Annotated in this window: 51 protein-coding genes and 1 tRNA gene (1 of these 52 only partly in view); 39 read left to right on the top strand and 13 right to left on the bottom strand. The window is 61.7% G+C overall.

Features of this window, described 5'->3' with window-relative positions; all coding sequences use genetic code 11:
* The 3 genes from trpB to BR24_RS04990 all read left to right on the top strand — a co-directional run.
* Positions 1-830, top strand: the 3' portion of a protein-coding gene (trpB, locus tag BR24_RS05000) for a tryptophan synthase subunit beta (RefSeq protein WP_496540409.1). 391 nt of this gene lie to the left of the window's left edge; 830 of the gene's 1,221 nt are visible here — the last part of the coding sequence; its start codon lies off the left edge, out of view; it ends in the stop codon at positions 828-830.
* Between the two features lie 279 nt (positions 831-1,109).
* A complete protein-coding gene (locus BR24_RS04995) occupies positions 1,110-1,907 on the top strand; it encodes a 2-amino-3,7-dideoxy-D-threo-hept-6-ulosonate synthase (RefSeq protein ID WP_496540408.1) in 798 nt (265 codons plus the stop codon).
* Positions 1,908-2,017: 110 nt separating this feature from the next.
* Positions 2,018-2,431 carry a DUF2721 domain-containing protein gene (locus BR24_RS04990; RefSeq protein ID WP_496540407.1) on the top strand — a complete coding sequence of 138 codons (414 nt, stop codon included), beginning with the start codon at positions 2,018-2,020 and terminating at the stop codon, positions 2,429-2,431.
* 6 nt (positions 2,432-2,437) lie between these two features.
* Here BR24_RS04990 and BR24_RS04985 read toward each other — a convergent pair whose 3' ends face one another.
* The 5 genes from BR24_RS04985 to BR24_RS04965 form a co-directional block, all read right to left on the bottom strand.
* Positions 2,438-2,935 carry a gamma-glutamylcyclotransferase family protein gene (locus tag BR24_RS04985; protein ID WP_496540406.1) on the bottom strand — a complete coding sequence of 166 codons (498 nt, stop codon included), beginning with the start codon at positions 2,933-2,935 and terminating at the stop codon, positions 2,438-2,440.
* 90 nt (positions 2,936-3,025) lie between these two features.
* Positions 3,026-3,499, bottom strand: a complete 474-nt coding sequence (locus tag BR24_RS04980; protein WP_496540405.1) for a hypothetical protein — start codon at positions 3,497-3,499, stop codon at positions 3,026-3,028.
* An 84-nt stretch (positions 3,500-3,583) separates the two neighbouring features.
* The gene (locus BR24_RS04975; protein ID WP_496540404.1) at positions 3,584-4,492 is read right to left on the bottom strand and encodes an AEC family transporter; all 909 of its coding nucleotides are present in this window, start codon (positions 4,490-4,492) and stop codon (positions 3,584-3,586) included.
* Entirely contained in the window at positions 4,492-5,244 is a 753-nt protein-coding gene (locus BR24_RS04970; RefSeq protein ID WP_496540403.1) for an N-acyl homoserine lactonase family protein, read from the bottom strand. The genes BR24_RS04975 and BR24_RS04970 overlap by 1 nt, the downstream gene beginning before the upstream one ends.
* Before the next feature lie 64 nt (positions 5,245-5,308).
* The gene (locus BR24_RS04965) at positions 5,309-6,481 is read right to left on the bottom strand and encodes an MFS transporter (RefSeq protein ID WP_496540402.1); all 1,173 of its coding nucleotides are present in this window, start codon (positions 6,479-6,481) and stop codon (positions 5,309-5,311) included.
* A gap of 238 nt (positions 6,482-6,719) precedes the next feature.
* Here BR24_RS04965 and BR24_RS04960 point away from each other — a divergent pair, with 238 nt between their 5' ends.
* The 26 genes from BR24_RS04960 to BR24_RS04835 all read left to right on the top strand — a co-directional run bounded on the left by BR24_RS04960 (position 6,720) and on the right by BR24_RS04835 (position 36,628).
* On the top strand, positions 6,720-7,178 hold the full coding sequence (locus BR24_RS04960; RefSeq protein WP_496540401.1) for a chemotaxis protein CheX: 459 nt from the start codon (positions 6,720-6,722) through the stop codon (positions 7,176-7,178).
* Between the two features lie 34 nt (positions 7,179-7,212).
* Positions 7,213-8,796, top strand: a complete 1,584-nt coding sequence (locus tag BR24_RS04955) for a HEAT repeat domain-containing protein (RefSeq protein ID WP_496540400.1) — start codon at positions 7,213-7,215, stop codon at positions 8,794-8,796.
* 150 nt (positions 8,797-8,946) lie between these two features.
* Complete coding sequence (locus BR24_RS04950; protein ID WP_496540399.1) at positions 8,947-10,335, top strand: FAD-binding oxidoreductase; 1,389 nt, start codon at positions 8,947-8,949, stop codon at positions 10,333-10,335.
* Positions 10,336-10,638: 303 nt separating this feature from the next.
* The gene (locus BR24_RS04945; RefSeq protein ID WP_496540398.1) at positions 10,639-11,400 is read left to right on the top strand and encodes a GNAT family N-acetyltransferase; all 762 of its coding nucleotides are present in this window, start codon (positions 10,639-10,641) and stop codon (positions 11,398-11,400) included.
* Positions 11,397-12,584: a pyridoxal phosphate-dependent aminotransferase gene (locus BR24_RS04940; RefSeq protein WP_496540397.1), complete on the top strand. Its 1,188-nt coding sequence runs from the start codon at positions 11,397-11,399 to the stop codon at positions 12,582-12,584. Before BR24_RS04945 ends, BR24_RS04940 begins: the two co-directional genes overlap by 4 nt.
* Positions 12,585-12,655: 71 nt before the next feature.
* Complete coding sequence (locus tag BR24_RS04935) at positions 12,656-13,762, top strand: (Fe-S)-binding protein (RefSeq protein ID WP_496540396.1); 1,107 nt, start codon at positions 12,656-12,658, stop codon at positions 13,760-13,762.
* 83 nt (positions 13,763-13,845) lie between these two features.
* Positions 13,846-14,583, top strand: coding sequence for a hypothetical protein (locus BR24_RS04930; protein WP_496540395.1), 738 nt, complete (start codon positions 13,846-13,848; stop codon positions 14,581-14,583).
* Between the two features lie 133 nt (positions 14,584-14,716).
* Positions 14,717-15,148: a hypothetical protein gene (locus tag BR24_RS04925; RefSeq protein ID WP_496540394.1), complete on the top strand. Its 432-nt coding sequence runs from the start codon at positions 14,717-14,719 to the stop codon at positions 15,146-15,148.
* Positions 15,149-15,284: 136 nt separating this feature from the next.
* The gene (secA, locus tag BR24_RS04920; RefSeq protein ID WP_496540393.1) at positions 15,285-17,816 is read left to right on the top strand and encodes a preprotein translocase subunit SecA; all 2,532 of its coding nucleotides are present in this window, start codon (positions 15,285-15,287) and stop codon (positions 17,814-17,816) included.
* A 73-nt stretch (positions 17,817-17,889) separates the two neighbouring features.
* Positions 17,890-18,117, top strand: a complete 228-nt coding sequence (locus BR24_RS04915; protein WP_496540392.1) for a hypothetical protein — start codon at positions 17,890-17,892, stop codon at positions 18,115-18,117.
* A 629-nt stretch (positions 18,118-18,746) separates the two neighbouring features.
* Entirely contained in the window at positions 18,747-19,889 is a 1,143-nt protein-coding gene (locus BR24_RS04910; protein ID WP_496540391.1) for an iron-containing alcohol dehydrogenase, read from the top strand.
* Positions 19,889-21,082 (top strand): two-component system sensor histidine kinase NtrB, encoded by a 1,194-nt coding sequence (locus tag BR24_RS04905; RefSeq protein WP_496540390.1) that lies wholly within the window; start codon positions 19,889-19,891, stop codon positions 21,080-21,082. Before BR24_RS04910 ends, BR24_RS04905 begins: the two co-directional genes overlap by 1 nt.
* A gap of 8 nt (positions 21,083-21,090) precedes the next feature.
* Positions 21,091-22,434, top strand: a complete 1,344-nt coding sequence (locus BR24_RS04900) for a sigma-54-dependent transcriptional regulator (protein ID WP_496540389.1) — start codon at positions 21,091-21,093, stop codon at positions 22,432-22,434.
* Positions 22,435-22,858: 424 nt separating this feature from the next.
* Positions 22,859-24,040 (top strand): iron-containing alcohol dehydrogenase, encoded by a 1,182-nt coding sequence (locus BR24_RS04895; RefSeq protein ID WP_496540388.1) that lies wholly within the window; start codon positions 22,859-22,861, stop codon positions 24,038-24,040.
* Positions 24,041-24,167: 127 nt separating this feature from the next.
* Positions 24,168-24,728, top strand: a complete 561-nt coding sequence (locus BR24_RS04890; protein WP_496540387.1) for a 4Fe-4S dicluster domain-containing protein — start codon at positions 24,168-24,170, stop codon at positions 24,726-24,728.
* Positions 24,725-25,615, top strand: coding sequence for a CoB--CoM heterodisulfide reductase iron-sulfur subunit B family protein (locus BR24_RS04885; protein ID WP_496540386.1), 891 nt, complete (start codon positions 24,725-24,727; stop codon positions 25,613-25,615). Before BR24_RS04890 ends, BR24_RS04885 begins: the two co-directional genes overlap by 4 nt.
* A 29-nt stretch (positions 25,616-25,644) precedes the next feature.
* Positions 25,645-27,624, top strand: coding sequence for a 4Fe-4S binding protein (locus tag BR24_RS04880; RefSeq protein WP_496540385.1), 1,980 nt, complete (start codon positions 25,645-25,647; stop codon positions 27,622-27,624).
* The gene (locus tag BR24_RS04875; protein ID WP_496540384.1) at positions 27,591-28,055 is read left to right on the top strand and encodes a hydrogenase iron-sulfur subunit; all 465 of its coding nucleotides are present in this window, start codon (positions 27,591-27,593) and stop codon (positions 28,053-28,055) included. Before BR24_RS04880 ends, BR24_RS04875 begins: the two co-directional genes overlap by 34 nt.
* Positions 28,056-28,078: 23 nt before the next feature.
* The gene (locus BR24_RS04870) at positions 28,079-29,032 is read left to right on the top strand and encodes a 4Fe-4S dicluster domain-containing protein (protein ID WP_496540383.1); all 954 of its coding nucleotides are present in this window, start codon (positions 28,079-28,081) and stop codon (positions 29,030-29,032) included.
* On the top strand, positions 29,032-30,087 hold the full coding sequence (locus BR24_RS04865) for a 4Fe-4S dicluster domain-containing protein (RefSeq protein ID WP_496540382.1): 1,056 nt from the start codon (positions 29,032-29,034) through the stop codon (positions 30,085-30,087). The genes BR24_RS04870 and BR24_RS04865 overlap by 1 nt, the downstream gene beginning before the upstream one ends.
* Positions 30,088-30,105: 18 nt before the next feature.
* On the top strand, positions 30,106-30,942 hold the full coding sequence (locus BR24_RS04860; protein WP_496540381.1) for an FAD/NAD(P)-binding protein: 837 nt from the start codon (positions 30,106-30,108) through the stop codon (positions 30,940-30,942).
* An 83-nt stretch (positions 30,943-31,025) separates the two neighbouring features.
* The gene (locus BR24_RS04855; RefSeq protein WP_496540380.1) at positions 31,026-31,508 is read left to right on the top strand and encodes a ferritin-like domain-containing protein; all 483 of its coding nucleotides are present in this window, start codon (positions 31,026-31,028) and stop codon (positions 31,506-31,508) included.
* A gap of 102 nt (positions 31,509-31,610) precedes the next feature.
* Complete coding sequence (locus tag BR24_RS04850) at positions 31,611-33,353, top strand: aldehyde ferredoxin oxidoreductase family protein (RefSeq protein WP_496540379.1); 1,743 nt, start codon at positions 31,611-31,613, stop codon at positions 33,351-33,353.
* Between the two features lie 85 nt (positions 33,354-33,438).
* Entirely contained in the window at positions 33,439-34,077 is a 639-nt protein-coding gene (locus tag BR24_RS04845) for a hypothetical protein (protein ID WP_496540378.1), read from the top strand.
* A 34-nt stretch (positions 34,078-34,111) separates the two neighbouring features.
* Complete coding sequence (locus BR24_RS04840; RefSeq protein WP_496540377.1) at positions 34,112-34,984, top strand: hypothetical protein; 873 nt, start codon at positions 34,112-34,114, stop codon at positions 34,982-34,984.
* Between the two features lie 333 nt (positions 34,985-35,317).
* Entirely contained in the window at positions 35,318-36,628 is a 1,311-nt protein-coding gene (locus tag BR24_RS04835; RefSeq protein WP_496540376.1) for a DVU_1553 family AMP-dependent CoA ligase, read from the top strand.
* A 272-nt stretch (positions 36,629-36,900) separates the two neighbouring features.
* Here BR24_RS04835 and BR24_RS04830 read toward each other — a convergent pair whose 3' ends face one another.
* Complete coding sequence (locus tag BR24_RS04830; RefSeq protein WP_496540375.1) at positions 36,901-37,161, bottom strand: glutaredoxin family protein; 261 nt, start codon at positions 37,159-37,161, stop codon at positions 36,901-36,903.
* 294 nt (positions 37,162-37,455) lie between these two features.
* Positions 37,456-37,542, bottom strand: a tRNA-Leu gene (locus BR24_RS04825).
* Positions 37,543-37,643: 101 nt separating this feature from the next.
* Between BR24_RS04825 and BR24_RS04820 the strand changes: the two genes are divergently transcribed.
* Positions 37,644-38,342, top strand: a complete 699-nt coding sequence (locus BR24_RS04820) for a DUF554 domain-containing protein (RefSeq protein WP_496540374.1) — start codon at positions 37,644-37,646, stop codon at positions 38,340-38,342.
* A gap of 2 nt (positions 38,343-38,344) precedes the next feature.
* On the opposite strand, the gene cls is transcribed toward BR24_RS04820, so the two are convergent.
* Positions 38,345-39,781 carry a cardiolipin synthase gene (gene cls, locus BR24_RS04815; protein ID WP_496540373.1) on the bottom strand — a complete coding sequence of 479 codons (1,437 nt, stop codon included), beginning with the start codon at positions 39,779-39,781 and terminating at the stop codon, positions 38,345-38,347.
* Positions 39,782-39,870: 89 nt separating this feature from the next.
* Here cls and BR24_RS04810 point away from each other — a divergent pair, with 89 nt between their 5' ends.
* The 5 genes from BR24_RS04810 (at position 39,871) to BR24_RS04790 (ending at position 43,379) form a co-directional block, all read left to right on the top strand.
* Positions 39,871-40,230: a nucleotide pyrophosphohydrolase gene (locus tag BR24_RS04810; RefSeq protein ID WP_496540372.1), complete on the top strand. Its 360-nt coding sequence runs from the start codon at positions 39,871-39,873 to the stop codon at positions 40,228-40,230.
* A 4-nt stretch (positions 40,231-40,234) separates the two neighbouring features.
* Entirely contained in the window at positions 40,235-40,618 is a 384-nt protein-coding gene (queD, locus tag BR24_RS04805; RefSeq protein ID WP_496540371.1) for a 6-carboxytetrahydropterin synthase QueD, read from the top strand.
* Entirely contained in the window at positions 40,619-41,083 is a 465-nt protein-coding gene (dtd, locus tag BR24_RS04800; RefSeq protein ID WP_496540370.1) for a D-aminoacyl-tRNA deacylase, read from the top strand.
* Positions 41,084-41,169: 86 nt separating this feature from the next.
* Positions 41,170-42,600 (top strand): hypothetical protein, encoded by a 1,431-nt coding sequence (locus BR24_RS04795; protein WP_496540369.1) that lies wholly within the window; start codon positions 41,170-41,172, stop codon positions 42,598-42,600.
* Entirely contained in the window at positions 42,600-43,379 is a 780-nt protein-coding gene (locus tag BR24_RS04790) for a hypothetical protein (RefSeq protein WP_496540368.1), read from the top strand. Before BR24_RS04795 ends, BR24_RS04790 begins: the two co-directional genes overlap by 1 nt.
* A gap of 293 nt (positions 43,380-43,672) precedes the next feature.
* Here the strand turns inward: BR24_RS04790 and BR24_RS04785 are convergent, their stop codons facing one another.
* A complete protein-coding gene (locus tag BR24_RS04785) occupies positions 43,673-43,882 on the bottom strand; it encodes a hypothetical protein (protein WP_496540367.1) in 210 nt (69 codons plus the stop codon).
* Between the two features lie 415 nt (positions 43,883-44,297).
* Here BR24_RS04785 and BR24_RS04780 point away from each other — a divergent pair, with 415 nt between their 5' ends.
* Both BR24_RS04780 and BR24_RS04775 read left to right on the top strand, forming a co-directional pair.
* Positions 44,298-46,718: a methyl-accepting chemotaxis protein gene (locus BR24_RS04780; protein ID WP_496540366.1), complete on the top strand. Its 2,421-nt coding sequence runs from the start codon at positions 44,298-44,300 to the stop codon at positions 46,716-46,718.
* Positions 46,719-46,916: 198 nt separating this feature from the next.
* The gene (locus BR24_RS04775; protein WP_496540365.1) at positions 46,917-48,167 is read left to right on the top strand and encodes a glycoside hydrolase family 28 protein; all 1,251 of its coding nucleotides are present in this window, start codon (positions 46,917-46,919) and stop codon (positions 48,165-48,167) included.
* A 76-nt stretch (positions 48,168-48,243) separates the two neighbouring features.
* Here BR24_RS04775 and pstA read toward each other — a convergent pair whose 3' ends face one another.
* The 4 genes from pstA to BR24_RS04755 all read right to left on the bottom strand — a co-directional run bounded on the left by pstA (position 48,244) and on the right by BR24_RS04755 (position 52,726).
* Positions 48,244-49,404 (bottom strand): phosphate ABC transporter permease PstA, encoded by a 1,161-nt coding sequence (gene pstA / locus BR24_RS04770; protein ID WP_496540364.1) that lies wholly within the window; start codon positions 49,402-49,404, stop codon positions 48,244-48,246.
* 12 nt (positions 49,405-49,416) lie between these two features.
* Positions 49,417-50,676, bottom strand: a complete 1,260-nt coding sequence (gene pstC / locus BR24_RS04765) for a phosphate ABC transporter permease subunit PstC (protein WP_496540363.1) — start codon at positions 50,674-50,676, stop codon at positions 49,417-49,419.
* Between the two features lie 56 nt (positions 50,677-50,732).
* Entirely contained in the window at positions 50,733-51,773 is a 1,041-nt protein-coding gene (locus BR24_RS04760) for a PstS family phosphate ABC transporter substrate-binding protein (protein ID WP_496540362.1), read from the bottom strand.
* Between the two features lie 317 nt (positions 51,774-52,090).
* Positions 52,091-52,726: a peroxiredoxin gene (locus tag BR24_RS04755; RefSeq protein WP_496540361.1), complete on the bottom strand. Its 636-nt coding sequence runs from the start codon at positions 52,724-52,726 to the stop codon at positions 52,091-52,093.
* 329 nt (positions 52,727-53,055) lie between these two features.
* On the opposite strand from BR24_RS04755, the gene BR24_RS04750 reads away from it, so the two are divergent.
* A complete protein-coding gene (locus tag BR24_RS04750) occupies positions 53,056-55,968 on the top strand; it encodes an insulinase family protein (RefSeq protein WP_496540360.1) in 2,913 nt (970 codons plus the stop codon).
* Between the two features lies 1 nt (position 55,969).
* On the top strand, positions 55,970-56,740 hold the full coding sequence (locus tag BR24_RS04745; protein WP_496540359.1) for an ABC transporter ATP-binding protein: 771 nt from the start codon (positions 55,970-55,972) through the stop codon (positions 56,738-56,740).
* Positions 56,741-57,432 lie beyond the last annotated feature (692 nt).

The following is a 57,432-nucleotide window of genomic DNA, read 5'->3' as shown; positions in this document are numbered from 1 at the left end:
GCATGGAGTGCACCATCCACATGGGCGCCGTGGACGTGGAGCGGCAGAAGCTCAACGTGTTCCGCATGCAGATGCTCGGCGCGAACGTGGTCCCGGCCGAGTCGGGACAGCGCACGCTGAAGGAAGCCGTGGACGAGGCGCTGGACGCGTGGGTCAAGGACGCCGAGAACACTTTCTACCTGCTCGGTTCCGCGGTCGGGCCGCATCCGTACCCGCTCATGGTTCGCGAGTTCCAGTCCGTGGTGGGCATGGAGGCCAGAAAGCAGGTGCTGGAAGCCGAAGGCAAGCTGCCCGAGTGCTGCATCGCCTGCGTTGGCGGCGGCTCCAACGCCATCGGCATCTTCTCCGGCTTCGTGGAAGACGAGGGCGTGAAGCTCGTGGGTGTCGAACCTTCGGGGCGCGGACTGGATTACGGCGAGCACGCCGCCAGCATCTGCCTCGGGGAGCCGGGCGTCATGCACGGCTTCAACTCCTACATGCTCAAGGACGAGACCGGCGAACCCGCGGAGGTCTACTCCATCTCCGCCGGGCTGGACTATCCCAGCGTGGGTCCCGAGCACGCGCACCTCAAGGACCTCGGACGCGCCGAATATGTGCACGCCTCGGACAAGGAGGCCGTGGACGCGTTCTTCGAGCTGTCCCAGATGGAGGGCATCATCCCCGCGCTTGAGTCTTCCCACGCGCTGGCGCACGCCATGCGCATCGCCCCGGAGATGGAGAAGGACCAGATCATCATCGTGAACCTCTCCGGGCGCGGTGACAAGGACGTTGCCCAGATCGAGCAGATGGTCAGCGAAGGCTGCTTCGAGCTGCCCCACCTGCGCAGATAGATACCTTGCGGGCGGTCTCCCGGCGCATGTCCGGGGGGCCGCCGTCACGGCATCGACACGCAAACAATTATTGACAACCTCCGAACGACGCGGATATTCAAAAGACATGAACATCACGGCCACCCGTTTCTTTTTCTTCTTTTTCTTTTTTGGGAACGCCTGTGGCCGGGGTGTGCACTGACTGCTGAACGAACGTCAATCACCAAGGCCGCAGGCTCCGAGCCCGCGGCCTCTTTTTTTGGCCCGGGCCTGTCTGGGCAGAAAACACAGGAGACCGACATGCATCTTGGAAAAGCCGTCCGGATGGAAAGGATCATGAACCGCAACAACGGCAGGACCATCGTCGTGCCCATCGACCACGGCGTGACCGTGGGGCCCATCTACGGGCTGGTGGACCTGCGCAAGACCGTCAACGAGGTGGCCGAGGGCGGGGCCAACGCCATGCTCATGCACAAGGGCATCCCCCGCTGCTCCCATCGTAACTACGGCCCGGACATCGGGCTGATCATCCACCTTTCCGCCAGCACCTCTCTGTCCCCGTACCCCAACGCCAAGACCCTCGTGGCCACGGTGGAAGACGCCCTGAGCCTCGGCGCAGACGCCGTCTCGCTGCACATCAACCTCGGTGACGAGACCGAACCCCGCATGCTCGCGGATCTGGGCGCGGTCTGCTCCGAGGCCAACAAGTGGGGCATGCCCGTCCTTGCCATGATGTACGCGCGCGGCCCCAAAGTGACGGACGAGTACGATCCCGCCGTGGTGGCCCACTGCGCCCGCGTCGGCGTGGAACTCGGCGCGGACATCGTGAAGGTCAACTACACCGGCGATCCCGACACGTTCCGCAACGTGGTCGACGGAGCCTGCGGCGTGCCCGTGGTCATCGCCGGCGGACCCAAGCTGGAGAGCGACCGCGATATCGTGAAGATGGTGCACGACTCCATTCAGGCGGGCGGCGCCGGCCTTTCGGTCGGACGTAACATCTTCCAGCACGCCGACCCCTCCCGCATCGTCAGGGCGCTGCACAAGGTGGTGCATGAGGACTGGAGCGTGGACGCGGCCATGGAGCTTTTCGACTAGCGGTCGCGCGAAGGGCGGGGCGGCGGTCTCTCGGAACCGTCCCGCCTTTTCGTGCGATTTCCGTTGACAGCCGGTGCGCTCCGCAGGAACCTTCCTGCGACCGCAACCTCTTGAAAAAAGGTGTTCCCGTGAAGATATCCATGACCACCCCTGCGCTGCTGTTCCCGGCCATCTCCCTGTTCATGCTGGCCTTCACCAACCGCTTCCTGTCGCTCGGCGCACGCATCCGCGCCCTGCACGATCAGTACAAGAACGGCGGTGAGGAGTCGGTTCGCAAGCAACTGGAAAACCTGCGCCGCAGGGTCTACATGATCCGCAACATGCAGGGCTTCGGGGTGCTCTCCATGCTGACCTGCATCCTGTCCATGGTCTGCCTGTTCGAGGACTGGATTCTCGCGGGCCAGATTTTCTTCGGGCTCAGCCTGTTCTTCCTGCTGACGTCGCTTTTCGTATCTTTTCTGGAAATTCGGATCTCGGTGCAGGCGCTGGACATCCTGCTGGAGGACATGGAGAAACGCCAGTAGCGCGGATCATCCCTTCAGTCCGTCCATACCCTCGGGCCAGCGTCCTCCGGGCACGCGCAGGCCCCGGCGCACGGACCTCATCGCATACATCCACACCGTTAACGGCCCGGCCTCGGCCTGGGCCGTCAGCAGGACGCGCAGATAGTCGCCGGTTCCGTCCGGCGTGAACCCCTCGTATTCGTCGATGGCGGGCAGGAGTCGTCCGGGGTCGGACAGCTCCACGACCTGTCCATGGATGCGGGGGTGTTCCCGACCAGTATTCGTTCGGGGCCGGTGCGTGTCCTGAAGGGACGCGTCGAGTTCCGGGGCGTGGCTGCCGTGGGCGAGGATGCTCTCCGGCGCAACAGTGGCGGCGGGATACCCCTGCGGGAGGTGGTAGAGCAGGCCCGGCACGGTGGCGGCGTAGGTGCGCGCGTCCGGTCCGCAGTAGTGCCTGTGCTGCGGAAAACCCGGCTTGAGGGTACCGTAGACGAAGAGTCGGAGCAGAGGGGTGTCGCTTTTCATTGCGGCCCCATGATACGCGCTGTCGCATCTGGAGCCAAGGGGACGGGGAAGGAAAACGCCCGCCCCCTGAGCGGGAGCGGGCGATACGGGCTATTTGGACTGGCAGCCGCCGCAGGAGAGCTTCCTGTTTTTGTCGATTTTCTTAATGGGTTCGTCCGGATCGACCATGTGGATATCTTCTTCCTTTTCGAGCTGGTCGTTTTCCAGCGCAAAGGCCACGAGGTCGTCGAACATGATCTGCACTTCGGCGGTGGGCATCTGAACCCGTTCAAGGAACCGGCCGAAGTCGGGCTGGTCGAAATCCTTGGCCCAGTCCCGTTCATAGAGGTGTTCCCACACGCCGACGCGGCTGACGTAGATGGGGCGGTCCGTCTGCCTCAGGGCCACTTCCCACGTTTCGTATCCTGTCAGGTCGTCGAGGGTCTCAGCGGGGGAGCAGTCGTGCACCGAGCTGGCCTGAATCGAGGCAACGATCTTGGAACCGATGCCTATTTCCTTGAAAAAGCGGCCGAAGTCCTTGCTGCGATCGCTCTCTTCGAGATATTGCCTGAAATCTTTCGCCATGATTCCTCACTCCTTGGGTTGAACTGCTTTTTAATCCCAGAATTCACGAACAAAAACAAGTGCGCCGCACCGAAAAAGCCACCCTCATGCCAATGAAAGAAGCACGGGGATGGTCAGGACGGACAGCGCGGTCTGAACGGTAATGATCGCGGCCATCGCCTCGTGGTCGCCGCCCATCTGTCGGGCGAGGATGAAGGAGGACGCCGCCACCGGGATAGCGGTGAATATCAGCGCCGCCCTGACCATGTCCGGCCGCGCTTCGAGCCCTGTTGCGATGAGCCATGCCGCGGCGGGCAGAACCAGCAGGTGCGCGGCGGAACTCAGCATGGCCGGGCGCAGGTGTCCTCCCGCGGCCGCCGGTCTGAGTCCCGCGCCCACCGCGAGCAGTCCCATGGGCAGCGCGGCGCGGCCAAGTATGTCCAGAAAGTCGGCCACGACGCCCGGCAGTGTCACGTCAGCGCCGTTGAGCAGCATCCCGGTCACGCAGGCGAGGATCAGCGGATTGCCGGCAAGTTGCCGCAAGACGGCGGCGGCACCCGTTGCGTTGCCTTCCCCGTGGCGGGAGAGGACGAGGACGCACAGCACGTTGACCAGCGGGATGGCCGTGAGCAGGGCCACGGCGGAGAGCTTCATCCAGTCCGGCCCGAGCAGCGCCGCCGCCAGCGACAGGGCTATGTAGGTGTTGGGCCGGATGCTCCCCTGAAAGATCGAGGTGAACACCGGGCCGGACCCCGGCAGGCGGGCGCGCAGGAGCCACAGCAGCGCGGCCACCGCGAGGATGGCACCGCCCACGGCCAGCGAGAGGGGCAGGGCGCCGGATTCGAATTCGCGCCCGGAGAGGCCGCCCACCAGCAGGGCCGGGAAGAGCACGTAGTAGGTGAGCCGCTCCGAGGCGGGCCAGAAAGCCCGCGCCGGAAAGCGCATGCGATGCAGGGCGTGCCCCGCGAGCACCAGCCCGAAGACCGGTGCGACGGCCGGAATCACCGGATTCATCAGGGCTCCGGTATCACCGGCACGGACGCGAAGCGCGGCTCGTGCAGCGGAATGTGGATGTCGGCCATCTCCTTGGCCTTTTTGAGAATGTCGTATGCTTCATTGGCGTCGAGGTGGGTGCCCGGCGGGATGACCTCCATCTCCATGGCCCGGATCTCCACGGGTGGGAACAGGTTCTCCAGAATGGTGCAGAAGCCGCATATCATGGCCGTGCCCTTTTCGGTCTCCACCAGTACGGACATGCCGCCCTCGGTGTGGGCGGGGGTGTGTACCATGCGGACGCCCGGCAGCGGCTCGGCGTCGCCGGTGAGAATCTCCAGCTGGCCGTTCTCCTCCACGTCGTCGATGTAGTCTTCGAGGTACCGGAAATCCAGCGGGTGCGGGTCGTGGATGTGTTCCAGTTCCTTCTCGTGGACGTAGATGCGCGCGTTGGTGCACTTCCAGTCGTTCTCGCAGTGGTCGCTGTGCAGGTGGGTATGCAGGACCACGTCGATGTCCTCCGGCTTGAGGCCGTGCAGTTCGAGGCCTTTCTCGAAGGTGTGTATGGGGCCGCCTATGGCCTTTTCCCGCTCTTCGGAGATCACCGGGCTCATCTCGCCGGTGTCCACCAGCACGGTCTTGTCGCCGCCCTTGAGCAGCCATGTGTATATGGGGATGGTGTAAGGGGTGCCGTAGTCGTGCTGGTAGGTCATCATGCCTTTGTCGAAGACCTTGGTGCCCATGACGATGGGGTGGATGGTCCATTTGCTCATATCGGTGCCTCCGCAGGGATTTTTCCCCGAATGTACTCCAGAGGCCGTGAAATGCAAGGGGGCGTCAGCGGCGCGGCATGGCGGGAAAAAGCAGCAGCGCGGCCAGCAGCAGGATGCCCTGGGCCGTGAATCCGAGCCCGAACAGGCCGTGGTCGCCGAGCCAGCCCAGCAGCGTGGGCGTCAGGCCGAGGCCCACCGTGGCGGAGATGGGCGTGAGCAGGGAGACCGCGAGGCTGCGCTCGGAGTCGTCGAAGGTGGCGGAGAGCAGCGAGAAGGCGGGCGGGTAGAAGAGAACCGAGAGCGCGGGCTGCAGCAGTACCATGGTCGGAAGCCACGGCCCGGAGGCCAGCCCGAGCGCCACGGTGGCCGACCCGGTCAGCGTCAGGTACAGCACCAGCGCGGCGCGGCCGCCCATGCGGTCGGCCAGCCAGCCCGCCAGAAAGGGCAGGAATATGCCCGCCACCCGCGCTGCGGCGAGCAGGCCGTTGGCATCGGGGCGCGCGTAGCCGTGGTCGTCAACGAGGTAGAGGGGCAACATGGAGTACGGTCCCACGCTGGCCCCCACGGCGAGGCTGAAGAGCAGCGCGAAGAGCCAGAAGACTGGGCGTTTCAGCACTGCGAGCATGGCGCCGGGAGAGGGGACGATCCCCGGAAAGTCCGCGCCGCGCCCCCGCCACAGGAAAGCGACCCCGGCGAGCAGCTGCAGCGCGCCCAGCAGCCGGAACGCGTCGCGCCAGTCGCCCTGCAGCAGGGCGGCTTCCGCCAGCAGGGGAGCGACCACGAAGGCCGTGTTGGGCGCCAGTTCGTGGACCGCGAGCGCCTTGCCCCAGTCGGCGCGGCGGATGAGCGTGGTGATGGAGGTCAGCCCGGAGGGCAGGTAGATTCCCGCGACGAGGCCCAGCAGTCCGGTGAAGCCCCGCAGGGTGCCCAGCCCGTCGCAGAAGCCAATGAGCAGGCAGATGAGGCCGACGGCCAGCCCGGACACGCCCACGGTGCGGCGGTGGCCGAGCCTTCGGGAGACGAAGCCGCTCAACAGCAGCCCGATAGCGTTGCCTGCGGCGACCATGAAGAAGATGCTCCCCGCCTGCGCGTGGGAGATGCCCAGTTCTTCACGGATGACCGGCATGAGCGGGCCGAACGTGATTCGGGAAAGGAAGTTGAGAAAGAATATGCCGGCGATGAACAGGGCCCATCCGAGCACCCGTCCGAAGGCCGCGCCGTTTTCGCTGCGGGTCATTGTCCACTCTCCTTGGGCGAGGGGATACCCTTCGAAGGCAGCGGGGGCAAGAGGCGCGGACGGGCGGACAGGCAGTTCTCTACATGACTTGACCGATATTGCGTAAACCGTTACCAAAAAATACTCGAAGGCACTCCCGTTTTCCGGCATAACGGGGAAGGTCTTTCGCATGCATCAAACAACAGGGACCCAAGCCCGGTCGGCACCCGTTTCCTGCAGTTCCGAGAGGAGTTTTCATATGGACGTTGAACTGGCGAAACCTTTCATCAAGGCTGCCGTGGACGTTTTGTCCACCATGGCGTTTATCAAGCCCAAGGTAGGCAAGCCCTACGTCAAGAAGAACAACACGGCTGTCGGTGACGTCACCGGTCTCGTCGGGCTTACCGGCGAAAAGAACGGCAGCGTCTCCATGTCGTTCGACAAGAAGTGCGCCGTGAGCATCGTCAAGAACATGCTCGGCGACGAAATCGAGGACATCATGACCGACGTCAAGGACGCGGTGGGCGAATTGACCAACATGATCTCCGGACAGGCCAGAGCCGGACTCGCGGAGAGAGGCCTCGTCTTCGAAGGCTCCACCCCTTCGGTCATCATGGGTGACAACCACACCATTTCCCACGTGGCGAAAACCCCCATCATGGCCATCCCGTTCAAGACGGACGCCGGCGGTTTCACCATCGAATTCTGTTTCGAGTAACCGAACCGTCGCCAAGAGAAACACGGAGCGCTACATGTCGATTCTCGACGATTTTCGAAGCAAGGAATTTCTTGATCAGATAACGATCCTGAACGAGGTTGCCGGAAGCAAGGACCCCGAGACCCTGCCCGGGCTCATCGACCTGCTGAAGGTCCCTGTCGGGGACACCTCCATCGACTACATGGTGGTCAACGCCCTGAACGCGGTTCTATCGCAGGATCCGGCGAGGACCGTGCAGGGCCTGTCCGACGACCATGCGGGATTTCGCACCCTGTGCATCCGCGTGGCCGGCGAACACCGCTTCGAGCAGGCAGCTCCCGTGCTGGCCTCCCTCGCCGAGGCCGAGGAAGACCCCGACCGCCTGATGGAAGTGCTCACGTCGCTGGCGCACATCGGCGATCCCGCGACATTGCCCACTTTCAGAAAATTTTTGGACAACGACGATCCGTTCATTCAGGCGCTGTGCATCGAGGCGCTCGGCAAGCTCAACGACCTCGAGTCCGTGCCGGAACTCAAGCGGCTCGTGGATGAGAGCGAGGCCCCGGAACGCTACGAGGTGTGCGAGATCACCACGTGGAAATCCATCGAGGCGCTGGCCTCCATCCAGACGGACGACACCCTGCGTTTTCTGGTGGACAAGCTGCATCACAAGAACCCCACGGTGCGCCGGATCATCACGGACGCCATGATTTCCATCGGCTCCCCGGTCATCCCGCTGCTGCTCGAAGCCTTCGAGACCGGCGACGACGACCACAAGGTGCTGGCCGCCAACGTGCTCGGATTCATCGGCGACAAGAGCTGTGCCGACGGTCTCGTGGCCGCCTTCGACAAGGGGCTGGCCGAGACCTCCAACGTCCGCTACGCCCTGTACGAGGCGCTCGGACGAGTGGGCACCATGAAGGGCATCATCTGTCTCGTGGACGGACTGACGGAAACCGAGGAGCTCACCCTCATGGCCGTGATCACCGGCCTCGAGAAACATGTGAATCCCGGCATGGTCAACCAGCTCACCAAGATGCTCAGCGCGGCCGACGATCAGGCCGAGCGGCTGGCAAAGGCAATCGTCAACGCCCGCGCCACGCGGCTCTTCGACGCTCTCTACGAGAACGCCGGGGCCGGGGACATGCTGGTGGACGCCCTTGCGGAATCCCGCGACCAGGAAGTGCTGGACGAATTCAAGGGACTGCTGGTGGAAATCGGCGGGGCGCGCGCCGACGAGGACCTCGCCAGGCTGCCGGACCTCGAAGGCAGCAGCCGCAAGGCGCTCGCGGCGGACGACTCCCGCTCCATGTGCGCCATGCACCGCGCCATCCTCACCGATCTGGGCTTCGAGCCTTTCATCGCCTCCAACGGGCAGGAGGCCTTCGAATTCATCGAGCGCGGCGAGGACTTCGACATCATCCTCACCGACATGAACATGCCAGTCATGGACGGCATGGAGCTGGTGGGCAAGATCCGCAACACGCCCGGCTTCGAGGACACCCCCATCATCATGGTCACCACCGAGTCCGAAGGCTCCCAGCAGAGCCTGGCCGAGAAGACCGGGGTCACCTCCTTCATCACCAAGCCCTTCAAGCCGCACGACCTCAAAACCAAGATCAACGACCTGCTCGCCTAGCCGGGCAGACGAACCGAATTCATCTGGGCCGCCCTTCCGGGGCGGCCCTTTTTGTTCGCGTTGACACTCCCGCGTCCCCCGCTTACCTTTTGCCATCCGCCCGCCCCTGTTCGCGGGCCAGACAGCCACGGCACGGAACAAGGATCGCGCATGCCCAACCTCGTCAGCAAACTCTCCCCGGATCACGAACGTTTTCTCGCCGACCTTTTTCCCGGTGACGACTGCATGTTGTCAGAGCCCTGCCGCCATGTTCACGGCATGGACTCCAGCCGACTTCGCGGCGAAGTGCTGGCCGTGACGCGGCCCGTGAATCGCGAACAACTGGAGGAGCTCTTGCGCTTCGCCCAGCGTGAGCGCATCGCCGTATATCCGCGCGCCCGCGCCACCGGCACCGTGGGCGGCAGCGTTCCGTCCGTGCCCGGCATCGCGGTCTCCCTGCTCGGCCTGAACCGCATTCTGGACATTGACGAGCGTGATTTCGCCGCGGTTGTCGAGCCGGGGGTGGTCACGGCGGAGTTGCAGCGCGAGGCTGCCCGGCGCGATCTGCTGTATCCTCCTGACCCCGCCAGCTCCGGCTTCTCGACAGTGGGAGGCAACGTATCCACCTGCGCCGGAGGGCTGCGGGCCGTGAAGTACGGCGTGACGCGCGATTACCTGCTCGGGCTGGAGGCCGTGCTCCCCGGCGGACGGGTCATGCGCTTCGGCGGCCGTTCGCACAAGGACGTGGTCGGGCTGGACCTCGGACGCCTTTTCTGCGGATCGCAGGGAAAGCTCGGGATAATGACGGAGCTGACCATGAAGCTCGTCCCGCGTCCCGAGACCACCGCGTCGGTGCTGGCCGGTTTCGGCGACCTGCGCTCGGCCATGGAAGGAGCGGCCGCTGTCTTTCGCGCCGGGATTCTGCCCTGCGCCTGCGAGTTCATGGACCGCGCCACGCTCGCCGCCATTCGGCTGGGCGACACCCTGCCCCTGCCCGATGGGGCGCAGGCCGCGCTGCTGTTTCAGGTGGACGGCTCGCAGGCGTGCGTACAGTCTGAGATCGCCGGACTGGAGCGCGCCCTTGCGGAGAGCGCACCACTCGAGCTCGTCTCCGGGACCGGAGAGGACGAAACCGCGATATGGGATGTGCGCAGGCGCATCAGCCCGTCAGCGTTCAACCTCAGGCCGGACAAGATGGGCGAGGATATCGCCGTGCCCCGCTCCAGGGTGCCCGAGGCCGTGGACGCCGTGCATCGCATCGGCTCTCGGCTGAACCTGCCCATCATGTGTTTCGGCCACCTCGGGGACGGCAATATTCACGTCAGCATCATGCACAACGCCTCATGGCCCGAAGAGGCGCAGGCCGCCACGGCCGCCAAGAAAGAGATATTCGGCCTCGCCCTTGATCTGGGCGGCACCATCTCCGGCGAGCACGGTACCGGCCTGACCAAGAAGGACCACGTCTCACACCAGCTCGGACAAGAGGAGCAACGCCTCATGCACGAGATAAAGGCGGCCTTCGATCCCCACGGGATAATGAATCCCGGCAAGGGCTGGTGACGCTTCGTCCGTTGCACACCCGTGCCGGATGCATGCGCACTCGCAGATCCGGCAAGTGTCGGAATCCCTACCTTCGATCAATAGTCTGACTGTTTGAAAAATTCGTTTCCCTTGCGCTTTGTGCGTTCGTAAGGGCGTTTACGACTGTTCCAACGTTATGTCGTCCCTTTTGGCATGTCCTCTGCAATAGTCTAGGTGATAACGTTTGGCCGTATGCGCCGTGCCGCATCCGAAGCGACCCGGCGCGGGCGGCTGTCTCGACAGCCGCCGTATCATCAAGACATTCGGAGAGAGGACGAAGCAATGGCACAGGAAATCAGAAAGATCAGGACTCATGGCGAGCTGCGCGAGTGCATCGCGCTGCAGGAAGCGATCTGGGGGCTCGACCCTCAGGGCACCATGTCGCCGGTCACGCTCAAGGCGCTGACCTTCGAGAACCCGAACATGAGCGTGAATCTGGGAGCGTTCGTGGACGGGAAGCTGGCCGGGTTCATGCTGGTGATTCCCTCCTTCCGGCATGACATGGCCTACGCGCACATGTTCGGCGTGCTGCCGCAGTACCGCAACATGGGGCTGGGCACGCGCATCTATGCCAGAGTGATGCGTGAACTCTCGGACAGGGGTGTCAGGAGCATGGCCGGGACGTTTGATCCGCTGGAATGCAAGAACGCCCACATCTACCTGAACAAGATGGGCGCGGTGGCCTACGGATACGTGCCCGAATGCTACGACGTGGAGTGCGAGATGCACAAGGGGCTGCCGCTGGACCGGATGCTGCTGAGCTTCCCCGTGACCGCGGAGCCGCCCAGCAAGGACCTGCACGACGACGCCCCGCTGGCGGTGCCCGGTTCCATGCCCGAGGCGGAGCGCGTGCTGGTGGAGATTCCGCGCGACCTGGCCGGGCTGAAGAAGGCCGACCTGGAGCGCGCTGCCGAGTACCGCATGCAGACGCGCGAGGTGCTCTCGGAATACCTCAACAACCGCGGATATCAGGCCGTGGGCGTGGTGCTGCCCGACGACGGCGCCACCGGCTGCTATCTGCTCGAAAGAGGGGAGGCCGCATGAACATGCAGACCATGCTCGCGACGCAGGCACAGCAGGCCCTCGCCCGTCAGTCCGGCGACTATGTCAGCAAGGACGTGGACGAGCAGGCGCACATCGACGAAATAATGGCCGCCGGCGGCCTGAGCCATGTCTACCGGTTCGACATCGGCAAGAACACCGACGGCGTGACGCCGCTCATCCGCGGCGTGCTCTCCCTGCCTGAAACGGCGGAGAACATGACCCGCAACATGGTGGAGTACCCGGACAACCACTTCCGCCAGCTGCGGCGGCAGATCGCCATGCGTCATGGCATCGACCCGGCGCACATGGCGTTCGGGGCGGGGCTGGAGTCGATCATCGACCAGATCTGCCGCGCCGTGCTGGAACCGAACGACGAGGTGCTGTTCCCGGTTCCCAACTTCAGCGTGTTCGAAGATATGTCGAGCCGCGCCGGGGCGTCCGTCATCCCGGTGAGCACTTCGCCGCCGAACCACCGATGGACCGCCGCGACGGTGGCACGCATCCGCGAGGTGATGCGCCGTCGCAATCCCAAGCTCATCTGGATCAGCAACCCGGTGAACCCCACGGGGCAGCAGCTCCCGCTGGCGACCATTCGGGAAATCTGCGATCAGGCCGAGCGGACCGGCACGCTGGTGGCGGTGGACGAGGCCTACGGCGAATACACGGATCACGAGGACGCCGTGGTCAGCGCCACGCGGTATCTGGAGGAATACCCGCACCTGATGGTGCTGCGGACCTTCTCCAAGATGTACGCGCTGCCCAGCGCGCGCGTGGGGTATGTCATGTGCGCCACGCAGGAGCTGATTCAGGCCGTGAACGCGTTCCGGCCCACGTTCCCCCTGCCGTGGAACTCCATCCAGATGGCCCAGATCGCCATCATGGACGACCCTTACGTCTGCCAGTGCCGGGCGCGCAATCTGCGGCGCAGGAACCGCCTGCTGCCCGAGCTGCAGGCCATTCCCGGCATTCAGGCGCTCGCCACGGACACCAACACCGTCATGTTCCGGCACGAGGAGACACCCGGCGGCAGCCTGCACGAGAAACTGGCAAACCGGGGCTTCCTGACCGCCAAACTGAACGGCGTGACCGGAATCGAAGGCAGCGGCTTCCTGCGCATGACCATGCGCAGTTCGTATGAAAACAGCCTGTTCGTGCGGACCCTGCGCGAAGTTGCCAACGCCTGATGAAATGACTATGCCTTGTCCCTGCGGCCGGGACTTCCAAGGAGGTCCCGGCCGCATCGGAGGCATTGATCATGAATTGCATTCTGTGCGGCAAGTGCATGGAGGTCTGCCCGCTGTTGCGGGCCACGAACCGCGAGGAGCTTTCCCCGCGCGCCAAGGCCGTGTTGTCCGACCTGTCGGGCGAGGACGCGGCGCGGCTTGCGGGGCTGTGTCTCGGGTGTCAGCGGTGTCGGGACAAATGTCCGCAGGGCGTGGACGTGCCCATGCTCGTGGCGCGGCTTCGCAGCGAGCACCCCGACTTCCACTCGTGGATCTGGAAGACATGGCTGACGCGCTCCCGGGAGCTCTGGCCTTCCACGGGGCTTGCCGCCCGGCTGCTGCCCGGGCGCATGCGCCCCGAGCGCCTTGGACCGATGCTCAAGATGCTCGCGGATGCGCGACGCGGCCCGGAAGTGGAGCCGTTCGTGCGGGTGAAGGCCTTCGGCGACGCTTTGCGCGGCCAGCGGGTGGCCCTGTTTTCCGGCTGCATGGCAAGGCACGTGCGCAAACGCTGGCTGCGAGGGGCGCTGTACCTGTTGGAAGGCCTCGGCGCAGAGGTGCTGCCCGCGTCCTTTGAATGCTGCGGCGGGTCGCTTCGCCTTGCAGGATGCCTGGAGGATGCCGACAGGCTGAACACCCGCAACGTGAAGGCATGGCGCAAGGCCGGGGAGCCGCTGATAGTCACGCCGTGTGCCTCGTGCCTGCACTCGTTGACGGATTATTCCGGGGACGTCTTCGCCGACTCCGGCGAGGCGGACCGTTGGCGCGCGTCACTGCGGCCCCTGTCCGGGGCACTGCTCGACAGCGAGTTTCTCGTTGCCGGGGAGAAGCCGGGGGCGGTGGGCTACCACAGGCCGTGTCACACCGCGGGGAGCGACACGGATGCTGCGCTTGTCGGTGCCATGCTCGGAGCGGAGCCGGACGTCCGCACCAGTCGCGAATGCTGCGGTTTCGGCGGGCTGATGCGTCTTTCGGATCCCGATACCGCGGATCGGGCCGGAGCGGAATGTGCGCGAACGCTTTCCGGGGCCGAACTGGTGCTCACGGGTTGCTCCGCCTGTGCGGCGCGTCTGCCGTCCATCCTTTCGGGAAAAGTCGATGCAGGACACTGGATAGATGTAGTGGATTTTGATATGTGATTTCCGTTTTTTGTTGCCGGGATTCACTGTCGAACTCGACCTCTCCCTATCTGCACCCTTTTTCCGCTTCAAGGAGTTCCCTCATGCGTATGGATTTATGGCACCGTGTCTTTTCGCTTGCAAAAAGCATCTCCGGCCCGTTGGGGCGTCTGACAGCCGTGCTGATGGCAATTGCCCTGTCTTCCCTCATCACCCTTCCTCCTGAATTTTATCAGCAGTCTATCGGTCTGATCATGGTGCCGATCGGCCTTGCTTTGCTGATTATCCTGATTCTGGTGCCGCTGATGATCATGCGTCTGGGGGTGCAGCGGCTGAAGAAACAGCCGGAGGCAAAGATTATGCGACCGATACGCCCACTGTTCAAATCGGCCGGACGTTCGCTGATGGTCTTTCTCCTTTCCGTCCTTCTGGCTTGGGCCCTGTCGGTTTGCATCTTTCTGGGGTTCAATGATTTCTTCCCGAATCTTTCGGCTGATGCCGCTGCGACCCTTCATTTTTCCGTCGGGTTCCTGCTGGTCATATTCATTGGGTATGTCGGAATTCGTGCTTTGCCCTACATGGGGGCTCCGCTCGGAGGGCATGAGGTGGGCATGAAGATGTCTTGGCGCCTGACAAAAGCGAAAGGCGTATCCTTTATGCTGCCGCTGATTCCGATTTTTGTGCTGAGCACGGCGTTAGACTATCTCCTGGTGTTGATCGAAGGCGGCTTGTTTCCTTCAATCGCGATGATGCTCCTGCGAGTGCTGATGTTCGTTCTCATGAGCCTGTATTGCGCGGTAGCGTATGATGAACTGGTCAGCGAGCCGGGTGCTGCAAAGTAAGCCGTCCCGCCGGGGGCGTCGGGAATGTTTTTACTGACGCAAACGAATATGCTATCGACCATGGGCCGGAGGCGGAAAACCGCTCCGGCCCGTTGACTTTCAATGCTGCGGGCATATTTCCTCTAGTGGCCGCATGAACGATACTCGAACGCTGGACAGACCCTTGCAGAGAAACTTCGCCCGGAAATCCGTTTCCCTCGTAGCCCTCGCCGTGGCGGTGGGCTTCATCGAAGTGGCTGCGACCGTGGCCTGTCCCGCAGTGGCCGCCGAGGCGCTGGCCTCCCCGCTCATGCAGGAGGAAAGCGTCAGGCCCAACGGCAGAAACCGGTCCGGGCTGCATCTGCTTGGCCGCGTCAGCCACAAGCCTTCGGGCTCCCCGGAGGCCGCCGCGGCCGGTGACGGACCGTCGTTCCAGCTGGCCCTTGCCGCGCGCCGCGACGGCTGGACCGCCGCCAATCGGCAGGTCGACTTCCCCGACGCCAGCGTGCTCCCGCCGCCGCTGGTCATCTCCCGCCCGGTAACGGGCAGAGCGCCGCCGCGCGCACCCACCGCCACGCGCGCCTAGCGCGCTCGCCGTCGGACGCATCCTTCCGCCTGAGAGGGAGCCGTTCAAAGACACGACCATTCAGGGCCGACCAAAGGGTTGCCCGCAGCTTATCCGTGCCGCTTACGACTGATGCGGCCTCAAGGAGTCATATACAATGCTCAAATATATCATTGGGACCAAGAACGACCGGTATCTGAAGAAGCTCAAGCCGGTGATCAACAAGATCAACGCGCTGGAGCCCGAGGTGCAGGCGCTGGCGGACGAGGATTTTCCCCGCCGCATCGAAGAACTCAAGGACCGCGTGCAGAACAAGGGCGAGAAGCTCGACGACGTGCTGCCCGAATGCTTTGCGCTGGTCCGCGAGGCGGGCGTGCGCACCATGCAGATGCGTCACTACGACGTGCAGCTCATCGGCGGCATCGTGCTGCATCAGGGCAAGATCGCCGAAATGAAGACCGGTGAGGGCAAGACCCTCGTGGCGACCCTGCCCGTGGTGCTCAATGCGCTGTCCGGCAAGGGCGTGCACGTCATTACGGTCAACGACTATCTGGCACACCGCGACGCCGAGTGGATGGGTGAAATCTACACCTTCCTCGGCCTGACCTACGGCGTGATCGTCCATGGACTCAACGACGAGGAACGCAAGCAGGCCTACGCCGCCGACATCACATACGGCACCAACAACGAGTTCGGCTTCGACTATCTTCGCGACAACATGAAGTTCTACGAAGACCAGCTCGTGCAGCGCGACCTGAACTTCGCCATCGTTGACGAAGTTGACTCCATCCTCATTGACGAAGCGCGGACCCCGCTCATCATTTCCGGACAGGTGGAGATGAACGTCGGCCTGTACCGCAAGATCGACGGCATCATCCCCAACCTTGTGCGCTCCACCCCGCGCGAGGCCGAAGACGAGACGCCGCCGGACGGCGACTTCGAGATCGACGAAAAGGCCAAGAGCGTCACGCTCACCGACGCCGGCGTGGAGAAGGTGGAGAAGCTGCTGGGCGTGGACAACCTGTTCGACACCCAGAACATCAGCCTGCAGCATCACGTGCTTCAGGCGCTCAAGGCGCACCACATCTTCCAGAACGACGTGGACTACATCGTCAAGGACGGCCAGGTGGTGCTGGTGGACGAATTCACGGGCCGCCTCATGCCGGGCCGCCGCCTCTCGGACGGTCTGCATCAGGCCATCGAGGCCAAGGAGAACGTGAAGGTCGAGTCCGAGAACCAGACGCTGGCCTCCATCACCTTCCAGAACTATTTCCGCATGTATGACAAGCTCGCGGGCATGACCGGTACCGCGGACACCGAAGCCGTGGAATTCGGCCAGATCTACGAGCTTGAGGTCATCGTGATCCCCACGCATCAGCCCATGGTGCGCAATGACCACCCCGACGCCATCTTCAAGTCGCAGGACGAGAAGTACAACGCCATCGCGCACGACATAGCGGACTGCTACAAGCGCGGGCAGCCCGCGCTGGTGGGGACCGTCTCCATCGAGAAGTCGGAGCTGCTTTCCGGGATGCTCAAGAAGCTGCGCGTGCCGCACAACGTGCTCAACGCGAAGCAGCACGACAAGGAAGCCGAGATCGTGGCCGAGGCCGGTCACGTCGGCCGCGTGACCATCGCCACCAACATGGCGGGGCGCGGTACCGACATCAAGCTCGGCGAAGGCGTCAAGGAACTCGGCGGCCTGCACATCATCGGCACCGAGCGGCACGAATCCCGCCGCATCGACAACCAGCTGCGAGGCCGTTCCGGCCGTCAGGGCGACCCGGGCTCCTCGCGCTTCTACCTTGCGCTCGATGACGACCTCATGCGCCTGTTCGGCTCGGACAAGCTGCAGAACGTCATGGGCAAGCTGGGAATGAAGGAAGGGGAGGCCATCGAGAACAAGATGGTTTCCAACGCCATCGAGAAGTCCCAGCGCCGCGTGGAGAACCACAACTTCGAGATCCGCAAGCAGTTGCTTGACTTCGACAACGTCATGAATCAGCAGCGCGAGGTGGTCTACACCCTGCGTCGTGAACTCATGAGCAAGGAGTCCACGGAGGGCGTGGTCTTCGAATATGCCGACGACCTGCTCGAAGAGTACCTCTCCCCGGCGCTCGATGCCAAGGATATGGATGAGGAGGAGCTCGACACCGTCCGCAAGCGGCTGGACGAGATATTCAACTTCTCCCGTTTCGAGGACTTCCGCGAGGGCGGCCTGCCGAGCATGGAGCAGGCGCACCAGTGGGTGAAGCAGATCCTCGCGGAGCTCAGGGCGTCCGCTCCGGATCATTACGAGGAGATTCTGCGCTACTTCCTGCTGGATACGCTGGACCGCAACTGGAAGGAGCATCTGCTCAACATGGACCACCTGCGCGACGGCATCGGCCTGCGCGGTTACGGCCAGAAGGACCCCAAGCAGGAATACAAGCGCGAAGGCTTCAACCTGTTCCAGGAGATGATCTTCACCATCAAGGAAAACGCCATGCGCGCCTTCTCGCACCTGCGGATTCAGGCCGAAGTGAGCGAGGACGAGTTCCAGCACGGCTCCGATAAAGAGCTGGAATACTCCGGCGGCGAGGAAGAGAAGGACCAGAAGCCGGTTCGCCGCAAGGAACCAAAGGTCGGCCGCAACGATCCGTGCCCGTGCGGGTCCGGGCGCAAGCACAAGAAGTGCTGCGGGCGCTAACCGACCACTCCGAGAAGCTATACGTGGCGGGGTCCCAGACGGGGCCCCGCCTTTTTTGGTTCATCCGGCTAAAGTGAAGTACGCTTTAGCCGGAGGAACCAAATCTGTTGGCTTGGGATCTGCTACAGGCGCGGCGAGCACATTGGGTGAAGGCGTCGCGTCAAGGTTGCTGCTTGGCGGAGCAACTGCGGCATTAAACGAAGCAGGCAATCAGACGGTCAAGAAAGGTAAAATCGATGACATCGTCAAAGTCGTCAAAGCAGGGACCAGCGGCGTGGTGGAAAAAAGGGCAGAGCGGTGAGGGAGGATTTTGTCATACTCTCGCCTTCCAAAACCATACCTATGGGAGAAGAAGCAATGAGTCTCGGTCAGGCGTTTTATTTTGTCGGGGCATTGTCTGTACGGTTGGCTGCTTCGGATTCCCCGACGAGTCGATATCCCGTGTCTGGTTCTGCGTAAGTCCGTGTTAGTGGATTTCTTCGAGAATATGGTTTTATATGCTGTTGTTATTTTCCTGTTGATTCAAGCACATCGAGGACAGGTGCATGGCTCTGGATTTCATTTTTGTGAAAATGCGCCTCGAAAGCGACGTTGACAGGGATGGGCGCAAGTGGAATCCTTACCTTTATGATAGGAAAATACTCTTGCACTAACGAAAGCGAAGTGGCCGCGGATGATTGGTGTTGACCGGCAGTTCCGTTCAGGCATTGAGGGGATGCGCTTCATCTGCTGTTGATAGGGTTTTGCATCTTCATGAGCTTGGCGGTCATGAGCTGTTGTATGTACGTTCGGATGTTCACTGGCATGGGGAATCTTTGTTGCGGGCGATCGGAAAGGTAGGTGTCAAACCTCTTTGCTGATAGAGGGCGTGGGTGTTGCCGTTCCACACTGGTTCACTGGATGTGCAGGAGACACTTGAGGGGGTGATTTATGCTCAGCACGAAGTTTGCCATACCTGACGTCATTTTCGGCCGAGGGTCCATCACGCATTTGCCTCAGTGTGCCAAGCGAGTGGGCGCACAAAGGGTCTTCTTTGTCAGCGATCAGGGGGTGGAAGACTCCGGCTGGGTCGGGCTGGTCAAGGGGATGCTTCGGGCCAATGACCTTGACTGCGTGTATTTCAGTGACGTGAATTCCAATCCGCGGGACAAGCAGGTTCAGGAAGGCGTTGAAATCTACCGCGAAGGGAAGTGCGACGTTGTCGTCGCTCTGGGCGGCGGAAGTCCGATGGATGCCGCCAAGGGTATAGCCACCATCGTGGGCAACGGCGGGGAGATCAAGGACTACGAAGGCGCCAACAGGATCATGCGCCCGTTGCCGCCCATGATTTTCATACCGAGCACGGCCGGCAGCAGCTCCGATATTTCCCAGTTCTGCATCATCACCGACATGGAACGCCGGGTTAAGATGTCCATAATCAGTCGCTCACTTGTCCCCAGCATCTCGATTGTGGACCCACAGCTTCTCGTGACACAGGACAGGAGCCTCATCCTTGCGGCCGGAGTCGATGCTCTGGCGCACGCAATCGAGTCCTACGTGTCCAAGCTCGCCTCACCATTCACGGATCTGCACGCCCGGAACGCGATCCAGTCGATCATAACGAATCTGGAGCCGGCCGCAGAGGAAAAGGACATTCAGGCGCTCGAACAGCTCTCCATAGCGAGCACTTCAGCCGGAATGGCCTTCAGCAATGCCGGGCTGGGCGATCTGCACGCTCTGGCGCACGCCCTTGGCGGCCTGTGCGACGTCCTTCACGGCTGGGTGCATCCCACTCTGCTGCCGTCCGTCATGCGGTACAACCTGCCTTCGTGCATGTCGAAGATGGGAGAGATCGGGCGGCTGGTCACCGGTTCGAGCGGCGGATCGGACAGGGACGCCGCCATGATGGGCATCGAGCGTCTCGAGCAGTGGTTTGCCGAGTTGCAGCTCAACACTCGGCTGCAAAAGCTGGTGCCGAACAAAGAGGACCTGATGCATATCTGCAATATGGCGACGCACGACGCATGTCATCTGACGAATCCGCGGCCCGCATCGGCCAAGGACCTCGTGTCCGTCTGCGAGGAGGCGTGGTGATGGCGCCGACCACCCTGAGCGACCTCATAGGCATAGAGCACTCGAAGCTCGGCTTCTTTCAGGAGCTTCAGCAGACGGTGGTGGAGCTTCAGCAGTCCAACATCGAGCTGGAGGATCAGCGTCGCGAGATAGCGGCCATCATCGACGGCATCACCGACGTCATGATGGTCCTGTCCGAGGATTTGAAAATCATTTCGGTCAACAACGAATTTCACAACCTGTTCCCGGAGGGCAACCCCATCGGGAAACACTGCCATGAGCTGTTCCGCGATACCGGGGATGCCTGCCCGGAATGCCCGGCCTTTCGCTCCATATCGACGAACTCCGTCTGCAAGGAAACGGCCGTGTTCAAGATTGACGGCTGCAACCGTCAGTTCGAGATGATCGCATCGCCTCTGAAGACACCGGGCGGCGCCAACCGGGTGCTCATTTTCAAGCGCGACGTGACGACCGAGAAGGAGTTTCAGGCCAAATATTATCAGGCTGAGAAGATGGCCACGGTGGGGACGCTGTCCACGGGCATCGCCCACGAGGTCAACAATCCGCTCATGGCCATCTCGGGCTATGCCGAAGGCATCCAGCGAAGGCTCAGGAAACATGCCGGGGCCATGCCGGAGGAGGTCGCCCGCGAGTTCGGCGAATATACCGAGACCATCCTCAAGGAGTGTTCGAGGTGTCAGAAGATAGTCCGTAGCCTGTTGAACTTCGGACACCCGGAGACGTCGGTTTTCGGCTTCGTCAATTTGAACGACGTCATAAAGGAAACCCTGACGATTCTCGGCTATCACCTGAAGAAATCGCGAAAGCTCGCCATTGAACTGGAGTTGAGCGACGACCTGCCGCTCATCTACGCGGACGAACCGCGGCTCAATCAGGTCGTGCTGAACCTTCTTACCAACGCGGCTGACGCCATGGACGGGAAAAAGGGCGCCATCACCATCAGGTCGTTCATCAAGGGTGACGACTTGATAGTGATCGAGGTGGAAGACTCGGGGAGCGGCATCCCTCAGGACATCAGGAACCGGCTCTTCGATCCGTTCTTCACGACCAAGTCGGCGGGCAAGGGAATAGGTATCGGGCTGTCCACCTGCTACGGCATAGTCAAGGACCACAACGGGGAGATAGGCGTCAGGAGCGTGGAAGGCGAAGGCTCCTGCTTCACCGTGACTCTCCCCATCCAACAGAAGACATAGAGAACTGAATGCAGGCTCCATATTACGTGCTCGTCGTGGATGACGAGCAAAGCATACGAAAACTTCTGGAAAACGAGCTCGGCAGCGGAGAGCGGGTGGTTCATACGGCGGAGGACGCCCGGACCGCCCGTCAGCTCATCGGGAAACAGCAGTATGATGTCATCATTCTTGATATCCGGCTGCCGGACGCCAACGGTCTCGACCTGTTTTCCGAGTTCAAGATGGCGATTCAGGATGTCGAGATCATCCTCATCACCGGACACGGCGACATCGACAACGCTGTCGAGGCGATGCGGATGGGAGTCGGCGACTACATCACCAAGCCTTTCAAGCTGGACAGGCTGGAGGTCGTCATCGAGCGCGCATACCAGCGGGTCTGCCTGCAGCGGGAGAACCGGGGACTCAGACACACGCAGGACGCGAGGGTCGGCTGGTACAACCTTATCGGCCGGTCCGCCCCCATTCAGGAGATCAAGTTCCTCATAGACAAACTCACCGATTCCGAGGTCCCGGTCCTGATCACGGGTGAGAGCGGGGCCGGTAAGGACGTGGTCGCACGGGCGATCCACAGCCGGTGCAGGCGGTCGGCGCAGCCGCTCATCGTGAAGAACTGCGCCATGCTTCACCGCGAGATGGTCCGCTCCGAGCTGTTCGGTCACAAGAAGGGGGCGTTCACCGGAGCTTCTGAGGCCCATGAAGGGCTGATCTCGGTCGCTCACAAGGGAACCCTGTTTCTCGATGAGATCGGCGACCTGCCCGAAGACGTTCAGGCATCCCTGCTGCGTCTGCTGGAGACGAAGACGTATCGGCGCATGGGGGAAAACAAGGAGCGCAGGGCCGACGTCAGGTTTCTGTTCGCCACCAACCGCGATCTCGCCAAGGCCGTCGAGGAGGGGACGTTCAACGAGGCCCTGTTTCATCGCATCAATGTATTTCAGATACACATTCCGAAACTCAAAGAGCGCAAGGAGGACCTGCCGCTGCTCGTCGAGCACTTCCTCTCCCTCCTGACCAAGGGCCGCACGCCTGTTTCGTTGCCGGAGAAGACCCTGCAGCGGCTGTTGAGCTACGACTGGCCGGGGAACGTGCGTGAACTGCGCAATGTCCTCGAACGGGCGCTCATCCTGTCGGACGGCCGGGCCATTACCGAAAACTGCCTTCCCAAGGAGCTTTTGGAGAACGGGTGCGGCTGCACCGACGCTCGCCCGATGTCTCTTGAGGCCATGGAGCTCGATCACATAGCCCGGGTCCTTTCCATCTATGAGGGGAACAAGCAGAAGGCCGCCGAGGTCCTCGGCATCGGAAGGAAAACGCTTTATCGCAAGATTGAGAAATACGGTCTGGATGGATAACCCGGATCGGTATTTTCCGATCGGACGGATGCCGAAAGCGCATGAACAGCGTCGCCACACAAGGCGGCGCTTTTTTGTTTTGGATGAAACGTTTGCCAAAACAAAAAAAGTGGTTTGTCTTAGTATGCCCACTCGGGCATATGGGCGAAAGTGACACAATTGCCTGATATCGTGTATCAAAATGATACAGATGGTAAATTGCTAATATTGTTGTGCTTTTTTGGAGAGATGGCCGCCAGCGGGTACGCCGTGTGTCTCTAGGAGTCAGGAGGGGTGCCTTTTTGGGTTTAGAAAATTGAAGATTTTATTGCAACTAGCTGGAATAGCGTCTCTTTGCTGTTTGGCACGGCGGTTGCCTAAGGAGGGGGCAGTTACGTTCATTCCAATAGTCAATTGTGACTGAGAAAGCTTAAGGAGTCGTGCCATGGCAGTACGTGAACAGGTGAACGGATTTTTCATTCCCAGTGTGACCCTCATCGGCATCGGTGCTTCGAAGGAAATCCCCGAGAAGATTCAGGCCCTCGGCGGCAAGAAGCCCCTGATCGTTACCGACCCCGGTATCGTCGCCACCGGCATCCTGAAGCAGATCACCGACATCCTCGACGGCGCCAAAGTCCAGTACGAAGTCTACGACAAGACCATCCCCAACCCGACCGACGCCAACGTTGCAGAAGGCGTGGAAGTCTACAAGAAGGGCAAGTGCGACAGCCTGATCACTCTGGGTGGCGGCTCCTCGCATGACTGCGGCAAGGGCATCGGTCTGGTCGTCTCCAACGGCGGCACCATTCACGACTACGAAGGCGTGGACAAGTCCTCCAACCCGATGCCGCCTTATGTTGCGGTGAACACCACCGCCGGTACCGCCTCCGAAATGACCCGCTTCTGCATCATCACCGATCTTTCCCGCAAGGTTAAGATGGCCATCGTGGACTGGCGCGTCACCCCCGGCATCGCTCTTGACGACCCGCTGCTGATGGTCGGCATGCCCCCCGCGCTGACCGCCGCGACCGGCATGGACGCCCTGACCCACGCCGTGGAAGCTTACGTCTCCACCATCGCCACCCCCATGACCGACGCCTGCGCCGAAAAGGCCATCGAGCTTATCTTCAAGCATCTTCGCGCCGCCGTCGCCAACGGCCAGGACATCGAAGCCCGCGAAGGCATGTGCTTTGCCCAGTATCTCGCAGGCATGGCCTTCAACAACGCCTCTCTGGGGCATGTCCACGCCATGGCTCACCAGCTGGGCGGCTTCTACGACCTCCCGCACGGCGAATGCAATGCCATCCTCCTGCCCCACGTCGAGCAGTTCAACCTCATCGCCAAGGTCGATCGCTTCGTCAAGATGGCCGAGATCATGGGCGAAAATGTTGAAGGCCTGTCCCCGCGCGCCGGTGCCGAACTGGCTCTCGATGCCATCAAGCAGCTTTCCTGCGACGTCGGCATCCCCTCCGGCCTGATCGAACTCGGCAAGCGTTACGGCAAGGACGTCAAGGCCGAAGACATCGCGATCATGACCGCCAACGCCCAGAAGGACGCGTGCGGTTTCACCAACCCGCGCTGCCCCACGGACGAGGACGTCACCGCCATCTACACCGCAGCCCTGTAAAGCCGAGCACGGCCCGGGGAAGCCTCACCCTTCCCCGGGCCGCGGCCGGGCGGCACGGCCGGAAGCGCGCAGGTCCGGCATGTGTTTCATGACAGGGATGTTCACCTTCAACGATGCGGACAGTTCTATGAAGACAGTATCTCTCAAAGACTCCTGCGACGAGATGTTCATCGCCGAAGTGGAGAAGGAAAGCGAACAGAAGGCAAGCCTCTGTTATCAATGCGGGAACTGCACGGCAGGCTGCCCGTATTCCTCCTTTTACGACTATCCTGTCAGCCAGATCATGCGGCTCCTGCAGGCCGGGCAGAAGGAAACGATACTCTCCTGTCGATCGCTGTGGCTGTGTGCCACCTGCGAGTCCTGCACCACCCGCTGCCCCAACAGCATCGACGTGGCGCGCATCATGGACGTGCTGCGGCACATGGCGCGCAGGGCGGGCTATGCCCCCGAGCGAGAGGTCAAGACGTTCTGGGACAGCTTCCTCGACTCCGTGGAGAAGCACGGCCGCGTCTTCGAGATGGGGCTGGTCGCCAGATACATTGCAAAGACCGGCCGTGTCCTGACCGACGCGGATCTGGGCAGGGACATGCTCCCCAAGGGAAAGCTGAGCTTCAAGCCGCATCCCATCGTCGGCAGGGAGAGCGTTGCGAAGATCTTCAAACGCTACAATGAGGAGCGTGAGTCGTGAGTGGCACCTACGCATATTATCCCGGCTGCTCCGGGCTGGGCACCTCGATGGAGTACGACCGTTCCACCCGTGCCGTCTGCCGGGAGCTGGGCATCGAGCTGGTGGATGTCCCGGATTGGAGCTGCTGCGGATCCACTCCGGCCCACACCGTGGACCACGCCCTGTCCTGCGCACTGTCCGCACGAAACATCTTTCAGGCCGAAAGTCTGGACGTGGACGGCATCATCACTCCGTGCCCCAGCTGTCTGACCAACCTCAAGACGGCCGGTCACCGCATGAAGGACGAAGCGTTCAAGGCAAGGGTCGAGCGGCTGCTGGACGGCCCCGTGGAGAACCGACTTCCAATCATGTCGGTCCTTCAGGTCCTTTCCGAAACAATCGGTCCGGCAGCCATTGCGGAGAAAGTGACCGAGCCTCTCGCCGGACTGCGCCTTGCGCCGTACTACGGTTGCATCATGAATCGTCCGCCCGAGGTCATGGACTTCGACGACTGTGAAAACCCGGTCGCCATGGACGAACTCATGACGGCGCTGGGTGCGGACGTCGCGCCTTTCCCCTTGAAGGTCGAGTGCTGCGGCGCCTCCTTCGGTGTGGCCCGCAAAGACATGGTCATGAAGCTCTCGGGGAAACTTCTCGATCTCGCCGAGGACGTCAGTGCCCACGCGATGGTCACTGCCTGCCCCCTGTGCCAGATGAACCTCGACCTCAGGCAGAAGCAGATCAACTCGGCCCACAAAGCCAAGCATCGGATGCCGGTGTTCTACTACACCCAGCTCATCGGCAAGGCTCTGGGAATGGGAGAGGAGAGCCTGATGCTGGACAAGCTGATCGTCTCTCCGTCCGAGGCGTTTCGGAAAATGGATGAAGTGCGCCGGTCGGCATCCTGAAGAGCGGAACCTCAAGGAGCAGCAGTAGCATGAAGATAGGTGTTTTCGTCTGCCATTGCGGCAGCAATATCGCCGGTACCGTGGATGTCGCGACAGTGGCCGCCGAAGCGCAGAAGATGCCCGACGTGGCCTATGCCAGCGACACCATGTACGCCTGCTCCGAGCCGGGGCAGGAGGGCATCATCGAAGCCATCGGGGAACACGGGCTGGATGGCGTCGTCGTGGCCTCGTGCACCCCGAGGATGCATGAACCCACCTTCCGCAGGGCCGTGGAGCGGGCAGGTCTCAACCGGTACATGTTCGAGATGGCCAATATCCGCGAGCACGTATCCTGGATCGGCAAGGACACGGAGGCCAACACCCGCAAGGCCGTCGACCTTGTCTCCATGGCCGCCGCGAAGCTGAGCCGCAACAGGAATCTCACCCCCAAGAAGTTCGACATCAACAAGCGCGTCATGATCATTGGCGGCGGCGTCGCCGGAATACAGGCCGCCCTCGACTGTGCCGACGGCGGGCTGGAAGTCATTCTGGTGGAGAAGACGTCGTCCATCGGGGGCAAGATGTCCAAGCTGGACAAGACGTTTCCCACCATCGACTGTTCCAGCTGCATTCTGGGACCCAAGATGGTGGATGTCTCCCAGCATCCGAACATTACGCTTTACGCCAGCACCGAGGTGGTGGGCGTCAGCGGGTATGTGGGCAACTTCACGGTGGATTTGAACCGAAAGGCCGCATACGTGGACTGGGAGGCCTGTACCGGCTGCGGGCTGTGCATGGAGAAGTGTCCCAGCAAGAAGACGCACGACATCTTCAACGAAGGGGTCGGGACCACCACGGCGATCAACATCCCGTTCCCGCAGGCGATCCCGAAAAAGGCGTCGATCAGTGCGGACTCCTGCATCAAGCTCACCAAGGGCAAGTGCGGTGTCTGCGAAAAAATTTGTCCCACTCAGGCCATTCGGTTTGAGCAAACGGATGAGACGACTGTCGAATCCGTGGGCGCAGTTGTTGTGGCTACCGGTTACGATCTGTTCGATTACACTCGCTATGGAGAGTACGGGGGCGGCCGATATACCGACGTAATAACCTCACTTCAATACGAACGGTTGCTCTCGGCGTCAGGTCCCACCGGTGGCCACATCAAACGTCCCTCTGACGGAAAGGAACCCCGAAACGTCGTCTTCATTCAGTGTGTCGGCTCCAGAGACAAGAGCGTCGGGCGCCCGTACTGCTCCGGCTTCTGCTGCATGTACACGGCAAAGCAGGCCATCCTTACCAAGGACCACCTGCCCGAGTCGCAATCCTACGTCTTCTATATGGATATCCGGGCTCCGGGGAAGCAGTACGACGAGTTCACCCGCCGCGCCATCGAGGAATACGAGACCAAGTACATCCGAGGCCGCGTCTCCATGGTCTATCCCAAAGGCGACCGTTACGTGGTTCGCGGGGCGGACACCCTCATGGGCGGCGCCGTCGAGGTCGAAGCGGACCTCGTGGTCCTTGCCGTGGGCGCCGAAGCTGCCGAGGGAGCTCCCCAGCTGGCCGAGAAGCTCCGCATCTCCTACGACTCCTTCGGCTTCTACATGGAGAGCCATCCCAAGCTCCGGCCCGTGGAAACCAACACCGCCGGGGTCTACCTTGCCGGAGCGTGTCAGGGTCCCAAGGACATCCCGTCCTCGGTGGGGCAGGGCAGCGCCGCCGCGGCCAAGGTGCTGTCGCTCTTTTCCAGAGACCAGCTTGAGAGCGATCCCCAGATATCGGAAGTGGACATCAAGCGGTGCATCGGATGTGGCAAGTGCATCGAGACCTGCCCCTTCGGCGCCATTGAGGAAATCGATTTCCGCGGGCAGCCCAAGGCCAACGTCATCGAAACCATTTGCCAGGGGTGCGGCATCTGCACCTCCACCTGCCCGCAGGGCGCCATCCAGTTGCAGCATTTCACCGACAATCAGATCCTCGCGGAGGTCAACGCCTTATGTCAGCAGTCGATGCAGCAGAATTACGAATAGTCGGCTTTCTCTGTAACTGGTGCTCCTACGGCGGCGCGGACACGGCCGGTGTCGGACGTTTTCAGCAGCCCACGGACCTGCGCATCATCAGGGTCCCCTGCTCCGGACGCATCGATCCGCTGTTCGTGATGAAGAGTCTGGTCAGCGGCGCCGACGGCGTGCTGGTCTCCGGCTGTCACCCCCGCGACTGCCACTACAGCGAAGGCAACTTCTACGCCCGTCGCCGACTGGAGATCCTGAAGCGGTTCCTGCCCATCCTCGGCATCGACGAGCGTCGCTTTGAATACACCTGGGTCTCCGCTTCCGAAGGGCAGAAGTGGAAGACCGTGGTCACGAAGTTCACGGAACGCATCCACGAACTCGGCCCCGCCCCCCGAATCGACGAGAGCATGCTGGCTCAGGCCAAGGCTCTGGCCGCAAGGGCCGTGTAACCGGTTCTTTACGGAGTGAATCAATGCAGCATTTGGAAGAGTTGAAACAACAGATCAAGGACAAGCTGCCCGAGCTGGATGTGGTCATCGGCTGGGAGCAGGGCTTTGATTCCCTGCGCGCCGCGCCGCTGTTCATGCGCCGGCCGGAGGACGTGGACCGGCTGATCTGGAATCCGCTGTGCGTGCACAATCTCGCGACCTATCTGACCGGGCTCAAGGGCAGAAAGGTCGGGGTGGTGGTCAAGGGGTGCGACAGCCGTTCCGTCATCCAGCTGCTTCAGGAAAAGCTCATCAATAGAGAGGACGTCACCGTGTTCGGGTTGCCGTGCACCGGTGTGGTCTCGGTCAGGGAGATAGCCCGCCGGCTCGGCACGCTCGACTACGTGGAGAATGTCGAACTGTCCGAAGACTCTCTCACCGTCACAAGCAACGGGGAAAGGCACTCCTTCGGGCTGACGGAAGTGGCCGCCGAGAAATGCGGGCGCTGCCAGTATCACAGCGCGCTCCTCTCGGACGTCTTCATCGGCGAGCCCGTTACCGGGCAGGCCGAAGACGACTACGCCGACGTGGAAGCCTTCGAGACGAAGCCGGAAGAGGACAAGATGAATCACTGGCTCAACGTCATGGACCGCTGCGTGCGCTGCTACGCCTGTCGCAACGCCTGTCCCCTGTGTGTCTGCCGGGACCACTGCGTGGCCCAGAGCCGTGACCCTCACTGGATGACTCAGGAGGATTCGGTGCAGAACAAGTGGCTGTTCCAGATGATCCACACCATGCACCTCGCCGGTCGCTGTACCGAGTGCGGCGAATGCGAGCGCGCCTGCCCCGTTGCCATTCCGCTGCTGCTTCTGCGCCGAAAGATGAACAAGGAGATCAACGACCTCTTCGACTACAAGGCCGGAACCCTCATCGACGGAAATCCCCCGCTGCTTTCCTTCAGGGTTGAAGAAGAGAATATCAACGAGAGAGGCTGGTAATGGCTGACAAGTTCATCGCTACAAGCGAACTCGGTTCCTGGCTGGCATCGGTGTCGGAGCAGTACCGCACCCTTGTGCCGAGGCGGGAGGGCGATGCCGTCGTCTTCCAACCCTTCGAGGAGTCCCGGCCCGTGGCGCTCGATGTCCGTCCGACCAAATCTCCCAAGGAGGCCGTCTTTCCGCAGTGCGAGGCCCTGCTCACCTTTGAATACAACAAGGACCCCGAAACCCCCGGTCGCGTGGAAGTCGAGGTGACCGAAAAGATGGGGGGCGCGCCCACGGTAGTGGTGGGCGGGCGTCCCTGCGATGCCTCCGGCTTTTTCACCTTTGACCGCGTGTACGACTCCGAGCGCGTCAAGGACCTCAACTATCTCCATCGGCGGGAGCAGACGCTGTTCGTGAGCCTGGTCTGCGAGAAGCCCGCCACTACCTGCTTTTGCAACTGGGTCGGCGGCGGGCCTGCCGCAACCGGCGGTTCCGATGTCCTGATGACCCCCGTCGAAGGCGGCTACGTGCTTGCCCCCCTGACAGACAGGGGCGGGAAACTGCTGGGAGGGCTCCCCGAGGCCTCCGAGGCACAGAGCGAGAACGCGGAGGCGGTCAGGCGCGCTGCGGAGGAAGCCATGGGAGAGCCGCCCGAGCTTTCCGCCGCACAGGAACGGCTGCTGGCGCATTTCGATGATGCCGAGTTCTGGGAAGCCCAGTCCGCAAAATGCATCAGCTGCGGCACCTGCACATATCTCTGTCCCACCTGTTACTGCTTCAACATCACGGACGAACAGTTCGGCCATGAAGGGGTGAGGCTGCGGACGTGGGACAACTGCATGTCCAGCCTGTTCACGATGGAGGCCAGCGGGCACAACCCCAGGCCGACAAAGGCGCACCGCCTCAAGAACAGGGTCGGACACAAGTTCAGCTACTACCCGTCGCTGCACGGCGGCAACGTCGCCTGCTGCGGCTGCGGTCGCTGCATCAAGAGCTGTCCGGCTTCCGTGGATATCAGGGCCATCGTGCTGAACGCCATCGCCACCCCGGTTCCGCAACCGGAAGGCTAACATTCACAGGGAATGACAATGACACAAGCGCCGAATCCATATCTCCCCGCAGTGGCCACCATTACCGAGACCATTCAGGAGACGCCCACCATCAAGACGTTCCGCGTGGTCCTCAACAATGAAGAGGCGATGAAGAATTTCACCTTCCAGCCCGGACAGGTGGGCCAGCTTTCCGTTTTCGGGACCGGCGAGTCGACCTTTGTCATCAACTCCCCGCCGACCCGCATGGACTACCTGCAGTTCAGCGTCATGCGGGCGGGAGAGGTCACCGCCAAACTGCACGCCCTGTCAGCAGGTGACGAGATCGGCGTCCGTGCTCCGCTGGGCAACTGGTTCCCGTACGAGGAGCTCAAGGGCAAGGACGTAGTTTTCGTCGGCGGCGGCATCGGCATGGCCCCCTTGAGAACGCTGCTGCTCTACATGCTCGACAACCGCGATGACTACGGTGATATCTCCGTGCTGTACGGTGCCAGGTCTCCGCAGGACATGGCCTTTCAGTACGAGCTGCCCGAGTGGCTCGAGCGAGACGACATGAAGACCGTGCTGACCATCGATTCCGAAGCGGAAGGGTGGGAACATTCGGTGGGGCTCATTCCCAACGTGCTTTTGGAGATGGAGCCTTCTCCCAAGAATACGGTCGCCATCACGTGCGGCCCTCCCATCATGATCAAGTTCACCCTTCAGGCGTTGCAAAAGCTCGGCTTCAAGGACGACCAGATAATCACCACTCTGGAGAAAAGGATGAAATGCGGCGTGGGAATCTGCGGGCGTTGCAACATCGGCGGCAGCTACGTCTGCGTGGACGGTCCGGTCTATACCTACGAGCAGCTGAAGGCGCTGCCCAACGAACTGTAGCGGAAACCGGCGAAGGCAGCGGCCGTACCAAAGGCGGCTCTGCTTGAACGACAACAACTCAGGTCAGCATAACGGGGTATGAAATGGCTCATTTTTTCAGAGCGAATGAAATAGCGAACGTCGCCATAGAGATCGAGAAGAAAGGTCGGGAATTCTACATGCTGGCCGCACAGAAGGCCAAGAGCAGCGAGATCAGGGACATATTCACGCATCTCGCCGACGAAGAGACCAAACACGAGGAAGTGTTCCGCAGCATGCTGGACCGGCTCGGCAGGGTGGAGATGCCCGCCTGGGCGACGCAGGAAGAGTACATGCAGTACCTCGAGGCGCTCATCGAGTCGCACATGCTGTTCGGTGACCTGGGCAGGAAGTTCATGGAGCGGGCCGACAGCGAGGCGGACGTCCTCAAGATGGCCATGAGCTTCGAGAAGGACACCATGCTCTTCTTCATGGAGATGATGGAGCTGGTGCCCGCTTCGGAGAAGTACGTCGTCCAGCAGTGCTACGAGGAAGAGCGCAGGCATCTCAGGGAACTCAGCAGAATGAGTGCGAAAATGAAAACGTAAGTGTCGTAAGGGCGGTTGGCGCGCCCCGTTGTATATCCAGCGAATTTGTACGGCGGATTCCCGTGCGGCGACCGGCATTCGATAACCTATCAGGAGGATCAGATGGACAAAGTGATCAGAATCAATGTCGGGGCCGACGGCGGTCCCACGGTCACGGAAGAGACGCTCGGGCAGTACGCGGGCTTCGGCGGGCGTGCGCTCACCTCGGCCATTGTCTGCGGCGAAGTGCCGCCGACCTGCCACCCCCTCGGCCCGGAGAACAAGCTCGTTATCGCTCCCGGTCTGGTGTCCGGCTCGGCCGCCAGCACATCCGGCCGCCTCTCGGTGGGCTGCAAGAGCCCGCTCACCGGCGGCATCAAGGAAGCCAATGCCGGCGGGCAGGCCGCTCAGTACCTCGGCCGGCTCGGCATCGCCGCCATTGTCATCGAAGGGGAGCACACCGGCTCCGACTTGTACAAGATCACCATCAACACCGACGGCGTGACGCTGGAGACTGACAACAGCCTCGCCATGCTCCCCAACTACGACCTGTGCGACAAGCTCAAGGACGTCCACGGGGACGGCGTCGCCGTCATCTCCATCGGTCCCGCCGGCGAGATGAGGATGTCCAACTCCACCATCGCGGTGACCGATCCCGAATTTCGTCCCACCCGTCACGCGGGTCGCGGCGGCGTCGGCGCGGTCATGGGCTCCAAGGGCGTCAAGGCGATAGTCGTCGACCCCGGCGGAACCAAGATCCGCAAGCCGGTCGATCCGGAAAAGTTCAAGGCCGCCAACCGCACCTTCGTCGAAGGGCTCAAGCAGCACGGCGTCACCGGTCAGGGGCTGCCGACCTACGGCACCAACGTGCTGACCAACGTCCTGAACGAAGCGGGCGGGTACCCCACCTACAATTTCAAGGAGGGCCGCTACGAAGGGGCCGCAGACCTCAGCGGAGAGACGCAGGCGACCCTCGAGGACGAGCGCGGCGGCGCAGGATCCTCCACGCACGGGTGCCATCGCGGCTGCGGAATCCAGTGTTCCGGCACCTTCTATGACAAGGACGGCAACTTCGTGACCAAGCAGCCCGAATACGAGACCGTCTGGGCCCATGGTGGAAACTGCGGCATCAAGGACCTCGATGCCGTCGCCAAGCTCGACTTCATGGATGACAACTACGGGTTCGACACCATCGAAATGGGGGTCACCATCGGTGTGGCCATGGATGCCGGGGTCATCAAATTCGGTGACGCCGAGGGCGCCGTCCGTCTGGTGGAAGAGGCCGGAAAGGGCACGCCGCTCGGCCGGATTCTCGGTGCCGGTGCCGCCACTACGGCCCGCTGCTTCGGCATCGAACGCGCGCCCGTGGTCAAGGGGCAGGCCATGCCCGCCTACGATCCGCGCGCGGTCAAGGGCATCGGCGTCACGTATGCCACCTCCACGCAGGGCGCCGACCATACCGCAGGGTATGCCGTCGCTCCCAACATCCTGAAGGTCGGCGGAGACATAGACCCCCTTTCCCACGAAGGGCAGGCCGACATCTCCCGCAATCTGCAGATCGCCACGGCCGCGTTGGACTCCACCGGTTTCTGCCTCTTTGTGGCCTTCGCGATTCTGGATCAGCAGGAGACCTTCGACGCCATGGTGGAGACCATCAACGGCATGCTCGGAACCGACCTCACCGGCGAGAGCGTCGTCGAGCTGGGCAAGGCCATCCTCACCATGGAGCGCGAGTTCAACGCGGCGGCCGGTTTCACCAAGGAGCACGACAGACTGCCTTCTTACTTCTCACGGGAACCCCTGAAGCCTCACGGCGTGGTTTTCGATGTTCCCGCCGAGGAGTTGGATAACGTTCACGCCTTCTGACAACCTCTGACCCTCCCCGTCCCGGATGCCCCGCATCCGGGACGGGGACTGCTCCCGGAACGAAGCAACGAGGATGGCGGCGGATATGGATGACCAACGACAGGGAGACATGGGAAAGGGCGTGACGCTTGTGGAGTTCAGGACCGCAAGGCCGCAGATGTTCGAGCTCGTTTTGCAGGAGGGATTTCAGGTGTCCTGCGTCCCCGGCTGCAGCATCCGTGAGTTCCTGTGCATCCAGCTGGAACTGTGCGGGGATTATACGGAAAAGAAAATTCAGACTATTTTTCTCAACGGCAAGTCCGTGGACGATGTCGACACGGCCACACTGCATGAAAACGACAGGCTGGCCCTGTCGGCGGCCATGCCGGGGCTGGTGGGGGCCGCCATGCGCAAGCAGGGCTTTTTCGCCAAGATGCGACATTCGATCAGCCATGAGGATGAAGCGCAAAACGGCGAGGAAGAGGAAGGAAGACGATGCCTCGTGACCGTCAAGCTGTTCAACCTGCTCGCCAGAGATCTGGCGCGGGATTTCCTTCGGCATGGGGTCCGGTTTCCCATGGAGCGTTTCCGATCCCTGATGTTCCGGCGCCCGGACTCGTTTTTCGCGGAGCTGGACGAGGTCTGCGTCAACAGCGAGAGGCTGGCGTCGCCAAGAGGACTTGCGGCCGCCCTGCCGCCGACTTCGGGCACCATCCAGCTCAGGCTGCTGGAGACGGAAGGCTGAGAATGGCCCTGTAACGGATTACCCGGAGGACAGGATGTTCGACTCGTCAAATAAGGGCAGCGCCAACGGGGCGAGCGTTCCGCTCCCCCCATGCGTTGTCGGCGAGTCCGGCCCCCTCGGAGCGCCGAAGCTCCGAAGCGCGCCTCGCCGTCAGGAGTTGAGTCTCTTTCTGCTGTCGGACCTTTTTGCGGCAGGCTACATGGGCAAGTCAAAATTCGTGCGGGATAAACGCCTGATCGGTCTGGCAAAGGACAGGAAAACAGTCTTTACCGGCGAGGCGCTGGATCAATGGGACCTGGATGTCCTTCTTCACTGCGCGATGCGGACCGCCGCTTTCCCGGAATGCACCGGGAGAATCCACGTGGATCCCGGAAAGCTGCTTCGCGACATGCGCCTTCGCAACTATGAGGACAACAGGGATAGAGTCTATTCCAGCCTCTTTCGGCTTCACACCGGGGCGCTGATCATCGTGGAGGCAGGCCGCCGCGGCATGGTTCGCCTTGTCGAGCGGGTCTTTCTCGACCGGAGCCGGGAGCACTGTCGGATCGAAGTTAACAGGGGTGTGGTGAACGCGTTGCACTGCGCACGGTATCGCGAAATGACTCTGGAAACCCGTGCCGACCTCAAGCGATGCGGTCTGGCCAAGTGGCTGCACGGGGCGAGCACCATTTTTCGTGGCGGGTTCAGGGCAGAGCTGACCAGCCTGCATCGGCTGTGCGGAGCGAGCAACCGGTCCCGCTATATCTTCCCGGGATTGCTGGCCAAGGCCCTCGCGCTCATGGCGGAATGCGGCGTTGTGGACTCATGGGAGCTCGACGGTCCTCTGCTGAAGGTGTTGCCGAGCTCCCGTCCCGGCCCGGGCGAGGCCCATGGGGAGCTCTTTCAATCTTCGCTTCGGTCGAGATGAGCGGCGCACCCTCGAGGCTGGTATTCACAACGTGCTCCTTCAGGTCCGCAGGCAGGGGAGGCGGGCGGTCCGCAGGGAGAGCGGACTTGCCTCGCATCCCGCTTCGGCGTCGACCTATCCGTGTGGCTGCGTGGTCCGCGATGGGTTCGAAGACTATCTCATGATTAGCCGTGAGAGGACGTTAGACCATGAACGACAGAGGCTTGAGAATGATGCACTCGGCCGGCAAGGGGCGTGGCTTCCGCGTAGTCGATCAAGGCAGGCGGCTGAGTCCCTTCAGCGCCTGCTGCCTGACGTTCATTTACGGTGAAACCCTCTACCGGGGGAAATGCCATGACGGTACCTGTCCTTGACCAATGGCTTGTTCGGCGAATGGGCTGGGCCGACCCGACGGCTCCGCCGACGCAGGAGCAGCTGCGGCAGTGGCAGCTTGAGCGGCTGAACCGCCTGCTCAGGCACGCACGGGAGAACAGCCCGTTTTATGATGCTCATCTGAGGACCGAGGGGAGGGCCGGGGTCGGATCGTTCGAGGAATTCGCGCGTCTGCCCATGCTTGCCTCGGAGCAGCTCAGGGAGAATCCGCAGCGGTTGCTTTGCGTTTCGCAGAACGCTCTTGAATGCGTCGTGACGGTAAAAAGCTCGGGCACGACGGGCAGGCCGAAGCGTGTATTCTGTTCCCGTGAAGACCTTGAGGCTACGAAGGAATATTTCGCCAGCGGGATGTCGAATCTCGTTGGACCGGAGGGCAAGGCATTTGTGCTCATGCCACCCGGCCGCCCCGGTGGCGTCGGCCATCTGCTGACAGATGCGATCGAGTCGCTGGGCGCCCGGTGTGTCCTCCACGGGGAGATGCGGGATTCGGGGACGGCGGTGGACCATCTGCTGGCCGAGGGCGCGACCTGTCTCATAGGGCAGTCGGCCCACGTGAACATGGTCGCCCGGGAATGGAAGCGGCGTGGCCTGCCGAATGACATGATCGGGGCCGTCCTGCTGTGCTGGGATGTGACGCCGCGCGCCGTGGTCGAGAATGTTGCGGAGGCCATGGGCAGCCGTGTGTTCCGGCATTGGGGCATGGTCGAGACCGGACTGGGGGGCGCTGTCGAATGTGCGCCCGGGAGCGGCCTGCACCTGCGCGAAGCCGACGTGCTGGTCGAGATCGTCGACCCTGATGGCGGGCAACTGCTGCCCGACGGAGAGTGTGGAGAGATGGTCGTGACCACGTTGCAGACAGAGGGGATGCCGCTCATCCGCTACCGCACCGGGGACATGGCGAGGATCATGCCCGGCCGGTGCCGATGCGGAAGCCCCATGCGCAGGCTCGACCCGGATATCCGGCGAATCGGCGGCGGACTTGATTTCGGAACGGGCGCTCTTCGGCTCGAGGACCTCAACGAGGCGCTCTACGGGTTGCCGGAGGTGGATGACTTCTCCGCCGGAATCAAGGAGGGGCTGCTCCATCTGTTCGTCAGCGTCGAGCGGTTCGGGGTCAGGTTTCGCATCATTGAAGCGCTGAAGGGGATCCCCGTTGTGAACGAGGCCTTGAAGATCGGCGCGCTCGGCTTGGCGATCCGGTTGAAAGACGACAGGACACCGGCGATTCCCGGCTCGGGGAAGCGGTGTTTTCATGAATCTCGGAGCTGTTAGATAAAGGGTTTTGTTTCCTCTGGTTGCGCGGTGCTGGAGACGGGGAGGCTCTCCTGTTGGCGACTGCGGTGGAAAGCTCAGGGTCGACCCTCGCGACCGCGGTGCGAAAAAGGCAATCCGAAGCGACCGCGGGATCGTCGGCACGCTCGGCAGCGGGGTGATGCAAGCCGAGCCGGTCCGGGCGGGCCGTGCTGGCCGAAGAAGACGGGGGCTTCGTCTGATCCGTGGAGCCATGACCAGAGAGCTGGCCACCGATGAGGTCGCGTCTTTGGTCAGGAGCCGTCTAGCAGCTCGCGGATTCTGTCCTGCTTGAATCCGACGACATGGTCATCACCGCTGACCGTTGTGGGAAAGGAAACTTCCGGATTGATGCGGCGCAGTTCGCGAAGCGTGTCATTTCGTTCATCGCCCGAAAGCCGGTCCGTATAGATACAGTCGAACCCGTCGGGGCCGAGGAGCTCTTCAAGCAGTTCCTTTGTTTTTCTGCAATGGATGCAGGTACTCAGGGCGTAAAGGGTGACCTTGTTGTCCATGATATCTCCGATGGCTAGAGAGGAACGCCTTCCTGACCTCTATCCTGACCGATTCAGGTACTCCCTGCATAGCACGAAGTGGGAATGATGGAAATGCGACAGGACCTTGCCGTGTTGCCGGATGCTATAATCCCAGACCACAGGATGAGTGGGCAATGTCCCACCCTTTCGCGTGCTGGGCAATGGAGAGCTCGCACACCATTCATTCGGTGTACAGTCCGGCGCAAACGGTTCTGTCGTGGAAAAGAGAAAGCCCCCGGTCACTTATGTGATTCCAAGGGCTCATATTATCTCTGGTACCGAGGGAGAGACTCGAACTCTCAAGGGCCGAAGCCCGGCGGATTTTGAGTCCGCTGCGTCTACCAATTCCGCCACCCCGGCATGGATTGGTGGGTATTCATAGGCGAGCCCCGGTTCAAATGTCAATAAGCTTGTCTCTCGCGCGGCTTGGTGATAGCCATGCGTCCTGCAAGGAGAGTGAAATGATACCAGTCGGATCAGTCGTCAATGCCGCGGCCATAGTTGTTGGTTCGCTCATAGGATGCATGCTGCACAGCAGGTTCCCCGAGCGCATCAGGACCATCGTCTTTCAGGGGCTCGGCCTCTGCGTGCTGCTTATCGGGTTCCAGATGGCCTTCAAGGCGCAGAACATTCTGGTCGTGCTGTTCAGCATCCTGCTCGGCGGCATCATCGGTGAGCTCGTGCGGCTCGATACGCTGTTCGAGCGTCTCGGAAACGCCGTCAAGAAGCGCATTGGGTCGGCCAATCCCAAGTTTACGGAGGGACTCGTTTCGGCATCGCTCATCTTCTGCATCGGTGCGCTCGCCATCGTCGGCTCCATCGAGGAGGGCATCCGCGACAATCCGACGGTGCTCTACACCAAGTCCATCCTTGACGGATTCGCCAGCATTGCCCTCGCCTCGTCCTTCGGCTCCGGCGTGCTCTTCTCGGCCATTCCGGTGCTGCTGTATCAGGGCGGGATCACCATCGGGGCCGGATACGTGGAGAGTTATCTTTCGCCGCTGATCATCGATCAGCTCTCGGCAACCGGCGGACTGCTCATCGCAGGCATCGGCATCATCCTTCTGGAAATCAAGGATATCCGCATCGCGAACCTGCTGCCGTCGCTGTTGCTGGTGCCGCTGCTGACGTGGGTCGCGGGGATGCTTCCCTCGCTGTAGGGTTAAAGGATCGGCGAAAGCAGGCGCGCCACTTTGACAAGGATTTTGAAAACGGTGTGCGTGTGATCGTACTCGGCGGGGCCGGTTTCGACGCAGTTCTCGAAATCCTTGCGGAACATGGACTCCACGTCCGCGCAGAAACTCTTGTCCTCCACCAGCATGGTTATCTCGAAGTTCAGGCGGAAGGAGCGGTTGTCCAGATTGGCCGTGCCGACTCCGGCCAGCCAGTCATCGCACAGAAATACCTTCTGGTGCAGGAAGCCGTCCCGGTAGCGGTAGACGCGGATGTTGTCCATGTGCAGCTCCTTGAGGGCGGCGAAGCCCGCCAGCCAGACGATCTTGTGGTCGGGCTTGCGAGGGATGAGCAGCCGCACGTCCACGCCGCGCAGCGCCGCGAGCTGAAGCGCCTTGGAGACCGCCGAGTCCGGCACGAAGTACGGGCTGGCGATCCAGATGCGCTTCTGGGCCGCGTTGATGGCCCGCACGAACATGAGCGAACACGACTCCCAGTCGTCCGCCGGGCTGGTGCCGACCGCCAGCACCTCGGCATCCCCGCGCCTTTCGGGCGGCTCCCACGTGAGATGCAAAACCTTGCCTGTGGCCCAGTACCAGTCCTTGGCGAAACTCAGCTCCACGCCGAGCACCGCGGGTCCGGAGCAGCGCAGATGCGTGTCCCGCCAGCGGCCGATGGAGGGTTGCATCCCGATGTATTCGTCCCCCACGTTATGCCCGCCCACAAAGGCCGTATGGCCGTCCACCACCACGATCTTGCGGTGATTGCGGAAATTGAGCTGGAAGCGGTTGCCCCGGCCCCGGGTGGTCATGAAGGGGTGCACGCGCACTCCGGCGCGGCGCAGCTCGTCCCAGTACTCCCTTGGCGTGGCGTGGCAGCCTACCTCGTCGTAGAGAAAGCGGACCAGAACGCCTTCTCTGGCCTTTCGGCAGAGCAGTTCCTTCATGCGTCCGCCGAGGCCGTCGTCGTGGACGATGAAGAATTGGACCAGCACATAGTGCTCCGCCTGTTCGACGGCTTCGAAGATGGCGCCGAACGTCGGGCTGCCGTCCACGAGCAGCTCCAGTTCGTTTCCGCCCATGTAGGGGATGGTGGCGATCTGCTCGAAGACGCAGCGTGCCTGATCGGAGTCCTCACGGTTCGCCGGGCAGGGCAGGCTGGGCATCCGGTCCACGCCCTCGGTCATGACCATGTAGTCTTCGCGGGCCGCGCGCATGGCCTCCACGTAGCCGTTGAATTTGCTGCGCCCGAACACCCAGTAGAGCGGAACGGCCAGAAGCGGAGTGGTGACCAGAAACAATGCCCAGGCAATGGCGCCCTGAGAAGTGCGGGTATCGCGCACGGCCCGAATGGCCGTCCAGATGCCGAGCACCTCCACCGTGGTCCAGAAAATACCGACCAGAACCAGAAGCATTGAGGATTCCATGGAGTTCTTTTATCAAACGCCCGCAGAAAAGGAAACTGGGCGCACCCGGCGTTTGACAAACCCCCGCGGCGCGCCCAATATCCGCCTGCATGAAAGACGATTCACTCAAAGACATAACCCGCGCCATGCGGGAATTCGTGGAGCGGCGCGGCTGGCAGGAGTTCCAGACGCCCAAGAATCTGGCCATGGCCCTTTGCGGCGAAGCCGGGGAGCTGGCAGCCGAGCTGCAGTGGCTGGACGGCGAAGCCAGCCGGGACCCGCATCCGGAGAAGCGCGAGCGGGTCGCCGCCGAGATGGCCGACGTGCTGCTCTATCTGGTGCGCATGGCGGATGAACTGGACATAGATCTCGCCGAGGCCGCGCTGGCCAAGTGCGAGGCAAACGAACGCAAATATCCCGAAAAGCTGGTGCAGGGCGACCTGCGCCTGCGGGACGAATACGAGGAGTAGGCCAATGGGCAAAGGCATCTGGACCCTGAGCGTGACGCGGGATTTTTCCTCCTCTCATCAGCTCAGGAACTACGGCGGCAAGTGCGAGCGCATGCACGGCCACAACTTCGGCGTGGAGGTCAGCGTCGAGGGCGAGCGGCTGGATGAGAAGGTGCAGTACCTCATGGACTTCAAGCAGCTCAAGAATCTCACCGACGATGTGCTCGCGGAGCTGGACCATCGCCATCTCAATGAGCTTGAGGCCTTCCGGGACCTGAACCCGTCCTCGGAAAACATCGCCATGCACATTTTCAAGCAGCTCGCGCCGCGTCTGCCGGAGCACGTTCGGCTGGCCTCCGTCTCGGTCTCCGAGAAGGAGTCCTCAAAGGCGACCTATCGGGAGGAATAGATGCGGCTCGTGGTTCAGCGCGTTACGGACGCGACGGTGACAGTGGGCGGCGACGCGGTCGGGGAGATCGGCAAGGGGCTGATGGTGTTGGTCGGGTTTGGTCGCGAAGACGGGGAAGCCATCTCCGGCAGCCCGGTCTGGAAGAAGATTATAGACAAGCTGATCAACCTGCGCATCTTCACGGACGATGCCGGCAAGTTCAACCTGAGCCTTGCAGATGTGCAGGGCGACCTGATGCTGGTTTCGCAATTCACGCTGTATGCCGACTGCCGCAAGGGGCGCCGTCCTTCCTTTGCCGGGGCCTGCCCGCCGGAGCTGGCAGACAGGCTGTTCGAGCGGTTTGTGGCCGATGTGCGAGCCGTCGCGCCCGGCAGGGTGGAGACCGGTGTGTTCGGCGAGGAAATGTTTCTCGATTTCACCAACTGGGGCCCGGTGACCATTATGCTCGATTCGGCCGAGCTATAGAAAATAGGAAAACTGCTACTTGATTTTTATATAAAATCCTGAGTAAGGTTTCTCCATTCGTTATCGAAAACGCGATGGAGGGCCGCATGAGTACGAATGGAAAGAGAGGGAACATTCTTGAGGAGCTTGGCTCCGAGGAAGCGCGGAAGAAAATCCGCGAGGAAGCGGGCTTCGACGGCAGGCGGGAGATTCCCGTAACCGGGCAGCGCGATCTTTCGGCTGTTGAGCAGGATGTCTACAACCGGTGTCTTCAGGCACTGCGCGATGAACGCGGCGATGTCGATTCGCGCCTGTCCGAGCGCAGGCGGGAGCTGCTCGGCAAGCCGGGGGAGGAGCGGGTCAGCTCTTCGCGCATCATGAAGCGGCTCGACAACGACATCAAGAACCTGAAGGACGAGGCGCAGGCGGGCCTCAAGGAGCTGTACCGCAAGCGCGACGCCACGGAGGCGGACCTCGAGGATTTCCGCGAGGAGCATCGTATCAGCAAGCAGGCCCACTATCCCGAGAACCGCTTCTGGATTGTGGCCCTGTTGAGCGTCATGCTGGTGGTCGAGTCGGCGCTCAACGCCAACATGCTCGCCAAGACCAACGTCTACGGCATTATCGGCGGCTGGGCCGAGGCCATCTTCATCTCTCTGGCGAACATCTTCTTCGGTTTCTTCACCGGCCTCGTTCCGGGGCGCTGGTCCGGGTTCAAGAAGTCCGATGCCGTCAAGGGATTCATGCGCAGCCTGCTCGGGTTCTGCCTCGTCTTTGTCATTCTCTTCAACTTCATCTTCGCGCACTACCGGCTGGTGGGCACGCCCGAGGTGTCGCAGGCCATCTCCTCGGCGTTGCAGAACATCATCGACAGCCCGTTGTCCATCTTTCTGGACATCAAGTCCTTCGCCCTGTTCATCGTCGGGCTGATCTTCTCCGGTCTGGCCGGGTGGAAGGGATACACCTGGGACGATCCCTACCCCCTTTACGGCAGGATCCATCGCGCCCGCGAACAGGCCCGCGAAGAACTGAACAATGCGCAGAACGACATCCGCAACCGTTGCATCAAGCTGGTGCGCACCGTGGTGGACGAACTGGACGCGAGCGTCAGAGGGGCCCGCGCCTCGGTGGAGAAGACCGCATCCCTCGAGGATCTGTGCAGCTCGGAAAGGGACAGTTTCAAGAACTACGCTGAAGCGCTCGAGGCGGGGATGCGCCACCTGATCACTTTGTACAGGGACAGGAACCGCAAGGCGCGCGATACGCCCCCGCCCGAATACTTCAACGAGCTGCCCTCTCTGCCGTGGGAGGACATGAACGTAGACTGCGATATGGAGCGCCTCAAGCTCGAGATCGAGTCATGCGAGGACTGGGTGACGCAGTACGGCAATGAAGTGGACGAAGTGGTGGAGATCCTGCAGAGCCGCGAACCCGAAATAACCGAGGAAATGAACGATTTCTTCAAACAGGTGGAGACGGAAGCCCGGCATGGTGGCGGTGAGAGCTCCGAGGAACCGGAATTCGCCGGAGCCTCGTAATGAGCGGTTACGGCTTCAAAAAGCAGAACCTGCTCAGGGACAAGGTCCTGCCGGGACTGGTGATGGCCATCGCGCTCGGGGTCATCCTCGGCGGTTCGTGGCTGGTCAAAACGCTCCCCAAGGGGCAGGAGAGTGCGGCGGCAAAGCTCGTCCTGCCTCGAAAGCATACGGTGGTGCTCATCGACCAGACAGATACCTTGAGCTCTCACTGCGCCGACCAGTTGGAGACGTTTCTCAAGGAGCTGCCCGATTCCATGGAGTCGGGCGAGATGGTGAGCCTGTTCGCGGTGGATGCCAATTCCGATATTACGGTTTCGCCGCTTTTGAGCGAGGTTAATCCCGGGGGCAACGTCAATGAATGGCTGGAGAACTACCGGATGAAGCACGAACTGTTCGAAAAGGAGTTCGTGGATCCGATCACGGAAATCGCCGGGGAGGTCAAATCCCGGCCGGACAGCCCTTCTTCACCCATAATCGAAACCATCAACCGCATCGCCACGTGGCACAAGTTCTGCGATCGGGTGCCGGTGCGGCGCATGGTCATCTATTCCGACATGCTGCAAAACTCGCGGCAATGCTCGGACTACAACCAGTCCAAGGTGCTGCATCCGGCTTCGCTCGGGTGCCCCGACCTTGAACCACTCTGGGGGGTGGAGGTGGACCTGCGCTACATCCTGCGCCGGGGCAAGAGCCACCTGCAGACCGAGGCGCACAGGAAAAACTGGATCCGCAGGCTGCGCGGTGCCGGGGCGAAGGTTCAGCTCACGCCCATTTTGTGAGTGTCGGAATCCGGTTCAACAATTTGTCCCCCGTCGGAGAGAATCCGGCGGGGGTTTCACTTTTTGAACCCGGCGGGATGGGGGCAGAGACAAGGGGCGCTGTGTCGCCTGTAATTCAAGCTACTGAAATTGTGGAGTAAGTTTTGGTTTCGGGCGTGTCTGAATGTTTTGGCACGGGAACTGCTGATAAACGTATACCTTCACTTCTTTTGCATATGAGAAACTACGGCTCTCCCGGGATGGTCCCGGGGGAGCCTTTCTCATTTCAGGGCGGACGACGGCGAGTGGATAACTTAGCGGCCGGTCAGAAGGCGGGAGGGGAAGAAGCAGTAAAATTCTTCGGGCCTGAGATTGTCCACGCGAAGGGTGATGCGGTGCCAGAGGCGGCACAGCGCGCTTTTGCGCAGGCAGAAATGTCCTCTGGCAAAGCGTTCGACCTTGAAGGGAATGACGATCGCGCAAAATGCGATCAGTCCTTCAGTGAATTGCCATTCTAGTTCCATGACGAGACCTCCTTTGTTTGGGGGCGATAAGGCTACGCCTCTTTTCCCGGAGGTCAACGGGGTCGGGACAAATTCTTTTTTTCACTTTCGGTCGCCTTCCCCCTGTCTCGCGGGGGAGGCTGTCCATGCTTTCCGCTCAGTATCCTTTGCTTTTACCGCTGTCCTGAAAAAGCGGATGGAAGACAAGTGACGGGAAAACGCCATGCGACTGTAACACGTCGATACTAAGGTGCCGCCACTATCAAGAGGTTCACGGGTCGGAGCGCGCGTTCTGCATCGGCGTATCGAGGTTCCTGAGGCGCACGATAAAGCCCGCACGATCCCCTCGGCAGGGTCCGCATCAGGCGCATTGCCGGATGAACGCCGGCGGAAATCACCCCCTGCAGGTCTTTCCAACCCAGCAGAAGCATCGATCATGAAAATGAACATCGGATTTCGCGGAAAGCTATTCGCCGCAAGCATCTCAATTGTCCTGATCACCATCCTGTGCATGGCGGGGGTCAACTCCTACCAGAGCAGAAAGGTGTATCTTGAAAACGGCATCACCGCGCTGAAAAACGTCTCGGACACCCTTGAGGAGACCATCTCTCTTCAGGACCACCTCTCCAAAACCAAAATATCGTCCGATCTCAAAATCTTCCGTTCCATCATGGGCGTCAGCGGGCTCCCCATGCTCGAGATGCTCATGGATGTGACCATGCAGGTCACCAATCAGGACACGGGAGAGCAGACGGAGATCACGCTGCCCGCCTTCAAGCTCGGATCAAAATATCTGCACGAGAGTTCCGACCTGGTGGAGCGCATGAACACCATGGCGGGTGTGCGCTCCTCCGTGCTCCAGCTGCACGACGAAAAGCTCGTGCGCGTCTCCACCACCATCAGTAACGAAAAGGACGAGTCTCTTCAGGGAGTCTTCATCCCCAAGAGCAACCCGGCATACAAGGCCGTCTTTGCGGGCGAAACCTTCGAGGGCATCGTCACCCTCGGCGGCAAGCCTTATGTGGTGGCCTACGAGGCCATTCGCAACTTTGACGAAAAGGTCATGGGCGCCATCGAGGTGGCGAGCCCGCTCATCCCCGAAAAGCTGGCTGACTTCATTCACAGCGTCACCGTCAGCGGCAAGGGGCAGTCCTTCGTCCTCGGAGCCGACGGCAGCGGCATCGTGCCGCCGGATGATCCGACTGTCGGCGAGGCTGTGGCGGCGTACATCGCTTCCGGCGAGGCGCCGGTCGACGGCAGGGCCGCAGTGGCCGCCCTCAAGCTCGGCGAAGACACCCTGCAGGCCCGTCTTGTCCACTTCAGGCCTTGGGACGCCTATCTCGTCACCGGGGTCCGGACCTCCCGCCTGCTGGAGGGCGTGACCGAGCAGATCATCACGAACTCGCTGGCGAGCGCGGGCGTGCCGCTGTTGCTCTCGCTGATAATCATCTGGTTCATGAGCCGTCAGCTCATGCGTCCCATGAACCGGCTGGAGACCATCGCCAATCAGGTCTGCGAAGGAAACTTCGACTTCGATTTCAACTACGACGTGGACGACGCCATCGGGCGCACCGTCGCCTCGGTCCGCCACATGGTGGGCGAAATCAAGAATCAGCTCGGCTTCAGCCGGGGCGTGCTCGAAGGCGTGACCATCCCCTGCGCCGTGGTGAACCTGGACAACGAGCTCATCCATTTCAACTCGGCGGCGGCAACGATTCTCGGCAAGCGCAAGAACTCCGACCAGTATCTGGGCAAGACGCTCAACGAGGTGGTCTTCCACGACGCCAAGGAAAAGACGCTGACCCAGAACGCCATGGAGCAGCGCAAACAGATGAACTGGGAGTTGAACCTCACCCGCGATCTGGACGGCAGCACCGTCAACCTGAACGTGGTGGCAACGCCCATTTACGATCTGGACAATGAGCTCATCGGCGCCATCTCCATCTGGGTGGACCTTACCGAGGAGCGCACCCAGAAAAAGGCCATCGAGGAAAAGAATCGCATCATAGAGCAGGCGGCGTCGGAAGCCATCGAGGTGGCCCGCAAGGTCTCCGAGGCCACCGAGGGCCTCGCGGTGAAGATCGACTCCGCCAACGAGGGCGCCGACAAGCAGCGCGAGCACGCCGAGCAGGTCTCCAGTTCCATGGAGCAGATGACCGGATCGGTGCAGGAGGTCGCGGACAACGCCAACTCCACCGTGGAGAACTCCGAGCTCGCGAGGGACTACGCGCGCGAGGGCGAGCAGATCGTCCGCCGCTCCGTGGACATGATGCGCGAGGTGCACGAGCAGTCCAAGGGCCTGCTGGGGCAGATGGACGAGATGGGACGCCACGCCAAGGGCATCGGCGCCATTATGGGCGTCATCACCGACATCGCGGACCAGACCAACCTGCTGGCCCTGAACGCGGCCATCGAGGCGGCCCGGGCGGGCGAGGCCGGACGAGGTTTCGCGGTAGTCGCGGACGAGGTCCGCAAGCTCGCGGAGAAGACCATGACCGCCACGGTGGAGGTGGAGGACTACATCAAGCTCATTCAGGGCAGCGCGCAGGAGAACATCGCCAGCACGCAGAAGGCCACCGACGCGCTTGAAGAGTGCCGGGGCATGGTCGAGCAGTCCGGCAGCTCGCTTCAGGACATCGTCAGCAAGGTCGAGGAGGCCGCTTCGCAGGTGCGGAACATCGCGGGCGCGGCCGAGAAGCAGTCCCGTGCCAGCGAGGAGATCAACGCCGCCACCGAGACCGTGAACGTGATCGCCTCGGACACGGCCGAGGCCATGCAGGAGGCCTCTTCAGCGCTGGATCAGCTCAACTCGCTGGCGGATGAGCTCAAGGTGGCAATCAACCGCATGCAGAATTAGTAAGCCTGAAACAGATCACCGCGTGGAGCCCCCCGTCGTTGATGTGCGCCTTCCTGTCCGGAGGGCGGCGTTGATGCCGGGGGGCTCTTCGGGTATGACACGGCTGAACGTCCGGAGAAGCGGTCTTCCCGGACCGGGCGGACGCGAGCCTGTCCCGCGCCGCCTCCCTCCGGAACCTCACAAGGAAATGGTGGAATCATGATCTCCCGCGCCAGAACGCCGCTCCTGCTCGTCGTCTTCGTCCTTCTCGCCTGCGCTCCGGCCCGTGCCGGGGATTATTCGGTCAGCGACTTCGAGGGGCAGTGGTCGTGGAGCGAGCTGCACACGAAGCAGCTTCAGAGCGCCATCGACGCCTGCTCCGAGTCGGGCGGCGGCACCGTGACCGTGCCCGACGGGTTCTGGTTCACCGGGACGCTTTTTCTGAAGGACGGCGTGACACTGCACCTGAATGAGGGCGCCACGCTCGTGGCCGTTCCGCATCCTTCGCTGTTCCCCGTCATCGAAACCCGCACTCGGGCCGGGTCCAACAAGATCAGTAACCGCGCCCTGATATACGCCGAGGGTCGCAGGGACATCGGCATTACGGGCAGGGGGACGCTGCAGCAGACCGGGCTGATCGACCCGCTGGTGTTCGACAGGCATGAGCGGCCTCACATCATCAAGTTTGCGGACTGCGAAAACGTCCGGGTGGCCGGAGTCACTCTGAAGGGGGCCGCCACATGGACGCAGCTGTACCTCAAGTGCCGGGGCGTGGAGCTGGCGGACCTGACGGTCTACTCCATCTACGGCAGCGGTTCGGACGGTTTGGACCTTGATTCCTGCTCGGACGTGGTGGTCAGCAACTGCGACATCGACTCCTACAACGACGCGCTGGCCATCAAGAGCACGTCTCCGACCAAGGCCGAAAACATCCGCGTGCGGAACTGCGAACTGCGCAGCGGCAAGCGCGGGGTGAAGATCGGGACGGAATCAGTGGGTGGCTTCGCGAACATAAGCATCCGCGACTGCCTTGTGGAGAAAGGACGGCGGACCATCGTGAATCCGTTCCCGAGGACCATGCGAGCGGCCATGTTCATCTCCACCGTGGACGGCGGGGATATCCGGAACCTGACGGTCAGCGGCATGGCCATCGCCGATGCGCAGGTGCCGCTGTTTCTCACGGCCTCCAGGCGCAGCCGCGAGGTCCGGCCGGGGAGCATCGTGAACCTGAGCATCGAGAACGTCCGCTCCGATTACGAGTTCGAGCATCCCGCCATCATCTCGGCCTTTGAGGATGACGGCATCAGGGAGTTTCGACTCTCGGAGTTTCTCCCGGATGCGACCGGCCCCCGCGTGTTGAAGACGGAATTTGCGCGGGAGGCCATGATCGGCAAACCCAAGTTCGATATGTACGGCTTCGATTTTCAGCCCGGGCTGATCGTGCACAATACCGGACTGGACCTTCGGTAGCCCACGCTTTTTCGACCATGAAAAAAGGGCGCATCCAAAAAGGATGCGCCCTTTGCTTTTTCGGAGGTCGTCGCTCTTACCACTTGGTCTCGCGCTTGTTGCGCAGGTAGATGGCCAGCCCGTTCATGGAGAGCATGACGGCCAGCAGCACGATGATGCCTGCTGAGGTGCGCTCCGTGAAGGCGCGCAGGGAGTCCGAGGACCATGTGTAGATCTGCGCCGGAAGCACGGTGGCCGCGCTCGTGAAGTCGGCGGGGGCGTCCGGGATGTAGGCCATCATGCCCACGATCAGCAGGGGCGCGGTTTCGCCGATGGCCTGCGCGAGGCCGATGATGGTGCCGGTGAGGATGCCGGGCAGGGACAGGGGCAGGATGTTGGTCAGGACGGTCTGCCACGGGGTTGCGCCCAGCGCCAGCGCGCCTTCGCGCACCGAATTGGGAACCGCCCGGATGGCCGCCCGTGTCGATATGATGATGATCGGCAGGGTCATCAGCGAGAGCGTGAGTCCGCCCGCCAGCGCCGATGATCGCGGCACCCCGAAGAAGTTGATGAAGATGGCCAGACCCAGCAGACCGAAGAGGATCGACGGGATGGCCGCGAGGTTGTTGATGTTGACCTCGATGATGGGCATGAACTTGTTGTTCGGGGCGAATTCCTCCAGATACACGGCGGTCATGACGCCTATGGGGAAGCTGAAGAGGAAGGTGATGATCAGTACGTACATGCTGCCCACCGCCGCCGACCAGATGCCCGCCATTTCGGGCAGCTTGGAGTCGCCGTTGCTGAAGAAGCCGGAGTTGAAGGCCAGCCGGGCCTGTCCGTGGTTCTTCATCTCGGTGATAAGTGTCTTTTCCGCCTTGCTCAGGCGGTTGGGTTTGCCCTTGAGGAACTGGTCCACCTCGGCCTCGGCGAGAACCCACTCCTGCCTCTTCGTGCCGATCAGGCTCGTGTCCTCTTCCATGCGAATGGGGATCAGGCGCGTGTATCCGCGGCTGACCAGATAGGACACGTCCTCTTCAAGGGCCCAGTTGCCCATCTCCATGGCCTCTTCGCTGTAGTGGACTTCGACTTTCAACTCGGCCTGTTGGAACGCGGTCCAGCCGGTGGAGATGATGTTGTAGAAGAAGAAGACCAGAAACGCCCCGGCCAGAGCGATGGCGCTGTAGGAATACGCCCTGAAGCGGCGGTCCTTGCGCTTGCGCTTTTTGACCAGAGTAATGGAGTGTTCGAACTTCATGATGCTGCCGCCTTATTCGTATTGCTGCCTGAACCGGCGAATGACCAGCAGGGAGACGATGTTGAGCGCGAGGGTGAACACCAACAGGACGAGGCCCAGTCCGAAGGCGGACAGGGTCTCAGGGCTGTCGAACGCCTGGTCGCCCGTCAGGGCGTCCACGATGCGCACGGTGACGGTCGTCATGCCTTCAAGCGGGTTCATTGTCAGGTTGGGGCGCAGCCCGGCCGCCATGACAACGATCATGGTTTCGCCCACTGCGCGGGACACGCCGAGCAGAAACGCGGACACGATCCCCGGCAGGGCCGCGGGGAGCACCACGTTCTTGATGGATTCAGAGCGGTAGGCCCCCAGCGCGAGGGAGCCTTCGCGCATGGAGTTTGGCACCGAGGTGATGATGTCGTCCGAGAGCGAGGACACCAGCGGGATGATCATGATGCCCATGACGATGCCGGGGCTGAGTGCGTTGGTGAAGTCTGCCTGAAGCCCGACGGCCTCGGCCGCGCTCACGATCATGGGGCTTACCGTGATGGCGGCGAAGAAGCCGTAGACCACGGTGGGGATGCCCGCGAGAATCTCAAGCGTGGGCTTGGCGATCTTGCGGAAGGTGGGGCTTGCGTATTCTGCCAGACAGATGGCGGAGAACAGGCCCACCGGGACCGCCACGAGCATGGCGATGGCCGTGATCATGAACGTGCCTGCGAAAAGCGGCACGGAGCCGAAGAGGCCTTCGGAGGACTCCGAGGCGGTTCCCGCGGCGTGGACCACGGCTTCGTCCGGGTTCCAGTTGGTCCCGAAGATGAAGTCCCAGATGTTGACGATCTCGAAGAACTGCATGGCCTCGAAGATAACCGAGAGCACGATGCCGACAGTGGTGAAGATCGAGATGAGTGATGCCGCGAAGAGCAGCTTCACGATGACGCCTTCGACGATGTTCCTCGCCCGGAGTCCGGGCTTGACCTTCATGACGCCCACGGCGAGTCCGCCGGCGGCGAGCGCCAGCGCGGTGGCCACTAGCGCGGTGCCGGGGACCTTGGCGACTCCGGCCAGGCTCAGGACCGCGGCCAGCAGCGAGGCGGCCAGAGCGGGCCAGAGCGTCCAGACCACGGCGTACCAGCCGTAGCTGTCCGACGTGGAGTGAAAAGTCTCGCCTTTGAATTTAAGGGAAAAGGTTTTCCGTGTCGCCAGAAAGTAGGCGATCGCCGCAAATGGCAGCAGGCCGCAGAAGAGATAGAGAAATACGGTTCCGGTATCCACAAGCAGTCCCTGTGTCATCGACGACGAAAACCGGGCCGACAAGGCCGGCCCGGTTGGTGTCGTCGGTTGTTCGTTTACTTCAGGTCTTCGAGGCTCAGGTTCTTGTAGGACAGCACGTCCTTCTGCACCTGCTTGCGAAGATCGTCGTCAAGGGGAACCAGGCCGATGCGCTTGAGCAGGCCGCGGGGGCCGATCATCTTTTCGCTCATGAACAGCTCGATGTAGTCCTTCATGCCGGGGACCTTATCGAGGTGGGCCTTCTTGATGTAGAAGAACAGGGAGCGGGAGATGGGGTATTCGCCGCTGGCGATGGTAGCCGGTTCCGGGGAGTAGCCGTTGATCTTGGCGCCCTGGATGCGGTCGGAGTTCTCTTCGAGGAAGGAGTAACCGAAGATGCCGAAGGCGTCCTTGTCCTTGGTGAGCTTCTGGACGATCAGGTTGTCGTTCTCACCGGCGGGCACGTACACGCCGTCCTGACGCACGGCTTCGTACTTCTTGGCCTTGCCCTTGGGGGCGATGGCGCTGTAGAGGTCCTTGTGCTTCTTGGCGAACTTGCCGATGACCATTTCGCCGAAGGCGTCACGGGTACCGGAAGAGGTCGGGGGACCGTAGAAGATGATCTTGCGGTTGGGCAGATCGGGGTTGATCTGATTCCAGGTCTTGTACGGGTTCTTGATCAGCTTGCCGTTGGACGGGACCATTTCCATGACGGCCAGGGCCAGTTCGTCCTTGGTGATGCTGAAGGGGGCGTTCTCAGCGTTCTGGGCAACGGCGATGCCGTCGTAACCGATGAGCGCTTCGGTGATTTCGGTGACGCCGTTCTTCTGGGCGCGCTCGAATTCGGAGGGCTTCATGCGGCGGGAAGAGTTGGTGATGTCCGGGGTGTTGAGACCGGCGCCTTCACCGAAAAGCTTGTGGCCGCCGCCGGAGCCGGTGGATTCGACAACCGGGGAGGGGTGGTCGGTGGTTGCGCCGAATTCTTCGGCGACATAACTGGAGAACGGATAGACAGTACTGGAACCGACGATCTTGATCTGATCGCGGGCCTGAGCCACGCCGGCGCCAACCAGCAGAATGGCTACGAGAGAAAGGGCGATTCTTACCATTTTAGTCATTAGTGACCTCCTCAAATTGGTAGACGGTATTGCCTTGAGCGATTTGGAGAACCTAAGGGAGCGCTGTTACAACACAATGGGTCAACTGTGACACTTGCGTTACTTTCGCTTCCGCTTCTGTCCTTTTTTGTACCCTTTCCGAAGACTGATGGCCCGGAAAGCCACGCATACGGGGCACTTCGTCCTGTCGCAGAAGGTATGCCCTGTGAAGCAAGCATACCGTTATTTTGCGGCGAAAAATGCTTGCGGGCACGAAAAAAGGCCGGAACGGGTACCCGTTCCGGCCTTGGTGTGACGTTTCCTCAGGAGGGGGAAGCCTAGTCGTTGAGGGCTTCGTAGACCTTGCCCACGAGTCCTTCGCCCGGGGTCAGGGTTTTCTTGCCCGGCTCCCACTTGGCGGGGCAGGCTTCGTTGGGGTTCTCGCGAAGGTGCACGTTGGCCTTCATCTTGCGCACCAGCTCGTCGGCGTTGCGGCCCACATTGTAGAAGTTGGTCTCGGCGGAGACCAGAACCCCGTCGGGGTTGATGATGAAGGTGCCGCGCAGGGCCAGCCCGGTGTCATAGTCCCAGATGTCGAAGAAGCGGGACACCTCGCCGGTGGCGTCGGAAGCCATCTGGTATTTCACGTTCTCCAGCAGGCGCTCGTCGTTCTTCCACGCCATGTGGGTGAACTTGGTGTCCGTGGAGACGGAGATAACTTCCGCGCCCATTTCCTTCAGTTCGGCGTGTTTCTCGGCGAGGTCCGCCAGTTCGGTGGGGCAGACGAAAGTGAAGTCGGCCGGGTAGAAGAAGAGAACCACCCATTTGCCTTCCTCGCGCAGTTTGCCGAGATCCACCTCGCCGAAGAATCCCTCGGTGGGATCGAAGGTTTCCATTTTGAACGGGGGGACGGGCTGGCCCACGCGGGCGAAGTCGACAACGTGCTCGTGTGCGTGTTCGTGATCGCAAGACATAATGATTCTCCTATGGATCTGAATGGTTATTTTTAACTTAGGAACGATTCCTATTTATCTTTGCCTCCGGCCCATGTCAAGCGGTAGCGAGAAATTTTCCGGTCTTCAACTCCGTGGCCGCTTCGTGTATGAAGAGCGTGCATCGTCGGACGCCCGCGGGGATTCCGGCAGTCTTCACGGCAGGCGCAGGTGCGCCGTCGTGTGAATATTCGGAATCGCGGCCCGCGCCGCGCCTCCGCGTCCGCAGTGCGACATGGCTGCCGGATCGAACGGCTCCCCCGGGGGGCGTCCCACACAGTTAACAGAAAAACGAAAAGAGAGAAGCGCGGATGAGTCACGGATTCGATAAGGTTCGCGAAATGGAAATAGAGGAACTTGGCAGCGTGGCCCAGATCTGGCGCCACCGCAAGACGGGCGGCCGCGTGCTGTCCATGATCAACGATGACGAGAACAAGGTCTTCGGCCTGAGCTTTCGCACGCCGCCCAAGGACTCCACCGGGGTGGCGCACATTCTGGAGCACTCGGTGCTCTGCGGGTCCCGCAAGTACCCGGTCAAGGAGCCGTTCGTGGAGTTGCTCAAGGGTTCGCTGCAGACATTCCTGAACGCCCTCACCTTCCCGGACAAGACCTGTTATCCGGTGGCAAGCGCCAACCACGCCGACTTCTACAATCTGGTGGACGTCTACCTTGACGCCGCCTTCTTCCCGCTGCTGGACGAACACCGCCTGAAGCAGGAAGGCTGGCATTACGAGCTGGACGACCCCGAAGGTCGCATGAGTTACAAGGGAGTGGTCTATAATGAAATGAAGGGCGCGTATTCCAGCCCGGATTCGCTGCTCTACGAATACTCCCAGCAGTCCCTGTTCCCGGCCAACACCTACGGGCTCGACTCCGGCGGCGACCCGTTCGCCATCCCGGACCTGACGTGGGAGCAGTTCAGCGAATTCCACCGCACCCATTATCATCCCTCCAACGCCTACGCCTATTTCTACGGCGACGATGATCCGGAAAAGCGCCTCGAAATACTGGATGAATACTTCAATCAGTTCGAGCCGCTCACCCCGGAATTCTCCCGCGTGCCGCTCCAGCCGCGCTTCGACAAGGCTGTCGAGGTCCGCAAGAAGTTCCCGGCCTCCGCCAAGACCAAAAAGGGCATGTTCACCGTGAACTGGATGCTCGCGGAAACCGCGGATGCCAACCTGAACCTCGCGCTGCACATTCTGGAGCACATCCTCATCGGGCTGCCGTCCTCACCGCTGCGCAAGGCGCTCATGGATTCCGGCCTCGGCGACGACCTCGCCGGAGTGGGGCTCGAAGCCGACATCCGGCAGATGTTCTTCTCCGTGGGGCTCAAGGGCGTGCATCCGGCCAACGCCGTGAAGGTCGAGTCTCTGATTCACGATACGCTCAGCAAGCTGGTCAAGGACGGCATCGACCCCAAGGATGTGGAAGCCGCGGTGAACAGCGTGGAGTTCGACCTGCGCGAGAACAACACCGGCAGCTACCCGCGTGGTCTGTCCCTCATGTTCCAGTCGCTCTCCACGTGGCTGTACGACTCGGAGGACGGCACCGAGGGCGATCCGCTCCTGCTGCTGCCCTTTGAAGAGCCGCTTCGCAACATCAAGACATGGGTGGCAGAGGGCGAAAAGATTTTCGAAGAACTCCTGAGCCGCCTGCTGCTGCAGAATCCGCATCGCTCCACCGTGTTGCTCGAGCCGGACAGCGAGCTGGGCAAGGAGCTGACCGCCAAGGAACGCGAGCGGCTGGAAAAGGCCAAGCAGGCCATGAGCGAGGAAGACGTGCGGCGCGTCATTGACGAAACCGCCGAGCTCCGTCGTCTTCAGGAAGCTCCGGACACCCCCGAGGCTCTGGCGAGCATCCCGCGCCTGTCCAAGGACGATTTGCCGGAAGAGAACGTGCGGATTCCCTCCGAGGAACGCGAAGTGGGCGGCGTGACCTGTCACTTCCACGACCTGCACACCAGCGGCATCGCCTACGCCGATCTGGCCTTCGACATCTCCGGCGTGCCCGACGAGCTGCTCCCGCTGGTGCCGCTCATGGGCCGCGCCCTCGTCGAGGCAGGGACGAAAAAGCGCGACTACGTGGACCTCTCCCAGTGGATCGCCCGGACCACCGGCGGCATCTCTCCGCAGGTACTCTGCCAGCCCGTGCTGAATTCCCCGGAAGCCGCGCAGCGACTGGTCGTGCGAGTGAAGACCACCGGCGAAAAGCTCCCCGAGACCGCGGAGATTCTCAAGGAAATCCTCACCGAGGCGCGGCTGGACGACAAGGTCCGCATCCGCCAGATCGTGCAGGAATCCGTCTCGCGTCTGGAGCAGGCGCTGGTTCCGTCCGGGCATATCATGGTGGCCCGCCGCCTCAAGGCGCGCGCCCATCAGGCCCACGCCATGGAAGAGGCCATGACCGGCGTCACCGCGCTTGAGGCCCTGCGTACCCTGTCCGAACGGGTGGAAAACGACTTCCGCCGCGTGGGCAAGGACTTCGTCCGGCTGGCGGATATCATCCTGCGCCGCGGCAACCTCGTGCTCAACGCCACCTGCGAGGCCTCGCTGTTCGACACCGCCGCTCCGCTTCTGGCCGACGTGGTCGCAGCCCTGCCCGAAGGGGCGAGCGAACCCGCCGAACGCGTCATGCCGAGTTTCCCGGAGCGCGAAGGGCTCGCCATTCCCGCGCAGGTCAACTATGTGGGCAAGGGCGTGAACATCTACGAGCAGGGCGTCGAATATCACGGCTCCATGAACGCCGTGTCCAAGTTCCTGCGCACCGGCTATCTCTGGGACCGCATCCGCGTCCTCGGCGGCGCCTACGGCGGGTTCACCGTCTTTGATCCGGTGAGCGGCAGCATGAACTATCTGAGCTACCGCGACCCCAACGTGGAAAAGACCATCGAGAACTACGACGGCGTGGTCCAGTACCTCGAAGGACTCGACCTGCCCGACGGCGACCTCGAAACCGCCGTCATCGGCGCCATCGGCGAAATGGATTCCTACCAGCTTCCCGACGCCAAGGGCTTCACCAGCTTTGTGAGGACTCTCACCGGACAGACGCCGGAACACCGGGACCGCGTCCGCAGCGAGATCATGAACTGCACCGCCGACGATTTCCGCGCCATGGCCGAAGCCGCCCGCGCGGTGGCCGAAAAGGGCGACATCGTGGTCATGGGCAACGAGCCCGCCATGGACGTCTCCGGCCTGAACCTCGACATCAGGGAAATCGTCTAGCATGGGCAGGCTGGTACTCGACAACCTCGGCAAGGTCTTCGGCCAAGGCGAAAAAGCCGTCACCGCCCTGCAGGATATCTCCATGCAGGTGGAGCACGGTGAGTTCGCCGTCGTGGTCGGTCCGTCCGGTTGCGGCAAATCCACGCTGCTCAACATTGTGGCGGGGCTGGAGAACGAAACCTCCGGCTCCGCCAGCATCGACGGGCGTCGCATCAAGGGGCCGGGCGCGGATCGCGGCATGGTTTTCCAGTCCTACACCCTGTTTCCGTGGCTGACTGTCCGGAAAAACGTGGAATTCGGCCTGCGCATCAAAGGCATCCCCGCAGCCGAACGCGCTGAAACAGCGCGCCACTACCTGAGCCTCGTGGGACTCTCCGAATTCGAAGATTCCCTGCCCCGAGAGCTGTCCGGCGGCATGAAGCAGCGCACCGCCATCGCCCGCGTGCTGGCCAACAAGCCCGACATGCTCCTGATGGACGAACCCTTCGGCGCCCTTGACGCCCAGACGAGACTGCAACTGCAGGACCTCACCCTCGACGTCTGGCGTGAAGAGTCAGCCACCGTGCTGTTCATCACCCACGACATCGACGAAGCCATTCTGCTCGCCGACAACGTCTACGTCATGTCTCGCCGCCCCGGAAAAATCGTCGAGAAGATCGAAGTGGAAATACCAAGACCCCGAGATCATCGCATCACCCTCACACCGGAGTTTTCAGCCATAAAAAAAGTCATAATGGAACGACTCTGGAAAGAGATTGACGGCGGCACCTGATCCCGGCTTGACCTACAGTAAGCGTACGGCGCCCGTTTGTAACGGGCGCCGTATTTTTTTCCGATAGGCTGCGGAGCCGGCTCCCTGCCCGCCTTTCCGCATGAGTTGCAGGTTTCAGCCTGTCCGCCGACTTCTTTTTGCTCGCGCAGAAACTAACGGCGTTCCTTGAAACTGAATCTGATTAAGGGAGCCCGTCAGCCAAGACGCACTGCACTAAAATCCCCGTCAGCGGGGTTGCAGCTGAGACGCGAGTTGTGCTGTCGCATGAACCCGGCAGCTGCAGCCCCGCTGACAATCCAGGGATTGCAAAGGGGGCCCGCCCCTTTGGCGGGGTGCAGGGGCAGCGCCCCTGCCCGCCGGAGGCACCCGGCTGGAGGCGTGCGAGGTGGTTCTTTAAAATCAGAGGGTTACCTTGTCAGGCAACCCTCTGCTCGGACCATTTTTCTTTTCCGTGGCTCGTGTTCGTGGCTTCAGGTTATACGCAGGCTTAGACCTTCAACCTCGCATCCCTGCGCCAGCCGTCAGTCTTCGCCTTCGACCTTGTCCCAAGGGGACTGGCCGTCTGCCAGCGTCTGCATGCTTTTGTTCAAAGCATCCACAGCTCGGTTGTTCTGGGTAAGCCGGTGGATGTATCGCTCGGTGGTGCGTTTGGATACATGGCGGAGCAATTGCTGGATATCCAGAATGTTCGC

The organism is Pseudodesulfovibrio halophilus DSM 5663 (assembly GCF_059568665.1).
The sequence above is the reverse complement of the archived record's forward strand: the minus strand, read 5'-3'. Positions and strand labels throughout refer to the sequence as shown.

What these genes read in the sequence shown, in the direction of transcription:
- BR24_RS04995 (WP_496540408.1), top strand. Translation starts at nt 1,110, where the DNA reads ATGCATCTTGGAAAAGCCGTCCGGATGGAAAGGATCATGAACCGCAAC.
- BR24_RS04985 (WP_496540406.1), bottom strand. Translation starts at nt 2,935, where the DNA reads ATGAAAAGCGACACCCCTCTGCTCCGACTCTTCGTCTACGGTACCCTC.
- BR24_RS04980 (WP_496540405.1), bottom strand. Translation starts at nt 3,499, where the DNA reads ATGGCGAAAGATTTCAGGCAATATCTCGAAGAGAGCGATCGCAGCAAG.
- BR24_RS04975 (WP_496540404.1), bottom strand. Translation starts at nt 4,492, where the DNA reads ATGAATCCGGTGATTCCGGCCGTCGCACCGGTCTTCGGGCTGGTGCTC.
- BR24_RS04970 (WP_496540403.1), bottom strand. Translation starts at nt 5,244, where the DNA reads ATGAGCAAATGGACCATCCACCCCATCGTCATGGGCACCAAGGTCTTC.
- BR24_RS04965 (WP_496540402.1), bottom strand. Translation starts at nt 6,481, where the DNA reads ATGACCCGCAGCGAAAACGGCGCGGCCTTCGGACGGGTGCTCGGATGG.
- BR24_RS04960 (WP_496540401.1), top strand. Translation starts at nt 6,720, where the DNA reads ATGGACGTTGAACTGGCGAAACCTTTCATCAAGGCTGCCGTGGACGTT.
- BR24_RS04955 (WP_496540400.1), top strand. Translation starts at nt 7,213, where the DNA reads ATGTCGATTCTCGACGATTTTCGAAGCAAGGAATTTCTTGATCAGATA.
- BR24_RS04950 (WP_496540399.1), top strand. Translation starts at nt 8,947, where the DNA reads ATGCCCAACCTCGTCAGCAAACTCTCCCCGGATCACGAACGTTTTCTC.
- BR24_RS04945 (WP_496540398.1), top strand. Translation starts at nt 10,639, where the DNA reads ATGGCACAGGAAATCAGAAAGATCAGGACTCATGGCGAGCTGCGCGAG.
- BR24_RS04940 (WP_496540397.1), top strand. Translation starts at nt 11,397, where the DNA reads ATGAACATGCAGACCATGCTCGCGACGCAGGCACAGCAGGCCCTCGCC.
- BR24_RS04935 (WP_496540396.1), top strand. Translation starts at nt 12,656, where the DNA reads ATGAATTGCATTCTGTGCGGCAAGTGCATGGAGGTCTGCCCGCTGTTG.
- BR24_RS04930 (WP_496540395.1), top strand. Translation starts at nt 13,846, where the DNA reads ATGCGTATGGATTTATGGCACCGTGTCTTTTCGCTTGCAAAAAGCATC.
- BR24_RS04925 (WP_496540394.1), top strand. Translation starts at nt 14,717, where the DNA reads ATGAACGATACTCGAACGCTGGACAGACCCTTGCAGAGAAACTTCGCC.
- secA (WP_496540393.1), top strand. Translation starts at nt 15,285, where the DNA reads ATGCTCAAATATATCATTGGGACCAAGAACGACCGGTATCTGAAGAAG.
- BR24_RS04910 (WP_496540391.1), top strand. Translation starts at nt 18,747, where the DNA reads ATGCTCAGCACGAAGTTTGCCATACCTGACGTCATTTTCGGCCGAGGG.
- BR24_RS04905 (WP_496540390.1), top strand. Translation starts at nt 19,889, where the DNA reads ATGGCGCCGACCACCCTGAGCGACCTCATAGGCATAGAGCACTCGAAG.
- BR24_RS04900 (WP_496540389.1), top strand. Translation starts at nt 21,091, where the DNA reads ATGCAGGCTCCATATTACGTGCTCGTCGTGGATGACGAGCAAAGCATA.
- BR24_RS04895 (WP_496540388.1), top strand. Translation starts at nt 22,859, where the DNA reads ATGGCAGTACGTGAACAGGTGAACGGATTTTTCATTCCCAGTGTGACC.
- BR24_RS04890 (WP_496540387.1), top strand. Translation starts at nt 24,168, where the DNA reads ATGAAGACAGTATCTCTCAAAGACTCCTGCGACGAGATGTTCATCGCC.
- BR24_RS04880 (WP_496540385.1), top strand. Translation starts at nt 25,645, where the DNA reads ATGAAGATAGGTGTTTTCGTCTGCCATTGCGGCAGCAATATCGCCGGT.
- BR24_RS04875 (WP_496540384.1), top strand. Translation starts at nt 27,591, where the DNA reads ATGTCAGCAGTCGATGCAGCAGAATTACGAATAGTCGGCTTTCTCTGT.
- BR24_RS04870 (WP_496540383.1), top strand. Translation starts at nt 28,079, where the DNA reads ATGCAGCATTTGGAAGAGTTGAAACAACAGATCAAGGACAAGCTGCCC.
- BR24_RS04865 (WP_496540382.1), top strand. Translation starts at nt 29,032, where the DNA reads ATGGCTGACAAGTTCATCGCTACAAGCGAACTCGGTTCCTGGCTGGCA.
- BR24_RS04860 (WP_496540381.1), top strand. Translation starts at nt 30,106, where the DNA reads ATGACACAAGCGCCGAATCCATATCTCCCCGCAGTGGCCACCATTACC.
- BR24_RS04855 (WP_496540380.1), top strand. Translation starts at nt 31,026, where the DNA reads ATGGCTCATTTTTTCAGAGCGAATGAAATAGCGAACGTCGCCATAGAG.
- BR24_RS04850 (WP_496540379.1), top strand. Translation starts at nt 31,611, where the DNA reads ATGGACAAAGTGATCAGAATCAATGTCGGGGCCGACGGCGGTCCCACG.
- BR24_RS04845 (WP_496540378.1), top strand. Translation starts at nt 33,439, where the DNA reads ATGGATGACCAACGACAGGGAGACATGGGAAAGGGCGTGACGCTTGTG.
- BR24_RS04840 (WP_496540377.1), top strand. Translation starts at nt 34,112, where the DNA reads ATGTTCGACTCGTCAAATAAGGGCAGCGCCAACGGGGCGAGCGTTCCG.
- BR24_RS04835 (WP_496540376.1), top strand. Translation starts at nt 35,318, where the DNA reads ATGACGGTACCTGTCCTTGACCAATGGCTTGTTCGGCGAATGGGCTGG.
- BR24_RS04830 (WP_496540375.1), bottom strand. Translation starts at nt 37,161, where the DNA reads ATGGACAACAAGGTCACCCTTTACGCCCTGAGTACCTGCATCCATTGC.
- BR24_RS04820 (WP_496540374.1), top strand. Translation starts at nt 37,644, where the DNA reads ATGATACCAGTCGGATCAGTCGTCAATGCCGCGGCCATAGTTGTTGGT.
- cls (WP_496540373.1), bottom strand. Translation starts at nt 39,781, where the DNA reads ATGGAATCCTCAATGCTTCTGGTTCTGGTCGGTATTTTCTGGACCACG.
- BR24_RS04810 (WP_496540372.1), top strand. Translation starts at nt 39,871, where the DNA reads ATGAAAGACGATTCACTCAAAGACATAACCCGCGCCATGCGGGAATTC.
- queD (WP_496540371.1), top strand. Translation starts at nt 40,235, where the DNA reads ATGGGCAAAGGCATCTGGACCCTGAGCGTGACGCGGGATTTTTCCTCC.
- dtd (WP_496540370.1), top strand. Translation starts at nt 40,619, where the DNA reads ATGCGGCTCGTGGTTCAGCGCGTTACGGACGCGACGGTGACAGTGGGC.
- BR24_RS04795 (WP_496540369.1), top strand. Translation starts at nt 41,170, where the DNA reads ATGAGTACGAATGGAAAGAGAGGGAACATTCTTGAGGAGCTTGGCTCC.
- BR24_RS04790 (WP_496540368.1), top strand. Translation starts at nt 42,600, where the DNA reads ATGAGCGGTTACGGCTTCAAAAAGCAGAACCTGCTCAGGGACAAGGTC.
- BR24_RS04785 (WP_496540367.1), bottom strand. Translation starts at nt 43,882, where the DNA reads ATGGAACTAGAATGGCAATTCACTGAAGGACTGATCGCATTTTGCGCG.
- BR24_RS04780 (WP_496540366.1), top strand. Translation starts at nt 44,298, where the DNA reads ATGAAAATGAACATCGGATTTCGCGGAAAGCTATTCGCCGCAAGCATC.
- BR24_RS04775 (WP_496540365.1), top strand. Translation starts at nt 46,917, where the DNA reads ATGATCTCCCGCGCCAGAACGCCGCTCCTGCTCGTCGTCTTCGTCCTT.
- pstA (WP_496540364.1), bottom strand. Translation starts at nt 49,404, where the DNA reads ATGAAGTTCGAACACTCCATTACTCTGGTCAAAAAGCGCAAGCGCAAG.
- pstC (WP_496540363.1), bottom strand. Translation starts at nt 50,676, where the DNA reads ATGACACAGGGACTGCTTGTGGATACCGGAACCGTATTTCTCTATCTC.
- BR24_RS04760 (WP_496540362.1), bottom strand. Translation starts at nt 51,773, where the DNA reads ATGACTAAAATGGTAAGAATCGCCCTTTCTCTCGTAGCCATTCTGCTG.
- BR24_RS04755 (WP_496540361.1), bottom strand. Translation starts at nt 52,726, where the DNA reads ATGTCTTGCGATCACGAACACGCACACGAGCACGTTGTCGACTTCGCC.
- BR24_RS04750 (WP_496540360.1), top strand. Translation starts at nt 53,056, where the DNA reads ATGAGTCACGGATTCGATAAGGTTCGCGAAATGGAAATAGAGGAACTT.
- BR24_RS04745 (WP_496540359.1), top strand. Translation starts at nt 55,970, where the DNA reads ATGGGCAGGCTGGTACTCGACAACCTCGGCAAGGTCTTCGGCCAAGGC.